At 69.5% G+C, this 55,675-nt stretch carries 57 protein-coding genes, 3 tRNA genes, 1 other RNA gene and 1 pseudogene (1 of these 62 cut by a window edge); 33 read left to right on the forward strand and 29 right to left on the reverse strand.

Translation table 11 applies throughout. The annotated features are described in order from the left end of the window. The 5 genes from sucB to QM634_RS01690 all read left to right on the forward strand — a co-directional run. On the forward strand, nucleotides 1-1,007 hold a 1,007-nt coding region (sucB, locus tag QM634_RS01670; RefSeq protein WP_415041041.1), incomplete at its 5' end, for a 2-oxoglutarate dehydrogenase, E2 component, dihydrolipoamide succinyltransferase. Between the two features lie 6 nt (nucleotides 1,008-1,013). After that, on the forward strand, nucleotides 1,014-1,892 hold the full coding sequence (locus QM634_RS01675) for a TIGR01777 family oxidoreductase (RefSeq protein WP_415041042.1): 879 nt from the start codon (nucleotides 1,014-1,016) through the stop codon (nucleotides 1,890-1,892). Between the two features lie 4 nt (nucleotides 1,893-1,896). Continuing rightward, nucleotides 1,897-2,637, forward strand: coding sequence for a lipoyl(octanoyl) transferase LipB (gene lipB / locus QM634_RS01680; RefSeq protein ID WP_415041043.1), 741 nt, complete (start codon nucleotides 1,897-1,899; stop codon nucleotides 2,635-2,637). After that, entirely contained in the window at nucleotides 2,628-3,671 is a 1,044-nt protein-coding gene (lipA, locus tag QM634_RS01685; RefSeq protein ID WP_415041130.1) for a lipoyl synthase, read from the forward strand. Before lipB ends, lipA begins: the two co-directional genes overlap by 10 nt. A gap of 3 nt (nucleotides 3,672-3,674) precedes the next feature. Next, complete coding sequence (locus QM634_RS01690) at nucleotides 3,675-4,424, forward strand: DUF4191 domain-containing protein (protein ID WP_415041044.1); 750 nt, start codon at nucleotides 3,675-3,677, stop codon at nucleotides 4,422-4,424. On the opposite strand, the gene QM634_RS01695 is transcribed toward QM634_RS01690, so the two are convergent. Beyond that, nucleotides 4,400-4,870: an ESX secretion-associated protein EspG gene (locus QM634_RS01695; protein ID WP_415041045.1), complete on the reverse strand. Its 471-nt coding sequence runs from the start codon at nucleotides 4,868-4,870 to the stop codon at nucleotides 4,400-4,402. The two genes, QM634_RS01690 and QM634_RS01695, sit on opposite strands and share 25 nt — an antisense overlap. A gap of 58 nt (nucleotides 4,871-4,928) precedes the next feature. Here QM634_RS01695 and eccA point away from each other — a divergent pair, with 58 nt between their 5' ends. Next, complete coding sequence (eccA, locus tag QM634_RS01700; RefSeq protein ID WP_415041046.1) at nucleotides 4,929-6,710, forward strand: type VII secretion AAA-ATPase EccA; 1,782 nt, start codon at nucleotides 4,929-4,931, stop codon at nucleotides 6,708-6,710. Here the strand turns inward: eccA and QM634_RS01705 are convergent. Continuing rightward, the gene (locus QM634_RS01705) at nucleotides 6,707-7,225 is read right to left on the reverse strand and encodes an RDD family protein (protein WP_415041047.1); all 519 of its coding nucleotides are present in this window, start codon (nucleotides 7,223-7,225) and stop codon (nucleotides 6,707-6,709) included. The two genes, eccA and QM634_RS01705, sit on opposite strands and share 4 nt — an antisense overlap. A 250-nt stretch (nucleotides 7,226-7,475) precedes the next feature. Between QM634_RS01705 and glnA (QM634_RS01710) the strand changes: the two genes are divergently transcribed. Next, nucleotides 7,476-8,909, forward strand: coding sequence for a type I glutamate--ammonia ligase (glnA, locus tag QM634_RS01710; protein WP_415041048.1), 1,434 nt, complete (start codon nucleotides 7,476-7,478; stop codon nucleotides 8,907-8,909). Between the two features lie 116 nt (nucleotides 8,910-9,025). Here glnA (QM634_RS01710) and QM634_RS01715 read toward each other — a convergent pair whose 3' ends face one another. Next, nucleotides 9,026-10,537: an MFS transporter gene (locus QM634_RS01715; protein ID WP_415041049.1), complete on the reverse strand. Its 1,512-nt coding sequence runs from the start codon at nucleotides 10,535-10,537 to the stop codon at nucleotides 9,026-9,028. A 100-nt stretch (nucleotides 10,538-10,637) separates the two neighbouring features. On the opposite strand from QM634_RS01715, the gene QM634_RS01720 reads away from it, so the two are divergent. Together QM634_RS01720 and QM634_RS01725 are read left to right on the forward strand one after the other, a co-directional pair. After that, complete coding sequence (locus QM634_RS01720; protein ID WP_415041050.1) at nucleotides 10,638-11,381, forward strand: TetR/AcrR family transcriptional regulator; 744 nt, start codon at nucleotides 10,638-10,640, stop codon at nucleotides 11,379-11,381. A 39-nt stretch (nucleotides 11,382-11,420) separates the two neighbouring features. Beyond that, nucleotides 11,421-12,002, forward strand: a complete 582-nt coding sequence (locus tag QM634_RS01725) for an FKBP-type peptidyl-prolyl cis-trans isomerase (protein ID WP_415041051.1) — start codon at nucleotides 11,421-11,423, stop codon at nucleotides 12,000-12,002. A 3-nt stretch (nucleotides 12,003-12,005) separates the two neighbouring features. On the opposite strand, the gene QM634_RS01730 is transcribed toward QM634_RS01725, so the two are convergent. From QM634_RS01730 to glnA (QM634_RS01745), 4 genes are all read right to left on the reverse strand, one after another. Continuing rightward, the gene (locus QM634_RS01730; RefSeq protein ID WP_415041052.1) at nucleotides 12,006-12,641 is read right to left on the reverse strand and encodes a heme oxygenase (biliverdin-producing); all 636 of its coding nucleotides are present in this window, start codon (nucleotides 12,639-12,641) and stop codon (nucleotides 12,006-12,008) included. A gap of 61 nt (nucleotides 12,642-12,702) precedes the next feature. After that, on the reverse strand, nucleotides 12,703-13,662 hold the full coding sequence (locus tag QM634_RS01735; RefSeq protein WP_415041053.1) for an endonuclease/exonuclease/phosphatase family protein: 960 nt from the start codon (nucleotides 13,660-13,662) through the stop codon (nucleotides 12,703-12,705). Between the two features lie 25 nt (nucleotides 13,663-13,687). Further along, on the reverse strand, nucleotides 13,688-16,690 hold the full coding sequence (locus tag QM634_RS01740; RefSeq protein WP_415041054.1) for a bifunctional [glutamine synthetase] adenylyltransferase/[glutamine synthetase]-adenylyl-L-tyrosine phosphorylase: 3,003 nt from the start codon (nucleotides 16,688-16,690) through the stop codon (nucleotides 13,688-13,690). Nucleotides 16,691-16,697: 7 nt separating this feature from the next. After that, nucleotides 16,698-18,038: a type I glutamate--ammonia ligase gene (glnA, locus tag QM634_RS01745; protein ID WP_415041055.1), complete on the reverse strand. Its 1,341-nt coding sequence runs from the start codon at nucleotides 18,036-18,038 to the stop codon at nucleotides 16,698-16,700. Between the two features lie 187 nt (nucleotides 18,039-18,225). On the opposite strand from glnA (QM634_RS01745), the gene panB reads away from it, so the two are divergent. Both panB and pip read left to right on the forward strand, forming a co-directional pair. Further along, a complete protein-coding gene (gene panB / locus QM634_RS01750; protein WP_415041056.1) occupies nucleotides 18,226-19,062 on the forward strand; it encodes a 3-methyl-2-oxobutanoate hydroxymethyltransferase in 837 nt (278 codons plus the stop codon). A 26-nt stretch (nucleotides 19,063-19,088) separates the two neighbouring features. Then, a complete protein-coding gene (gene pip, locus QM634_RS01755; RefSeq protein WP_415041057.1) occupies nucleotides 19,089-20,045 on the forward strand; it encodes a prolyl aminopeptidase in 957 nt (318 codons plus the stop codon). Here the strand turns inward: pip and QM634_RS01760 are convergent. The 5 genes from QM634_RS01760 to QM634_RS01780 all read right to left on the reverse strand — a co-directional run bounded on the left by QM634_RS01760 (nucleotide 20,042) and on the right by QM634_RS01780 (nucleotide 24,337). Then, the gene (locus QM634_RS01760; RefSeq protein ID WP_415041058.1) at nucleotides 20,042-21,271 is read right to left on the reverse strand and encodes a S1 family peptidase; all 1,230 of its coding nucleotides are present in this window, start codon (nucleotides 21,269-21,271) and stop codon (nucleotides 20,042-20,044) included. The two genes, pip and QM634_RS01760, sit on opposite strands and share 4 nt — an antisense overlap. A 125-nt stretch (nucleotides 21,272-21,396) precedes the next feature. Beyond that, nucleotides 21,397-21,796, reverse strand: an RNA gene (gene rnpB, locus QM634_RS01765) — RNase P RNA component class A. A gap of 29 nt (nucleotides 21,797-21,825) precedes the next feature. Next, entirely contained in the window at nucleotides 21,826-22,464 is a 639-nt protein-coding gene (locus QM634_RS01770; RefSeq protein WP_415041131.1) for a histidine phosphatase family protein, read from the reverse strand. Further along, nucleotides 22,461-23,198 (reverse strand): zinc ribbon domain-containing protein, encoded by a 738-nt coding sequence (locus QM634_RS01775; protein WP_415041059.1) that lies wholly within the window; start codon nucleotides 23,196-23,198, stop codon nucleotides 22,461-22,463. Before QM634_RS01775 ends, QM634_RS01770 begins: the two co-directional genes overlap by 4 nt. A gap of 11 nt (nucleotides 23,199-23,209) precedes the next feature. Next, a complete protein-coding gene (locus QM634_RS01780; RefSeq protein WP_415041060.1) occupies nucleotides 23,210-24,337 on the reverse strand; it encodes a Nif3-like dinuclear metal center hexameric protein in 1,128 nt (375 codons plus the stop codon). A gap of 58 nt (nucleotides 24,338-24,395) precedes the next feature. Here QM634_RS01780 and QM634_RS01785 point away from each other — a divergent pair, with 58 nt between their 5' ends. From QM634_RS01785 to QM634_RS01795, 3 genes are read left to right on the forward strand one after another with little or no spacing between them, the layout of a single operon-like run. Continuing rightward, complete coding sequence (locus QM634_RS01785) at nucleotides 24,396-24,881, forward strand: low molecular weight protein-tyrosine-phosphatase (RefSeq protein WP_415041061.1); 486 nt, start codon at nucleotides 24,396-24,398, stop codon at nucleotides 24,879-24,881. A gap of 3 nt (nucleotides 24,882-24,884) precedes the next feature. Next, nucleotides 24,885-25,805, forward strand: coding sequence for an SURF1 family protein (locus tag QM634_RS01790; protein WP_415041062.1), 921 nt, complete (start codon nucleotides 24,885-24,887; stop codon nucleotides 25,803-25,805). Between the two features lie 7 nt (nucleotides 25,806-25,812). Further along, nucleotides 25,813-26,634, forward strand: coding sequence for a spermidine synthase (locus QM634_RS01795; protein WP_415041063.1), 822 nt, complete (start codon nucleotides 25,813-25,815; stop codon nucleotides 26,632-26,634). Here the strand turns inward: QM634_RS01795 and QM634_RS01800 are convergent, their stop codons facing one another. From QM634_RS01800 to QM634_RS01810, 3 genes and pseudogenes are all read right to left on the reverse strand, one after another. Continuing rightward, entirely contained in the window at nucleotides 26,635-27,450 is an 816-nt protein-coding gene (locus QM634_RS01800; protein WP_415041064.1) for a maleylpyruvate isomerase family mycothiol-dependent enzyme, read from the reverse strand. It lies immediately after the preceding gene. Beyond that, the gene (locus QM634_RS01805; protein WP_415041065.1) at nucleotides 27,447-28,430 is read right to left on the reverse strand and encodes a family 1 glycosylhydrolase; all 984 of its coding nucleotides are present in this window, start codon (nucleotides 28,428-28,430) and stop codon (nucleotides 27,447-27,449) included. Before QM634_RS01805 ends, QM634_RS01800 begins: the two co-directional genes overlap by 4 nt. 79 nt (nucleotides 28,431-28,509) lie before the next feature. Continuing rightward, nucleotides 28,510-28,788 (reverse strand): annotated as a pseudogene (locus QM634_RS01810) (glycoside hydrolase family 1 protein); the annotation flags it as partial. Nucleotides 28,789-29,011: 223 nt separating this feature from the next. On the opposite strand from QM634_RS01810, the gene QM634_RS01815 reads away from it, so the two are divergent. Continuing rightward, nucleotides 29,012-29,788, forward strand: coding sequence for an alpha/beta hydrolase family esterase (locus QM634_RS01815; protein ID WP_415041132.1), 777 nt, complete (start codon nucleotides 29,012-29,014; stop codon nucleotides 29,786-29,788). Between the two features lie 15 nt (nucleotides 29,789-29,803). On the opposite strand, the gene def is transcribed toward QM634_RS01815, so the two are convergent. Beyond that, nucleotides 29,804-30,379 carry a peptide deformylase gene (def, locus tag QM634_RS01820; protein ID WP_415041066.1) on the reverse strand — a complete coding sequence of 192 codons (576 nt, stop codon included), beginning with the start codon at nucleotides 30,377-30,379 and terminating at the stop codon, nucleotides 29,804-29,806. A 159-nt stretch (nucleotides 30,380-30,538) separates the two neighbouring features. On the opposite strand from def, the gene QM634_RS01825 reads away from it, so the two are divergent. Both QM634_RS01825 and QM634_RS01830 read left to right on the forward strand, forming a co-directional pair. After that, nucleotides 30,539-31,486 (forward strand): alpha/beta hydrolase family esterase, encoded by a 948-nt coding sequence (locus QM634_RS01825; RefSeq protein WP_415041067.1) that lies wholly within the window; start codon nucleotides 30,539-30,541, stop codon nucleotides 31,484-31,486. Between the two features lie 119 nt (nucleotides 31,487-31,605). Then, nucleotides 31,606-31,680, forward strand: a tRNA-Val gene (locus QM634_RS01830). A gap of 9 nt (nucleotides 31,681-31,689) precedes the next feature. On the opposite strand, the gene QM634_RS01835 is transcribed toward QM634_RS01830, so the two are convergent. Beyond that, nucleotides 31,690-31,956 (reverse strand): helix-turn-helix domain-containing protein, encoded by a 267-nt coding sequence (locus tag QM634_RS01835; protein WP_415041068.1) that lies wholly within the window; start codon nucleotides 31,954-31,956, stop codon nucleotides 31,690-31,692. An 82-nt stretch (nucleotides 31,957-32,038) separates the two neighbouring features. On the opposite strand from QM634_RS01835, the gene map reads away from it, so the two are divergent. Then, nucleotides 32,039-32,806, forward strand: a complete 768-nt coding sequence (gene map, locus QM634_RS01840; protein WP_415041069.1) for a type I methionyl aminopeptidase — start codon at nucleotides 32,039-32,041, stop codon at nucleotides 32,804-32,806. 27 nt (nucleotides 32,807-32,833) lie between these two features. Next, entirely contained in the window at nucleotides 32,834-32,986 is a 153-nt protein-coding gene (locus QM634_RS01845; protein WP_415041070.1) for a hypothetical protein, read from the forward strand. 15 nt (nucleotides 32,987-33,001) lie between these two features. Here the strand turns inward: QM634_RS01845 and QM634_RS01850 are convergent, their stop codons facing one another. The 4 genes from QM634_RS01850 to QM634_RS01865 all read right to left on the reverse strand — a co-directional run bounded on the left by QM634_RS01850 (nucleotide 33,002) and on the right by QM634_RS01865 (nucleotide 34,912). Beyond that, nucleotides 33,002-33,472, reverse strand: coding sequence for a peroxiredoxin (locus QM634_RS01850; RefSeq protein WP_415041071.1), 471 nt, complete (start codon nucleotides 33,470-33,472; stop codon nucleotides 33,002-33,004). 2 nt (nucleotides 33,473-33,474) lie between these two features. Further along, nucleotides 33,475-33,888 carry a DUF3052 domain-containing protein gene (locus tag QM634_RS01855; RefSeq protein WP_415041072.1) on the reverse strand — a complete coding sequence of 138 codons (414 nt, stop codon included), beginning with the start codon at nucleotides 33,886-33,888 and terminating at the stop codon, nucleotides 33,475-33,477. Between the two features lie 119 nt (nucleotides 33,889-34,007). Continuing rightward, nucleotides 34,008-34,487: a hypothetical protein gene (locus QM634_RS01860; RefSeq protein WP_415041073.1), complete on the reverse strand. Its 480-nt coding sequence runs from the start codon at nucleotides 34,485-34,487 to the stop codon at nucleotides 34,008-34,010. Continuing rightward, nucleotides 34,484-34,912 (reverse strand): hypothetical protein, encoded by a 429-nt coding sequence (locus QM634_RS01865; protein ID WP_415041074.1) that lies wholly within the window; start codon nucleotides 34,910-34,912, stop codon nucleotides 34,484-34,486. Before QM634_RS01865 ends, QM634_RS01860 begins: the two co-directional genes overlap by 4 nt. 248 nt (nucleotides 34,913-35,160) lie before the next feature. On the opposite strand from QM634_RS01865, the gene aceE reads away from it, so the two are divergent. The 5 genes from aceE (at nucleotide 35,161) to QM634_RS01890 (ending at nucleotide 42,002) form a co-directional block, all read left to right on the forward strand. Further along, the gene (gene aceE, locus QM634_RS01870; protein ID WP_415041075.1) at nucleotides 35,161-37,923 is read left to right on the forward strand and encodes a pyruvate dehydrogenase (acetyl-transferring), homodimeric type; all 2,763 of its coding nucleotides are present in this window, start codon (nucleotides 35,161-35,163) and stop codon (nucleotides 37,921-37,923) included. Nucleotides 37,924-37,980: 57 nt separating this feature from the next. Continuing rightward, on the forward strand, nucleotides 37,981-39,228 hold the full coding sequence (locus tag QM634_RS01875) for a PucR family transcriptional regulator (protein ID WP_415041133.1): 1,248 nt from the start codon (nucleotides 37,981-37,983) through the stop codon (nucleotides 39,226-39,228). Between the two features lie 186 nt (nucleotides 39,229-39,414). Next, nucleotides 39,415-40,323: an ACP S-malonyltransferase gene (locus QM634_RS01880; protein ID WP_415041076.1), complete on the forward strand. Its 909-nt coding sequence runs from the start codon at nucleotides 39,415-39,417 to the stop codon at nucleotides 40,321-40,323. 96 nt (nucleotides 40,324-40,419) lie between these two features. Next, nucleotides 40,420-40,734: a meromycolate extension acyl carrier protein AcpM gene (gene acpM, locus QM634_RS01885; protein WP_415041077.1), complete on the forward strand. Its 315-nt coding sequence runs from the start codon at nucleotides 40,420-40,422 to the stop codon at nucleotides 40,732-40,734. Further along, nucleotides 40,731-42,002: a KasA/KasB family beta-ketoacyl-ACP synthase gene (locus QM634_RS01890; protein ID WP_415041078.1), complete on the forward strand. Its 1,272-nt coding sequence runs from the start codon at nucleotides 40,731-40,733 to the stop codon at nucleotides 42,000-42,002. The genes acpM and QM634_RS01890 overlap by 4 nt, the downstream gene beginning before the upstream one ends. A gap of 71 nt (nucleotides 42,003-42,073) precedes the next feature. On the opposite strand, the gene QM634_RS01895 is transcribed toward QM634_RS01890, so the two are convergent. The 6 genes from QM634_RS01895 to QM634_RS01920 all read right to left on the reverse strand — a co-directional run bounded on the left by QM634_RS01895 (nucleotide 42,074) and on the right by QM634_RS01920 (nucleotide 47,382). Next, nucleotides 42,074-42,592, reverse strand: coding sequence for a DUF3145 domain-containing protein (locus QM634_RS01895; RefSeq protein WP_415041134.1), 519 nt, complete (start codon nucleotides 42,590-42,592; stop codon nucleotides 42,074-42,076). A 159-nt stretch (nucleotides 42,593-42,751) separates the two neighbouring features. Next, the gene (locus QM634_RS01900) at nucleotides 42,752-43,549 is read right to left on the reverse strand and encodes a serine hydrolase domain-containing protein (protein WP_415041079.1); all 798 of its coding nucleotides are present in this window, start codon (nucleotides 43,547-43,549) and stop codon (nucleotides 42,752-42,754) included. A gap of 6 nt (nucleotides 43,550-43,555) precedes the next feature. Further along, on the reverse strand, nucleotides 43,556-44,464 hold the full coding sequence (locus QM634_RS01905; protein WP_415041080.1) for a hypothetical protein: 909 nt from the start codon (nucleotides 44,462-44,464) through the stop codon (nucleotides 43,556-43,558). 151 nt (nucleotides 44,465-44,615) lie between these two features. Beyond that, the gene (locus tag QM634_RS01910; protein ID WP_415041081.1) at nucleotides 44,616-45,746 is read right to left on the reverse strand and encodes an NDMA-dependent alcohol dehydrogenase; all 1,131 of its coding nucleotides are present in this window, start codon (nucleotides 45,744-45,746) and stop codon (nucleotides 44,616-44,618) included. Nucleotides 45,747-45,845: 99 nt separating this feature from the next. Further along, a complete protein-coding gene (locus tag QM634_RS01915) occupies nucleotides 45,846-46,649 on the reverse strand; it encodes an enoyl-CoA hydratase-related protein (RefSeq protein WP_415041082.1) in 804 nt (267 codons plus the stop codon). Nucleotides 46,650-46,689: 40 nt separating this feature from the next. Next, the gene (locus tag QM634_RS01920; protein ID WP_415041083.1) at nucleotides 46,690-47,382 is read right to left on the reverse strand and encodes a hypothetical protein; all 693 of its coding nucleotides are present in this window, start codon (nucleotides 47,380-47,382) and stop codon (nucleotides 46,690-46,692) included. A 95-nt stretch (nucleotides 47,383-47,477) separates the two neighbouring features. Here QM634_RS01920 and QM634_RS01925 point away from each other — a divergent pair, with 95 nt between their 5' ends. The 8 genes from QM634_RS01925 (at nucleotide 47,478) to QM634_RS01960 (ending at nucleotide 53,863) form a co-directional block, all read left to right on the forward strand. Then, nucleotides 47,478-48,611 (forward strand): acyl-CoA dehydrogenase family protein, encoded by a 1,134-nt coding sequence (locus QM634_RS01925; protein WP_415041084.1) that lies wholly within the window; start codon nucleotides 47,478-47,480, stop codon nucleotides 48,609-48,611. A 4-nt stretch (nucleotides 48,612-48,615) separates the two neighbouring features. After that, nucleotides 48,616-49,305 (forward strand): GntR family transcriptional regulator, encoded by a 690-nt coding sequence (locus QM634_RS01930; protein ID WP_415041085.1) that lies wholly within the window; start codon nucleotides 48,616-48,618, stop codon nucleotides 49,303-49,305. 68 nt (nucleotides 49,306-49,373) lie between these two features. Continuing rightward, nucleotides 49,374-49,446 (forward strand) — tRNA-Asn (locus QM634_RS01935). Between the two features lie 149 nt (nucleotides 49,447-49,595). After that, nucleotides 49,596-50,993 carry a threonine/serine ThrE exporter family protein gene (locus tag QM634_RS01940; protein ID WP_415041086.1) on the forward strand — a complete coding sequence of 466 codons (1,398 nt, stop codon included), beginning with the start codon at nucleotides 49,596-49,598 and terminating at the stop codon, nucleotides 50,991-50,993. A gap of 99 nt (nucleotides 50,994-51,092) precedes the next feature. Further along, nucleotides 51,093-51,326 (forward strand): excalibur calcium-binding domain-containing protein, encoded by a 234-nt coding sequence (locus QM634_RS01945; protein WP_415041087.1) that lies wholly within the window; start codon nucleotides 51,093-51,095, stop codon nucleotides 51,324-51,326. A 31-nt stretch (nucleotides 51,327-51,357) separates the two neighbouring features. Beyond that, a complete protein-coding gene (locus QM634_RS01950; protein ID WP_415041088.1) occupies nucleotides 51,358-51,870 on the forward strand; it encodes a GNAT family N-acetyltransferase in 513 nt (170 codons plus the stop codon). A gap of 40 nt (nucleotides 51,871-51,910) precedes the next feature. Then, nucleotides 51,911-51,984: transfer RNA gene (locus QM634_RS01955), tRNA-Ile, on the forward strand. 229 nt (nucleotides 51,985-52,213) lie between these two features. Then, nucleotides 52,214-53,863, forward strand: coding sequence for an amidohydrolase (locus QM634_RS01960; RefSeq protein ID WP_415041089.1), 1,650 nt, complete (start codon nucleotides 52,214-52,216; stop codon nucleotides 53,861-53,863). Here the strand turns inward: QM634_RS01960 and QM634_RS01965 are convergent. Together QM634_RS01965 and QM634_RS01970 are read right to left on the reverse strand one after the other, a co-directional pair. Then, entirely contained in the window at nucleotides 53,850-54,545 is a 696-nt protein-coding gene (locus QM634_RS01965) for a type 1 glutamine amidotransferase domain-containing protein (protein ID WP_415041090.1), read from the reverse strand. The two genes, QM634_RS01960 and QM634_RS01965, sit on opposite strands and share 14 nt — an antisense overlap. A gap of 75 nt (nucleotides 54,546-54,620) precedes the next feature. Further along, nucleotides 54,621-55,190 carry a TetR/AcrR family transcriptional regulator gene (locus QM634_RS01970; RefSeq protein WP_415041091.1) on the reverse strand — a complete coding sequence of 190 codons (570 nt, stop codon included), beginning with the start codon at nucleotides 55,188-55,190 and terminating at the stop codon, nucleotides 54,621-54,623. A 71-nt stretch (nucleotides 55,191-55,261) separates the two neighbouring features. On the opposite strand from QM634_RS01970, the gene QM634_RS01975 reads away from it, so the two are divergent. Next, nucleotides 55,262-55,675, forward strand: partial view of a hypothetical protein gene (locus QM634_RS01975; protein WP_415041092.1) — the 5' portion only. Its footprint extends 21 nt past the window's final position; 414 of the gene's 435 nt are visible here — the first part of the coding sequence; the start codon lies at nucleotides 55,262-55,264; its stop codon lies beyond the right edge, outside the window.

Raw genomic sequence — 55,675 nt, forward strand, 5'->3', positions numbered from 1 at the left:
CCGCCGCACCCGCCCCGGCCGCGCCCGCGACGCCGGCCGCGCCGGCGACCGAGGCCCCGGCCACCGAGGAGTCCGGCAACTCTGGCCCGTATGTGACCCCGCTGGTCCGCAAGCTGGCCGCCGAGAACAACGTCGACCTGTCCACGATCACCGGCACCGGCGTCGGTGGACGCATCCGCAAGCAGGACGTCCTCGCCGCGGTGTCGGGGGGCGGAACCGCCGCACCGGCCGCCGCCGCTCCCGCAGCCGCTGCCGCACCGGAGATCCGGCCGGAACTGGCCGCACTGCGCGGCACCACCGCCAAGGTGAACCGGATCCGCGAGATCACCGCCGCCAAGACGCTCGAGTCGCTGCAGACCAGCGCCCAGCTGACCCAGGTCCACGAGGTCGACATGACCAAGGTCGCCGCGCTGCGGGCCGACGCGAAGGCGTCGTTCAAGGAGAAGGAGGGTACGAACCTGACGTACCTGCCGTTCTTCGCGAAGGCCGTCGTCGAGGCGTTGAAGGTCCACCCGAACATCAACGCCAGCTACAACGACCAGACCAAGGAGATCACCTACCACGGCGCAGTCCACCTGGGCATCGCCGTCGACACCGAGCAGGGCCTGCTCTCCCCGGTGATCCACAACGCCGACGACCTCTCGCTGGCCGGTCTGGCCCGCGCGATCGCCGACATCGCGGCCCGCGCCCGCTCGGGCGGCCTCAAGCCCGACGAGCTGGCCGGCGGCACCTTCACCATCACGAACATCGGCAGCCAGGGCGCCCTGTTCGACACGCCGATCCTGGTCCCGCCGCAGGCGGCGATGCTGGGCACCGGCGCGATCGTCAAGCGCCCCGTCGTCCTGAGCGACGACGACGGCACCGAGTCGCTGGCGGTCCGGTCGATGGCCTACCTGCCGCTGACCTACGACCACCGGCTCATCGACGGTGCCGACGCCGGCCGCTTCGTCACGACCGTCCGCAAGCGCCTGGAGGCCGGGGAGTTCGCCGCCGACCTCGGGCTTTAACCGCCGATGCGCGTCCTCGTCGCCGGCGCATCGGGGCTGATCGGATCAGCCCTGGTGGGTTCCCTGCGCGGCAACGGCGCCGACGTCGCCCGGTTGGTCCGCCGCGAGGCGCGCCAACCCGATGAGTTCAGCTGGGACCCGGAGGGTTTCGGCGTGCCCGACGAAGCGCTCGAGGGCGTTGACGCGGTCGTCTCCCTCGGTGGCGTCGGAGTCGGCGACCGGCGCTGGAGCGGCCACTTCCGCCAGGAGTTGCGGGACTCGCGGATCACCCCGACGCAGGTGCTCGCCGATGCGATCGCCGACTCGGACGTCGGCGTCTTCCTGTCCGCCAGCGCGACCGGCTTCTACGGCGACACCGGCGACCGGGAGACGACAGAGGGCGACGGCCCCGGCGCCGGATTCCTCGCCGATCTCGCCGTCGACTGGGAGGCCGCGGCGCAGCCGGCCGCCGCACAGGCCCGCGTCGCACTGCTGCGGACCGGCCCGGTGCTCTCCCCCAAGGGCGGCTTCCTCGCCAAGCTCCGACCGTTGGTGAAGGCCGGACTGGGCGGGCGCCTCGGCAACGGGCGCCAGTTCCTCCCGTGGATCTCCCTGCGCGACGAGGTCGCCGCGATCGAGTACCTCCTCGACCACGACATCAGCGGTCCGGTGAACCTCACCGCACCCATCCCGGTGCGCTTTGGCGAGTTCGTCTCCACCTACGGCACCGTCCTGCACCGGCCCACTCGTCTGGCCGTGCCGGCGGCAGCCCTGCGATTGGTGGGCGGCGACATGGCCCGGGAAATGATTTTGGGGTCCGCGCGCGTTGTACCCAAGGTGCTGACCGATTCCGGGTTCGAATTCACCGACGCCACCCTCCTCGACGCCCTGACGTGGACGAGGTGAGGACGTGACGACCGCATCCCTGCGCCGCGACGCCGCCCCCCTGGAGGTGCGCCGGCTCGGCACCGTCGACTATCGCACCGCCTACGACCGGCAACACGAACTGGCCGAAGCGCGCGCGACCGGCGAGCTCGACCACGACGTCCTGCTCCTGCTGGAGCACCCGTCGACCTACACCGCCGGCAAACGCACCGAGGTCACCGACCTGCCCACCGACGGCTCGGAGGTGATCACCGTCGACCGCGGCGGCCGGATCACCTGGCACGGCCCCGGCCAACTCGTCGGCTACCCCATCGTCGCGCTCGCCGAGCCGCTCGACGTCGTCGAATACGTGCGTCGCATCGAAGAAGCCCTGATCGGCGTCTGTGCCGGACTCGGCGTCGTGACCGGCCGCGTCGACGGCCGCTCCGGCGTCTGGCTCGACGGCGGTCCCGGGTCGACCGACCCCGCTCGCTCCGCTCCCGGCGGTCAGCGCAAGATCGCCCAGATCGGCATCCGCGTCGCCAAGGGCGTCGCCCTGCACGGCTTCGCACTGAACGTCGACCCCGACCTGAGTGCCTTCGACGCCATCGTGCCGTGTGGCATCGCCGACGCCGGCGTGACGTCGCTGGCCCGCGAGACCGGTCGCCCGGTCAGCGTCGACGACGTCACCGAGGACGTCGCCGACGCCGTCGCCCATTGGCTCGACACCCCGCTGGGCTCGCCCCGGCCCATCACCGCCCACCACGCTGCCCAAGGATCACTGTGACCAGCCCCGCCTCCTCCGGAAACCAGGCCCCCGACGGCCGCAAACTGCTACGGCTGGAGGTGCGCAACGCGCAGACGCCGATCGAGCGCAAACCCAAGTGGATCAAGACCCGCGCCACGATGGGCCCGGAGTTCACCGACCTCAAGGGCCTGGTCAAGCGCGAAGGCCTGCACACGGTGTGCGAGGAGGCCGGGTGCCCCAACATCTACGAGTGCTGGGAGGATCGGGAGGCGACGTTCCTGATCGGCGGCGAGCAGTGCACCCGGCGCTGCGACTTCTGCCAGATCGACACCGGCAAGCCCGCCGAACTCGACCGCGACGAGCCGCGGCGCGTCGCCGAGAGCGTCGCCGCGATGGGACTGCGCTACTCGACGATCACCGGAGTCGCCCGCGACGACCTGCCCGATGAGGGCGCCTGGCTGTACGCCGAGACGGTGCGCAAGATCCACGAGCTCAACCCGGGCACCGGCGTGGAGAACCTCATCCCCGACTTCCACGCGAAGCCGGACCTGCTGGCCCAGGTCTTCGAATCGCGCCCCGAGGTCCTCGCGCACAACCTCGAGACGGTGCCGCGCATCTTCAAGCGGATCCGACCGGCGTTCCGCTACGAGCGCTCCCTGGACGTGCTGACCCAGGCCCGCGACTTCGGGCTCGTCACCAAGTCGAACCTGATCCTCGGCATGGGCGAGACGACCGAGGAGGTCCGCTCCGCGCTGGTCGACCTGCATGAGGCGGGCTGCGACATCGTGACCATCACCCAGTACCTGCGACCCTCGCCGCGCCACCACCCGGTGGAGCGGTGGGTCAAGCCCGAAGAATTCGTCGAGCTCTCCGACTTCGCTACCGGCCTCGGGCTCGCCGGCGTCATGGCCGGGCCGTTGGTGCGTTCCTCCTACCGCGCCGGTCGGCTCTACGCCCAGGCGATGGCCCGCCACGGTCGGCCGCTGGCGCCGGCGATGGCCCACCTGGCGGAGGAGTCCTCGGCCCACCAGGAGGCATCGAGCCTGCTCGCCCGGCTCGACAGTAAGGTGTAGGTCATGGCCAAGACGTCGGGCAAGCAACCTGTGGACAAAGAGGCGAAGGCCGCTGCGAAGAAGGCGCGCAAGCAGGCCTCCAAGGAACGTCGCCAGCAGCTCTGGCAGGCGTTCCAGATGCAGCGCAAAGAGGACAACCGCCTCATCCCGTACATGGTGGGCGTCTTCCTACTCGCCGTGGCCGTCGCGGTGGGCATCGGCTTCCTGATCGGCCAGCCGTACCTCATGATCCCGATCGGGATCATGCTCGGCCTGCTCCTGGCGTTCATCCTGTTCGGGCGGCGCGTGCAGAAGAGCGTCTACACCAAGGCCGACGGCCAACCCGGCGCTGCCGGTTGGGCGCTGACCAACATGCGCGGCACCTGGCGCATCGAGCAGGCGGTCGTCGGCACGACCCACCTGGACGCCGTGCACCGCGTCATCGGCAAGCCGGGCGTCATGCTGGTCGGCGAGGGCAACCCGAACCGGGTCAAGGGCCTACTCAACCAGGAGAAGAAGAAGATCGCGCGCGTCGTCGGCGACACCCCGATCTACGTCATCCAGGTCGGCAACGACGACGGCCAGGTCGAGCTGAGCAAGCTCGAGAAGCACCTGAACAAGCTGCCGAAGAACATCACCAACAAGCAGGTCGACGCACTCGAGGCGCGTCTGGCCGCGCTCGGCAACCGCAAGGGCGGCGCCGCCCTGCCCAAGGGCCCGCTGCCGCAGGGCGCCAAGGTGCGCAACATTCAGCGCACCGCACGCCGCCGCTGAGCCAGGTCCGCACACCCCTGCACGATCCGCCGGGCCGTCGCCGGTGCGACGGTGAACCAGGTGGCGCCGTCGGCGGCGGTGGACGGAATCGTCACCGCGTCACCCCGCGTCGAGCAGAAGACCGCCACCGCACCCGGCAACACGCGTCCCGCCTCGTCCTGGGCGACGATCTCCGCGCACGCCGACGCCCCGCCGAGCACACCGGCCAACGTCGCCGCATCGGTGCCGCCGGCACCGGCGTTGTGCAGTGCGGTCACCACGTCGGCCGCGTCGTGCGCGCCGTCCAATCTGGGCAACAGATCGCCGGCACGAACCCGCACCGACCCGCATCGGACCGGACCGGTCAGCGGCAGCGCGTCCACCAGCGCCGCGGGATCGTCCGACTCGATCCGTCGCATCTGCTCCCCCGGCGCCACGATGTGCGCGCAGAACACCACCGAATCCACGTCGGCGACGGTACCGACTGAGTAGGGTGGGCCGCAGTCACTTCGGGGGGAGGACTGCATGTCGGGGGACGTGTGCATCCAATCGGCGGTCGCCACGGCGCGAACGCTGTTCGCCGCGGGCCTGGAGGCCCTCGGATTCAGTTTCGACGGCCATCACATACCGGTGGACCGCGACTATGCGCTGCGGGCGTTTCGCCGCGCAACCCAGCTGGCCCCCGAGATGGGCGACGCCTGGCTCGGACGGATCGCGGCCGGCGACGACGCCCGGGCGACCGTGCTGGGGTGCTACCGCACCCGGTCGACGATCGGCGAGGAGCAGCAGCGCTTCGGACTGCCGCCGGGTTCGCTGCACGCCCGGTTCACCACCGGGCTGTACCTGGACTATCCGCTGTCCGACGCCACCGAGGCCGCCCTGGCCTATGCCTGTGCGGCCATCACCGCCGGTGACTATGACGGCGCCCAGGAGGCGCTCGAGTCCGCCCGGGACCGCCCGGCCACCGCGTTCGTACGGGCATTGCTCGGCTTCCGCACCGCGCGCTGGCCCGACGTCCTCGCGGTCGTCGACCAGACCCGCACGGCCGACGACGAGAACCTGCGCGCGGTCGCCGCACTGATGGCCGGTACCGCGTGCGCGCAGCTGGGCATGTTCGACGAGGCGCTGCGGCGCCTGGAAGCGGCCGACGCCGGACCGGTGCCCGGCGCGGCCTTGGCCGCCCGCTTCACCCGCGGGATGTGCCTGCGCGAGCTCGGTCGGGCGGACGAGGCCAAAGCGCTGTTCGAACAGGTCTACGCGGCCTCGCCCGACTTCACCGACGCCGCGACCGCCCTGCGCAACCCCGGGTACCGGCTCGTCGTCACCACCGCCGAGCGGATCGCCGCGCGCACCGACCGGTGGGATCCCGACTCGGTCCCCGAGGAAACGTCGACGGCCGGCGATGACCGGGTCGTCACCGAAGCGGTCGCCGAGCTCGACCGTCAGATCGGGCTGACCGGCGTCAAGGAGCAGGTGAGCAGGCTGCGGGCCGCCGCATCACTGGCCCGCGTGCGCGCCGCTAACGGGCTGGCCGCCGAATCGCGCAGCCAGCACCTGGTCTTCACCGGCCCGCCCGGCACGGGCAAGACGACGATCGCGCGCATCGTCGCCAAGCTCTTCCACGGACTGGGCGTGCTCGCCACCGACCGGGTCGTGGAGGCCTCGCGCCGCGACTTCGTCGGCGAGCACCTCGGTGCGACCGCGATCAAGACCGACGCGCTGATCGACCGCGCGCTCGACGGCGTCCTGTTCATCGACGAGGCCTACACGCTGATCGAAGACGGCCTGCACGGCGGCGACGTCTTCGGCCGGGAGGCGGTGGACACCCTTCTGGCGCGGATGGAGAACGACCGCGACCGGCTCGTCGTGATCATCGCGGGCTACGACGGCGAGATCGACCGCTTCCTGGCCGCCAACGAGGGATTGGCCTCGCGCTTCGCGCGGCGCATCGCCTTCGAGTCCTACTCCCCCGACGAGCTCGCCCGGATCGGCGCGGCCATCGCCGCCGGGCGCGACTCGACGCTCGCCCCGGGCGCGATCGCCCTGCTGCGGGAGCGCTGCACCCCGCTGTGCGATGCACTGGGCGTGAATCGCCACGGCCAACCGCAGCGCGGCATCGATGTCGCCGGCAACGGCCGCTTCATCCGGAACGTCGTGGAGACGGCCGAGGAGGAGCGCGAGTTCCGGCTCAGCGGCGGGTCGGTCGATCCGGCCGATCTCGACCGGGAGGCGCTCATGCGCATCGAGGCCGAGGATGTGGCGGCCGCACTCGACAAGGTGCTCGCGATGCTGCGCCTGACGGCCTAGCGGCTGCGCACGACCGCCGTCTGGGTGACGCGGTCGTGCAGTCCGCGACCGTTGTTGTCGTTGATCAGCGCCGGCACGATCACGACGATCAGCAGTTGGCGCACAACCGCGCGGATGATCCCGACGGCCGCGCGCATCTGCGCATTCGCGTCGGCGCCCAAATCGACCCGGATGACCCGCAGGCCGAGGGCGAACTGCCCGGGAGTGAAGCCGAAGAGTGTGACTGTTCCCACACCGACGACGAACCAGATGGCCAATTGGGGCAGCGAGGCGGCGTTGAAACGCGACTCGAGGGTCCCCGAACCGTCGACGAAGAGGAAGGCGACCGCGTAGGCCATCAACCAGTCGACGAAGAGTGCGGCGACTCGACGCGATCCCGGTGCCAGGCTGGCCGGGCCCGCCGACGGCAGGCCCAGGTCCTGACCTGGGTATTCGTTGTCCTTGGCGGCGACGTCGTCCACCCGCGGCCCGGAGAGCCACGACCCCGCCGCGCGTCGGTTCGGCTCTTGTCCCATACCGCCATCCTAGCGACGCCGCCGAGGGCGCATTCGCGGGTTCCCGACTGCCCCGAACCCCTCGTAGGCCATAGTGGTTAACGGTCCTCTCCGCGACCCGCACAGCGCCGTGCGTTGGTTAACACGGGAGAAACATGACTTTGACCGGAGGGCAACTTGCCCTCCATAACGTCAACGTCACTGCCAGACCCCTGGCGCAGTAGCCACCAGATCCCCCACGGCTACACACAAGTGAAGGAGTCACCGGACGGTGTATAAGAGCAAAGAAGAACTTCTCGAGGGCATCAAGAAGGAAAAGGTCGAGTACGTCGACATCCGCTTCTGCGACCTGCCCGGTGTGATGCAGCACTTCTCGATCCCGGCGTCGGCCTTCGACGAGTCGGTGTTCGAGGACGGCCTCGCCTTCGACGGTTCGTCGGTGCGCGGCTTCCAGTCCATCGACGAGTCGGACATGATGCTGCTGCCCGACCCCGCGACCGCGCGCATCGATCCGTTCCGCAAGGCCAAGACGATGAACGTGAGCTTCTTCGTCCACGACCCCTTCACGCGTGAGGCCTACAGCCGCGACCCGCGCAACGTCGCCCGCAAGGCCGAGGACTACCTGACCTCGACCGGCATCGCCGACACCTGCTTCTTCGGCGCCGAGGCCGAGTTCTACATCTTCGACTCGGTGTCCTACGGCTCGGAGATGAACGGCACCTTCTACAAGGTGGAGTCCGAGTCCGGCTGGTGGAACGCCTCGCAGCCCAACGACCCCGACGGCACCCCGAACCTCGGCTACAAGGTCCGCCCCAAGGGTGGCTACTTCCCCGTCGCCCCGTACGACCACTACGTGGACCTGCGCGACGAGATGTCGACGAACCTGATCAACTCGGGCTTCGAGCTCGAGCGCGGCCACCACGAGGTCGGCACCGCCGGCCAGGCCGAGATCAACTACAAGTTCAACACGCTGCTCCACGCGGCCGACGACGTCCAGCTGTTCAAGTACATCATCAAGAACACCGGCTGGCAGAACGGCAAGTCGGTCACCTTCATGCCGAAGCCGCTCTTCGGCGACAACGGCTCGGGCATGCACGCCCACCAGTCGCTGTGGAAGGACGGCAAGCCGCTGTTCCACGACGAGTCCGGTTACGCCGGCCTGTCGGATCTGGCCCGCTACTACATCGGCGGCATCCTGCACCACGCGCCGTCGCTGTTGGCCTTCACCAACCCGACGATCAACTCGTACAAGCGCCTGGTGCCCGGCTACGAGGCCCCGATCAACCTGGTCTACAGCCAGCGCAACCGCAGCGCCTGCGTGCGTATCCCGATCACCGGCAACAACCCGAAGGCCAAGCGCCTCGAGTTCCGCTGCCCGGACAGCTCGGGCAACCCGTACCTGGCGTTCGCGGCCATGATGATGGCCGGCTTGGACGGCATCAAGAACAAGATCGAGCCACACGAGCCGGTCGACAAGGACCTCTACGAGCTTCCGCCGGAAGAGGCCAAGTCGATCCCGCAGGCGCCGACCTCGCTCGCCGCCGTGATCGACCGCCTCGAGGAGGACCACGAGTACCTCACCGCCGGTGGCGTGTTCACCGAGGACCTCATCGAGACCTGGATCGCCCTGAAGCGGGAGAACGAGATCCTGCCGACGCAGATCCGTCCTCACCCGTACGAGTTCCAGCTCTACTACGACTGCTGACCCGCGAGGGTGCGCGACCGGATTGCTGATCTCGATCGCTCAAATCCAACACGGCGCTACAACCTCCAACCCGATCCGGTGTTGGAAACCGTAGCGCCGTGTTGGATTCTTGCGGATCAGGCCACGGCCTCGTCCCGCACCGGGACCTGGGCACCGGCACGGCCCCACAGCGCCCAGCCGGCGAGCAGCGCGGTCGCGACCAGCACCGCCGCACCGACCCACGCCGCGGCAGACAGGCCGTCGACGAACGCGGAGCGCGCCTGTGCGACCAACTGGTCGCCGCGATCACCGACCACGTCGTGCGCGGTGGCCAGCGCGCCGGCCAGGCTGCGGCCGGCCGCGGTACCGGCGAAGTCGGCGTCGTGGAAGGACATCCGGTACACCGCGTTGAGCACACTGCCGAGGATCGCGATGCCGAAGGCACCGCCGAACTCCCCCGACGTCTCGAGCAAGCTCGACGTCGCACCTGCCCGGCCGGCCGGCGCGACTCCGACGATGTAGTCGGCGATCACCGACGACACCGCGACCGTCCCGCCCGCCAGCGCGGTCGCGCCGACGAGGACGACCGCCAGCGAGTGCGTGGTGGTGAGCGCCGCGATGACCGCGAAGCCCGCCGCAGCGGTCAGCAGACCGATGACGATGACCGGTGGTCGGCCAAAGCGCACCGATCCGGCTGCGGCGGCCGGAGCCGCCGCAGCGATGAACACCGACGGCAGCACGCTCCACAGCGCCGCGGACAGCGGTGAGTAGCCGAGCACCGATTGCAGGTATTGGGTCATCATGATCGCGTTGCCCAGGATCGCGAACATGGCGACGACGTTGATCCAGATCGAGACCGCGAACCGCCGGTCGGCGAACATGGAGATGTCGACCAGCGGCTGGGCCAGGTGACGCTGTCGCCAAACGAAGAGCCCACCGACGATGACGCCGCCCGCGATCAGCAGCAGCCACGAGACCGACCACCCGTCGGCGGCCAACTTCTTGATGCCCTCGATGACCGGCAGGATCGTCCCCAGCGCGAGGACGGCGCTCACGACGTCGACGCGCCGGTCGGGGTCGCCGGTGTCCCCGGGCAGCAGGATCGGCGCGACGAGGAGCAGGGCCACCATGACCGGCACGTTGATCAGGAACACCGAGCCCCACCAGAAGTGCTCGAGCAGCAGACCGCTGATGATCGGGCCGACGGCGACTCCCCCGGTGAACACGGCACTCCAGGTGGCGACCGCCTTGGCGCGCTGGGCCGGGTCGTCGAACAGGTGACGCACCAGCGCGAGCGTCGACGGCATCAGCGTCGCACCGCCGACCGCCAGCAGGGCCCGCGCGCCGATGAGCATCGCCGGTGACACCGCGAAGGCGGCGCCGACGGAGGCGACGCTGAAGGCGACCGCGCCGATCATCAGCAGGCGACGGTGCCCGATCCGATCGGCCAACGAGCCCATCGTCAACAGCAGCCCGGCGAGGACGAAGCCGTAGACGTCGAAGATCCACAACTGCTGTTCGGCGGTCGCGTGCAGATCCTCGGCGATGAACGGCGCCGCGAAGAACAAGACCGATACGTCCATCGAGACGATCAGCATCGGCAGGCACAGCGCGACCATGCCGGCCCAGGGGGAACGTGGTGACGACATCGCCACTCCTAACTATCTACGACCAATACTGTTTATGACAGATACTGATGTTAGGACTGTTCTGTGTATAACGCAAGCAGTAACCCGCTAGCATGGGGGCATGACGTCATCGCGCAGCGCGCTGCCCCGGTACCTGCAGCTCATGTGGGGCATCGACGAGGGCACCCGCCGCGGTCCCAAGCCGAAGCTGACCATCGGCGACATCGGAGGAGCCGCCGCCGCCATCGCCGACGCCGACGGCCTCGGCGCGGTCTCGATGAAGGCCGTCGCCGATCGCCTTGGCGTGACGCCGATGTCGCTCTACCGGTACGTAGAGTCCAAGGAGGACGTCTACGAGTTGATGGTCGACGACGGGTACGGCGCGCCGCCGGCCGACCTGTTCGCCGGCCGGGACGCCTGGCGGGAGCGGATCACCGCCTGGTCGATGGGCGTCGTCGACCGACTCCTCGCCCATCCGTGGGTCACCGAGCTGCCGATGCTCCGGCCGCCGGCCGGCCCCAAGACCCTGCTCTGGACCGACCGGGGCATCGCCGCCCTCGACGGCACCGGGCTGCCCGACGGCGAGCGGATGTCGACCCTGCTGCTGATCTCCGGCTTCATCCGCAACCACGTGCGGATGTCGGCCGAGATGGGCGCCTTCGACGCCGATCGGCCGTCCAGCGCCGACCACTACGGGATCGTGCTCGCCGAGGTCGTGGACGCCGAGCGCTACCCCGACCTGAGCCGGGCCGTCGCCGCGGAGTACCTCGACGACGACGGGGAGGACTTCTTCGCCGACGAGCTGCGCTTCGGCCTCGACCTCATCCTCGACGGCGTCGCGGCGCGGATCGACCGGGCCCGCTGATCCGCCCCGCCCTCCCCATGCTCTGTTAGGTTGGGGCGCATGCGCAAAGCCACCCTGATCTCCACCGCCGCCCTGTCCGCCACCGCCCTCCTGTTGGCCGGCTGCGGCTCGAAGAACGAGGACAAGGCTGGCGACGCGACCACCTGCCCGAGCGCGGCCGCCCCCACCGACGGCAAGGTCGCCTGGACGTTGCCGGGCATGACCGGTCAGATCAAGATCGTCGCCCCCACCGCCGCGCACTCGCCCGGGGTCACCGTCCAGGCACCGTTCACCGTCGGCAAGACGACCGTGCAGACGCTCACCGAGGGCAAGGGCGAGGCCATCAAGCTCGAGGACACCGTGTCGGTCTGCTACATGGGCGTCAACGGCCGAGACGGCAGCGTCTTCGACAGCGCCTACCAGCGCGGCGCACCCACGCCCTTCCCGCTCACCAACGTGGTGCCGGGCTTCCAGAAGGCCATCGTCGGGCAGAAGCCCGGTGCAACGGTGGCCGTCGCGATGACGCCGGCCGATGGTTACGGGCCGATGGGCGGACAGCCCGACGCGCACATCCAGGCCGACGATTCGCTGGTCTTCGTCCTGCAGATCAAGGGCCTCGAGGCGGCTGAGACCCCCGAGTAGCGCTCAGCGCTCCAGCGCGGCGAACAACCCCTGGTTGAACTCGAAGGCACGAACCGCCTCGGCGGTCAGCCGGTCCACGTCGGCGGCGTCCAGTTCGAGTGCGTCGAGCCGGGCCCGATACTCGTCCTTGTACCGCTTGAGCTTGTCGATGCCGTCGAACCGGTAGAAGGTCAGCGCCTCGTCGGGGACCCCGTACAGGTTGCGCATCCGGCTGGCGATGATCTGGCCGCCGGACAGGTCGCCCAGATAGCGCGTGTAATGGTGGGCGACGAACCGCGCCGGGTCCTCGACCGACGACTCGATGGCCGCGACGTACTCGGCGGTCACCGGCAACGGCTGCAGCTGCTGCGGGTCGACGCCGAGGGCGCGCAGGTCGGCGGTCAACGCGGACTCCCGGTCGAGTCGCTCGTCCAGGACGGCGTCGGCTACACGGTCGCCGGACAGTCGGCGGCCGGTTGATTCGAGTGCACGGTAGACGAACAGCAGCTGGCCGACCAGGGCGGCATAGGCCGGTGCGCCGAGGTTGCCGTCCATCAGGTCGGTGACGAAGGCCGACCGCTCGGCGCTCTCGTGCGCACGTGCGGTCGCCTCGCGGAGCACGTCCGAGGTGAGCGGAGGGCGGGTCGCTGCGGCAGGCATGGCCCGAATACTACCCGCCCGCATTGAGGCAACCCTAAGTTGTGGCGGAAACCACCGCCGGTCACACCGGCGCGAGCGTGGCCACCAGGACTCGGTGGTCGGCACCGGGCAGACGGTAGGTTCGGACGTCGCGCGCGACGAAGCCCCGACTGATGACGTGGTCGATCCCGACGAGGGGGCCGATGGCCCGATCGGTCGGATAGGTCGGCAGCCAGCCCGCCCCGGCCTGATCGGTCGCGTCGGCGATGCCGCCGGTCAGCAGGTCCCGGTAGTGCTTGTGGTCCCAGGTGGCGTTGAAGTCGCCGACGGCGATCATGCGCCCGGCGGGCAGGGCCGCCACGTGCCCGCGCAGGACGCCCAGGTCCTTCACGGCGATCTCCCCGTACCCGGCCCCGGGGATCGGCGCGCCGGAGTGGACCGCGAGCACATGGGTGCCCGCGGCGCCCGGAAGGTCGGTGACCGCGCCCAGGTTGTGCAGGACCATGTTCGGCAGCGTGACCTGCTCGCGCAGCGGCCCGCGACTGAGCAGGACCGTGCCGACCGCGCCGCGTCCCGGCACGGCGTACACGTTGGGCAACGCGGTGGTGATCGACGAACTCTCCACGCGGGTCAGCGCCTCGGGGGTGACCTCCTGCAGGCTCACAACGTCGGGTTTGACGTCGGCGACGAGCCGGGCGAGCTCGGCGACGTCGGCGCCGCCCATCGTCAGGTTCGACGACAGCACCGTGATCGTCGGCGCGCTCGCCGCGGGGGCGGGGGCCGACCGCCACAGCGGCAGCTGGGTGAACAGGAGCGCCCCGACCACGATCGCCGCGAGACCGACCAGGATCCACCGGCGCAGGCAGGCGAACACCAGGACGGCCGCCGCCGTGGTCAACACGGCCAGCGGGACCGCACTCGTCGGATAGATCGTCAGATTGGAACTCGACGGGAGGTAGTGCAGCACGACCGCGAACACACCCACCACGAGCAGCAGTAGCCCGACCACCAGTCCGCCGATGCGGAACACCTTGCCGATCATCCTGATCACCCTATCGGTGACGGACTCAGGCGCCGAACACCTCGGTGACGACCGCCTTGGCGCGTCGGGTCACCCGAAGGTAGTTCTCCAAGAACTCCCCCGCCTCGTCGGCCGGCCACCCCGCGGCGAAGGCCACGGCCCGCAGCGCCGACCCCGGTCCGGGCAGCTCGTCGACGGGCTTGCCGCGCACCAGGACGAGGGCGTTGCGCGCCTTCGTCGCGGTGAGCCAGGCGTCGCGCAGCAGGTCGACCTGCTCCTGCGGCAACAGGCCGTCGGCGGCGATCGCGTCGAGCGATTCGAGCGTCGAGGTGTTGTGCAGGGACGGATGGTCGTGGGCGTGGCGCAGCTGGACCAGTTGGACCGTCCACTCGATGTCGGCGAGGCCGCCGCGGCCCAGTTTGGTGTGCAGCGCCGGATCGGCGCCGCGCGGCAACCGCTCGGCGTCGACGCGCGCCTTGATGCGGCGGATCTCGCGCACCGCCTCCGGGGAGACGCCACCGGCCGGATAGCGGATCTTGTCGGCCATGTGGAGGAACTCGATGCCCAACTCCTGGTCGCCGGCCACCTGGTGGGCTCGCAGCAGCGCCTGGATCTCCCACGGCTGCGCCCACTGGTCGTAGTACGCACGATAGGACGCCAGCGTCCGGACCACCGGCCCGTTGCGGCCCTCGGGCCGCAGGTCGATGTCGACCTCGAGCGGCGGGTCGGCGCTGGGGGTGCCGAGCATGGTGCGCACGTTCTCGGCGACGGACTGCGCCCACTTGAGGGCGACGGTCTCGTCATCGGCGGCACCGCCGGGAAGCGGGTCGCACACGAACATCACGTCGGCGTCCGAGCCGTAGCCCAGTTCGCCGCCGCCGAGGCGGCCCATGCCGATGACCGCGAGGCGGGCCGGTGCCTCCTCCCCCGGGGCGAGCGACTCCTTGATCACGACCTGCAGTGACGCGTCCAGCACCGCCGCCCACACCGACGACAGCGCCGCACAGACCTGCGGCACGTCCAGCATGCCCAGCACGTCGGCCGACGCGATCCGCGCCAGCTCGGCGCGCCGGTGCCCACGTGCGACGGCGACGGCCTGCTTGAGGTCGGAACGGCGCACGGTCGAGGCGATCAGGCCCTTGGCGACGTCGGCCGGATCGACCCCGACGAGCTTGGGTCCGTCGGCGCCGTCGGTGTACAGCTTGATGACCTCCGGTGCCCGCATGAGCAGTTCGGCGATATAGGCCGAGGTGCCCAGGACGTGCATGAGGCGCTGCGCGACCACCCCGTCGTCGCGGAGCAGGCGCAGGAACCACTCGGCGTCGACGAGCTCCTCGCACAGCCGCCGGTAGTTCAGCAAACCCGCGTCGGGGTCCGGCGTGCGGCTGAGCCATTCCAGCAGCGACGGGAGGATCAGCAGCTGGATCTGTCCGCGCCGGCCGGCGGTCGAGGCCAGCGCCTTGATGTGCCCGAGGGCGCGGTCAGGCTGTGCGTAACCGAGGGCGGCCAGCCGGCGCTCCGCCGATTCACTCGACAAGGTCAGCTCGTCGGCCTCGAACCGGGTCACCGACTCCAGCAGCGGGCGGTAGAACAACTTCTCGTGCAACTGCCGGATCCGCTGGCGCTGCTCGCGCAGTTCGACGCGCAGCACGCCCGCCGCGTCCAGGTCGCCGGTCGGGCGGATGTGCGCCGCCCGCGCGAGCCAGCGCATGGCGGCCGCGTCGTCCGGCTCGGGCAACACGTGCGTGCGCGCCATCCGCTGCAACTGCAGGCGGTGCTCGAGCAGGCGCATGAACTGATACGACGCGGACAGGTTCGCACCGTCGTTGCGGCCGACGTACCCGCGGGCGGTCAGCGCGGCCAGCGCGTCGACCGTCGACTGCACGCGCAGTGATTCGTCGACGCGGCCGTGCACCATCTGCAGCAGCTGGACCGCGAACTCGACGTCGCGCAGGCTGCCGCTGCCGAGCTTGAGGTTCCGTTCGCGCAGGTCGGCGGGGACGAGGGATTCCACGCGCCGACGCATGGCCTGCACGTCGACGACGAAGTCCTCCCGCTCGGCGGCGGTCCACACCAGTGGGGTGACCGCGTCGATGTACTCGTGGGCCAGCGCCATGTCGCCGCACATCGCGCGCGCCTTGAGCAGCGCCTGGAACTCCCAGGTCTTGGCCCATCGCTGGTAGTAGGCGACGTGACTCTCCAGCGTCCGGGTCAGCGCGCCGGCCTTGCCCTCGGGTCGCAGCGCCGCGTCGACCTCGAAGAAGGCGGCCGAGCCGATCCGCATGAATTCCCCGGCAATGCGCGCCGAGGCAGAGTCGGCCGGCTCGGCGACGAAGATGACGTCGACGTCGGAGACGTAGTTGAGCTCGCGGGCACCGCACTTGCCCATGGCGATGACCGCCAGGCGGGTCTCCAGCGGGTCGTCGCCGCACACCTGCGCGATCGCGACGGACAGCGCCGCCGTCAACGCGGCGTCGGCCAGGTCCGAGAGCAGCGCACCGGCCTCGGGCATGGCCAGGACCGGCTCGTCCTGCACGGTCGCGGCCACGTCGTGCGCGGCGATCACCAGGACCTGGTCGCGATAGGCGCGGCGCAGTTCGATGATCGCCTCGGGCCCGGTGATCCCGGCCCGGAACACCAGGTCGTCGGGACCCGCGGACGGATCGGGCCGCGCGTCGACCGAGCTGAGCATCGCGGTGCGCATCGCCACCGCGTCGGGCATCCCCGGTTCGACGAGCAGGCGCCAGGAGTCGGGTTCGGCGACGAGGTGGTCCCCCAGCGCGTCCGACGCCCCCAGCACGCCGAACAGTCGACCGCGGAAGCCGGTGTCGGAGGCGATCAGTCCGTCGATCTCCGACCACTGGTCGCCGACGGCCTCGCGCAGCCGGACCAGGGCCTTGAGCGCGAGGTCGGCATCCGGTGACCGCGACAGCGCCCACGCGACGTCGGCGCGCCCCTCGGTGTTCCAGCCGAGCAGCGCCAGGTTGGCCCCGGCCGACTCGTCGAGCAGCCCGAGCCGCCCGGTGCTGGGAACGGATCCGCGACGCATGCGCGCCCTACAGCGGCAGGTAGTTGCGCAGCTCGAACGGGGTCACGTAGCTCCGATAATCGGTCCACTCCGCCCACTTGTTGCGCAGGAAGTAGTCGAAGACGTGCTCGCCGAGCGCCTCGGCGACCAGTTCGGACTTCTCCATCTCGTTGAGCGCGTCGGCGAGACTGCCCGGCAGCTCCCGGTAACCCATGGCGCGGCGCTCACCGGGGGTGAGGGCCCACACATCGTCCTCGGCCTCTTCGGGCAGGTCGTAGCCCTCGGCGATGCCCTTGAGCCCGGCGGCCATCAGCACCGCGAACGTCAGGTAGGGGTTGCAGGCCGAATCGGGGCTGCGCACCTCCACGCGGCGCGACGACGACTTGTTCGGGGTGTACAGCGGCACCCGGACGAGCGCCGAACGGTTGGCCCGGCCCCAGGTCGCGGCCGTCGGGGCCTCACCGCCGTGGATGAGGCGCTTGTAGCTGTTGACCCACTGGTTGGTCACCGCGCTGATCTCCGGCGCGTGGTGCAGGATGCCGGCGATGAACTGCTTGCCGACCGGCGAGAGCTGCAGCGGGTCGTCCGGGTCGTGGAAGGCGTTCTCCTCGCCCTCGAAAAGGCTCATGTGCGTGTGCATCGCCGAGCCGGCGTATTCGCTGAACGGCTTGGGCATGAACGTCGCCGAGACGCCCTCGTTGATCGCGACCTCCTTGATGAGGTAGCGGAAGGTCATGACGTTGTCGGCCATCGACAGGGCGTCGGCGAAGCGCAGGTCGATCTCCTGCTGGCCGGGTGCGCCCTCGTGGTGGGAGAACTCCACCGAGATGCCCATCGACTCGAGCGCGTCGATCGCGTGGCGGCGGAAGTTGGGGGCCGCGTTGTGCACCGTCTGGTCGAAGTAGCCGCCCTGGTCCGCGGGCACCGGCTCGGCACCGTCGGTGGGCATGTCCTTGAGCAGGAAGAACTCGATCTCCGGGTGGACGTAGCAGGAGAAGCCCTTCTCGGCCGCCTTGTTCATCTGCCGGCGCAGCACCTGCCGCGAATCGGCCCACGACGGCGTCCCGTCGGGCATGACGACGTCACAGAACATGCGCGCCGAGTGGTGCCGCCCGTCGGAGGTGGTCCACGGCAGGACCTGGAAGGTCGAGGGGTCGGGCTTGGCGACCGTGTCGGCCTCGGAGACGCGGGAGAAGCCCTCGATCGCCGAGCCGTCGAATCCGATCCCCTCCTCGAAGGCGCCCTCGAGTTCGGCGGGGGCGATCGCGACCGACTTCAGATAGCCAAGGACGTCGGTGAACCAAAGCCGCACGAAGCGGATGTCACGTTCTTCGAGCGTCCGGAGCACGAACTCTTTTTGGCGGTCCATATTCGCCGAGCCTAGAAGCAACCTGTTACAGGCGTGTTACTTCTTGGGCTTTTGCCGACCGGCGGGGTGTGACCAAGCGCACGAAAAGCTCCACTGGCCCGGGCGGCCCGGCGGTGGGAGAATCAAAAGCGTCCATCATCAACCCGGGTACCCGATTTCGGGACTCGAGGCAGAAAAGAGACACGTCATGTCCGATGCACCCGTGTATGGCTCGACCGGCGACCAGCCCCGCCGCGCCACCCGCATCCAGCACCTCGCCCAGATGAAGGCCGACGGCCAGAAGTGGTCGATGCTGACCTGCTACGACTACTCCACCGCCGCGCGGTTCGACGAGGCCGGAATCCCGGTCCTGCTCGTCGGCGACTCCGGTGCCAACACCGTCTACGGCTACGACACCACCATCCCGGTCACGCTCGACGAGATGATCCCGCTGGTGCGCGCCGTGGTCCGCGGCGCCCCGCACGCGCTGGTCGTCGCCGACCTGCCCTTCGGCACCTACGAGGCCGGCCCGCAGCAGGCGCTCGAGTCGTCGGTCCGCTACTTCAAGGAGACCGGCGCGCATGCAGTGAAGCTCGAGGGCGGTGAGCGCGTCGCCGATCAGATCGCGACCCTGTCCGCGGCGGGTATCCCGGTGATGGCGCACATCGGCTTCACGCCGCAGAGCGTCAACGGTCTCGGCGGCTATCGCGTGCAGGGCCGCGGCGACGGCGCCGACCAGCTCATCGCGGACGCCATCGCGGTCCAGGAGGCGGGCGCCTTCGCCGTCGTCATGGAGATGGTGCCGGCCGAGCTCGCCGCCCAGATCACCCGCAAGCTCACCATCCCGACCGTGGGCATCGGTGCCGGCAACGAGACCGACGCCCAGGTCCTCGTCTGGCAGGACATGGCCGGGCTCACCAGCGGCAAGACCGCCAAGTTCGTCAAGCGCTTCGCCAACATCGGCGACGAGCTGCGCGACGCGGCCGCCGCCTACGCCGACGAGGTCGCCCGCGGCACCTTCCCCGGCCCCGAGCACAGCTACTGATCGGCGACGGTCTCTAGTCTGGGTGCATGCGCGAGCTGTACCCAGACATCGAACCGCACGACCACGGCTTCCTGGACGTCGGCGACGGCCAGGAGGTCTACTGGGAGGTCTCGGGCAACCCCGAGGGCAAACCGGTGGTCTTCGTGCACGGCGGACCCGGGGGCGGGACGTCGGGCATGCAGCGCCGCTTCTTCGACCCCGCCGGCTATCGGATCGCGCTGTTCGATCAGCGCGGCTGCGGGAAGTCGCGGCCGCACATCGCCGACGGGGCGGACCTGACGGTCAACACCACCGATCATCTGATCGCCGACATGGAGGTGCTGCGCGCCCACCTGGGCATCGACCGCTGGCAGGTGTTCGGCGGCTCCTGGGGCTCGACCCTGGCACTGGCCTACGCGCAGGCCCATCCGGATCGGGTGACCGAGCTGGTGTTGCGGGGGATCTTCCTGCTGCGGCGCGACGAGATCGACTGGTACTACAACGGCGGCGCGGCCCACATCTACCCCGACCGCTGGGAGGGGTACCTGGCGCCGATCCCACCCGATGAGCGCGACGGCGACCTGGTCGCCGCCTATCACCGACTCCTCACCGGCTCCGACCGAGAGCTCGCGCAGGAGGCTGCGCTGGCGTGGACGCGGTGGGAGTCCTCGACCAGCTACCTACTTCCCCGGACCGAGTCGGCCGAGGACGACCAGGCGCGGTTCGCGCTCGCCTTCGCGACCATCGAGAACCACTACTTCGTGAACCACGGCTTCCTGCGCGAGGGCCAGCTGCTCGAGAACGTCGGCGTCCTCGCCGACATCCCGGCGGTCATCGTGCAGGGACGCTACGACGTGGTCTGTCCGATGCGCAGCGCCTGGGACCTGCACCGCGCCTGGCCGTCGGCCGAGCTGACCATCATCGACGACGCCGGACACGCGTCGTTCGAGCCCGGCATCGTCGACGCCCTGGTCACCGCAACGGACCGCTTCGCCGACCGCTAGCGCGGACCGAACGGGTTGCCGCCGGGCGGCGGGCCGTACGGACCCGGCCGGCCGGGCGGCGGACCCGACGGCGGGCCGAATGGGTTGGCCGACGGACCCGGCGGCGGACCGGGCGGCGGCGGGGTCGTCGGGGGCCCGAAGGGGTTCGGCTGCTGCTGCGGCATCCCCGGGGGCGGGAAGCCGGCGAGCGCGGGCTGGGCTGGTCGGGACGACTTGCGCTTGAGGGCCCAGACCAGGACCGCGACCGCGCCGAGCACGATGATCCCGATCAGCGGGGCGAGCCACACCCACATGTTCAGCCCGCCGCTTTCGGCACCGGCGAGGCTCACGCCGTTCTTCCGCAGGTAGTCGCGCAGTTCGACGTTGTCGGTGATGAAGTTGAAGGCCTGGGTCTCCTGGCCGCTGGAGTCGCGCGTCACCCACGAGTTCGTGCCGACGACCTCACCCTTGCCGTTGATCGTCGGGCCGCCCGACATCCCTTTGCCCAGCGTGGAGGACACTTCGGTCTGGCCGACGCCGGCGTCGTTCTGCTGGCGCGAGGAGACCTTGCCGGCCTTGAACGACGGCTGCGGGAGGGTGGAGTCGTTCACGGTGCGCCGGATCTGGCCGGGGAAACCGATGCTGGTGATGTCCTCGCCGATCGCCGGGGCTGTCGCGGCGATGGGCAGTGCGACGAGTCCGGAGGGCGCGGCGCTCAGCTTCAGCACGGCGTTGTCGCCGTCCTTGAAGGTCTGGTAGTCGACGACCTGCGCGGGCGTCCAGTCGCGGATGATCTGGTGATCGCCGACCGGCTGCTTGACCCGCACCGACATCGACGGCTTGTCGCCCTCGCCACCGGCGCCGCGGACCTCCCAGCCCTCGCTGACCGCCCGGGCGGCGATCTGCTGGGCGGCCGGGACGTCGCCCATGATGGACAGGACGGCTTCCTTGCGGAACAGGTTCTTCATCGACTCGTCGCCGGTGTCGACGCAGTGCGCGGCCGTCGCGATGTAGCCGGCGGGGTCGACGACGTAGCCGGTGCAGGTGCTCTGGACCTTGAGCTCTTTCCAGCGCGCCCCGCTCTGCAACGGGATCTTCACCGAGGCGGTGATGTCCTGCACGAGGAACACCGTCGCCTTGTACGCGTGATCGATGGGGCTCTCGTCGGCCATGGCCGGACCGGCACCGGCCGAGACGCCGATGAGTGCCGCGGCGAGCACACCGGCGAGCCTTGCTGTCTTCGTCATTCCTCTGCCCCGTTTCAGACTGGGCGCCGGCCCGTGGGACCGGCTTGATTCGGCCCTGCCACCGTAGCCGACGCGGCCGTCGCGCGATGGATGCGCGTCGGCCGAATGACGCAGGGTGCGCGGGGCGAACGAGTCGGCCGATAAGCCGGATCCTGTCCCGCCGGAGGCGGGGGCGACCATCCATCTGGGCACACCGTCGCCGGGTGCCTCGAGCAGTCCACCCGCGGGCTCGGGCGAGCAGCCCTCGAACGCCCGCGCACCTGCACCGAATCGGTGCGGGCTTCGACCTTGCTCCGGGTGGGGTTTACCTAGCCGACGCGGTCACCCGCGCCGCTGGTGCGCTCTTACCGCACCGTTTCACCCTTACCGACTTGCGCCGGCGGTTTGTTTTCTGTGGCACTGTCCCGCGAGTCACCTCGGGTTGCCGTTAGCAACCACCCTGCTCTGTGGAGTCCGGACTTTCCTCGGCGCGCGGCGTGCCGGGAGACCGGTCGTTCCGCGCGACGCGGCCGCCTGGCCGACTCGTTCGCCCGTTCAGGGTACACGGACCCGCGCTAGGCCAGCGGGTAACTGCGCAGGTGAGACGTGTCGTTGACCAGTCGCCCGACGGAGCGATCGGTGCCGAAGTACTCCACCAGCGACACCGACGCGAGGTCGAGGTGCAGGCCGTAGAGCAACTCGGGGCCGACCCGCATCGCATCGCGCAGCAACGACTTGATCGGCGTGACGTGGCTGACGAGCACCACGGTGCGACCCGGGTGCTCCTCGACGATCGCCGCCCGCGCCTGGGCGACCCGCCGCGCGGTGTCGGCGAAGCTCTCCCCGTCGGGCGGTGCGACGGTCTCGTCGCCGACCCACGCGCGGTGCAGTTCCGGGTCGAGGGCGGCGGCCTCGGCGAACGTCAGGCCCTCCCACCGACCGAAGTCGGTCTCGATGAGGCGCTCGTCGACGGTGATCGGCAGTCCCGTCGCGGCGGCCAGCGGTGCCGCCGTCTGTCGCGTCCGTTGCAGCGGCGAGCAGATGATCGCGTCGATCGGCCAGTTCGCCAGGCGGGCCGCGGCTTTGCGGGCTTGGTCGGTGCCGAGTTCGGTCAGGGCGACGTCGTCGCGTCCGGAGTAGCGGCGGTCGACAGACAGCGGCGTCTGACCGTGGCGGAGCAGGACCAGCCGGGTGGACTCGGCCACGCCGGTCAGAGTCCGGACTCGTGGGTGCGGATGAGCAGCGCCCCGCACTCCTCGCAGCGCACGACCTCGTCCTCGTCGGCGGCGGCGATCTGCGACAGCGTGCCACGGTCCAGTTCCATGCGGCAGGCGCCGCAGCGGCGCTGGCGCAACAGCCCGGCGCCCGGTTTGCCGTGCGAGTGCTGACGGTCGTAGACGGTGACCAGCTCGGCGGGGGCCTCGGCGGCGATCGTGGCGCGCCGCTCTTGCAGGTCGGCGATCGAGGCGTCGAGGTCCTGGGCGGCGATGTCGCGCGATTCGGTGACGCGCGCGATTCGGGCCTGCAGGTCGTCGACCGCGGCCTCGGCGCGAGTCTTCTCCGCCGTGGTGGCCTCCTGCTGCTCCATCAACTCGAGCAGCTCGTCCTCGGCCACCGCGCGGCGGCGGGTGAGCCCGGACAGCTCGTGCTGCAGCTCCGACAGCGCCTTGGGGGCCATGCCGGCCTGGTTCAGCAACTGGGAGTCGTGTTCCTCGCGCGTGCGCATCCCGGAGATCTCGGTGTCGAGCCGCTTGTACTCGCGGTCCAGGTCTTGGGCGGCGATGTCGGCGCGGACCGCGTCGTCGCGTGCGACCCCGACCTGCTCGCCCAACTCGGCGATCTCCCGGTCCTCGGGCAGGTTGGCGCGCCGGTGGCGCAGCTTGGCCAGGTCGCCGTCGACCTCGGCCAATTCGAGCATGATCCGCTGTCGTCCCGCCGCCACCTTCATGGGAAGCGAGTCTAGCCGTGCGGCGCGGCGCTCAGCCCGAATGGATCGGTGGGCTGCTCGAACACCGTCGCCGGCACGCCGAGCCCGGCGATGAGCTCGGCGGTCGGCGCACACCACGGGAACTCGGTCGCCCAGTGGCCGGCGTCGATGAATGCCGGTCCACCGGCGCGCAACGACTCGTCGACGACGTGGTGGCGCAGGTCCCCGGTCAGGTACACGTCGGCACCCGCGCGGGCGGCCGCACCGATCAGCGAGTCGCCCGCCCCGCCGCACACCGCGACACGACGGATGCGGCGGTCGGGATCGCCGGCGGCGCGGATCCCCCACGGCGCCATCCGCAGCCGCCGACCGACAACGGCGACGAACCCGGCCAGCGTCGTCTCCTCGACGAGCTCGCCGACCCGCCCCAGGCCGATCCCCGAGGGCAGCGCGGCGAGCTCGAGGACGTCGAACGCGGGCTCCTCGTACGGGTGGGTTTGCCGGAGCGCCGCGTGGACCGCCGCGCGGGCCGACCGGGGCGCCACGACCTCGACGCGCGCCTCTTCGACCTGCGACACCCCGCCGACGGCGCCGATCGCCGGCCGGGCGCCGGGCAACGGTTCGAACTGACCCGTGCCCACGACCGTCCACGCGCAGTGGCGGTAGTCGCCGATCTCCCCCGCACCGGCGCCGAAGAGCCCCGCCCGGAGCGCGGGTGCGTCGTCGACCGGCACCATGACGACCCACTTGTCGAGCGGCCCGGTCGGCACCGGTTCCAGCGGAACGGTGTCGATCACGCCGAGGAGGTCCGCCAATGCGTCGGACACCCCGGGTCGGGCGCTGTCGGCGTTGGTGTGGGCGGTGTAGAGCGCACAGCCGGCGCGGATGAGCCGGTGGACCAGTGCGCCCTTCGGCGTTGACGCGGCGACCGTGTCCACCCCGCGAAGCAGCAGCGGGTGGTGCGCGACGACGAGGCCGCATCCACTCGACGCCGCCTCGTCGACGACCTCGGCGGTCACGTCGACGCACACCAGGACCCGCTCGACCGTCTCGGCCGGATCGCCGCAGACCAGGCCCACCGAATCCCACTCCTGCGCCAGCGTCGGCGGGAAGGCCGTCTCGAGCCGGGCGATGATGCTCGCCAGCGTCACGCTCTTCATATCGCGAGCGTACCGACCCGAGCGACCGGTTGCGGCCACCCGTAGGCTGGTGGGTGCCATGACCGACAAACTCCTCATCTGCGTGGTGTGCACCGGCAACATCTGCCGGTCGCCCATGGGACAGAACATCCTGCGCCACGCGCTGGAGCAGGCGGACCTGGCCGATCACGTGGACGTCGTCAGCGCGGGCACGAGCGGATGGCACGTGGGCCACCCGGCCGACAACCGCGCGCGGGCCGAACTCCTCGCCCACGGGTACCCCGACGGCCACGTCGCCGCCCAGTTCGGGCCCGAGCACTTCCCCGCCGACCTGATCCTCGCGATGGACTCCGACCACGTGCGCGCACTGGAGCGCAAACGCGTCGGCGATCGCGTGCGATTGCTGCGCAGCTTCGACCCCGCCTCCGATCCGGCCGACGACGTCCCCGACCCGTACTACGGCACCGAGGACGACTTCGCCCGGGTCCGCGAGCAGATCGAAGCCGCCGTCCCCGGAATCCTCGACTGGGTCCGCGCCGAGCTGCGCGAGTCCGACGCGGGCTGAGGCATGTCCGCGCTGCGCGCCGTGTTGCGCCCCGGCTGGATCGTGCTGGGCCTGGTCGTCATCGCCTTCGCCGCCCTGTGCTTCTCGGTGCTCGCCCCCTGGCAACTGGGGAAGAACACCACGACCTCGCACCGCAACGAACTGATCCGCGCCGCCGCCGCGACCCCGCCGGTGCCCATCGCCGACGTCGTCCCCGACCCCCGCGCACCGGGGCCGGACACCGAGTGGCGGGAGGTCACTCTCACCGGCAGCTATCGGCCCGCCGACCAGGTCCTGGTCCGACTGCGGCACATCGACGAGCAACCCGCCGTCGAGGTCCTCACCCCGTTCGAGGCGGCCGGCACCGTCTACCTGGTGAACCGCGGATACGTGCGTCCGCCCAAGGCCGCGGCGATCCCGACGGTCGCGCCACCGCCGGGGGGAACGGTGACCATCAACGCGCGGATCCGCCGCAGCGAGGGCACGGCGCCCGGCCGTGCGGTGGGGCCCATCGGCGACACGATGACCGCGTACTCGATCGACCCCGCCGACGTGGGCCGCGCCCAGCACCTCGACCTCGCGCCGTTCTACCTGCAGCTCTCGGCCGACCAGCCGGGGTCACTCGGTCCGATCGAATTGCCCCAGCTCGATGCGGGGCCGTACCTGTCGTACGGTCTGCAGTGGCTGGCCTTCGGCATCATGGCCCCGCTCGGCGTCGCCTACTTCCTGTACTCGGAGTTCCGGGTGCGACGCCACCGCGACGACGAGCCCGGCGCCCCGCAGACCGGGTCGACGACCGGCGAGTCGACGACCAAGGATCGGCTGCGCGACGCGGGATTCACCACCGGGGCGAAACAGCGCCAGTCCATCGGTGCCGCGCCGGACGTCGACGACACCGCCCCCGAGGTCAAGCGCAAGCTCGCCGACCGCTACGGCCGGGACTGACCGGGCGGTGGCCGCACGCAGCAGCGGGCCCGAACCGGGCCGGTACCCGATCGACAGCGGCACCGCCGAGCTGTCGCCGGTGGGCGGCGGGTGGCTGGTCACGATCAACGGCGCCGAGAGCAGCCACATCGACCCGGACGATCCCGGGCGCCTGGACTTCGAATACATGCGACAGATGGCCACGCTCATCGAGCAGCGGTTCCCCAGCGGGTCGCGCGGCCCGCGGGTCCTGCACCTCGGCGCGGCCGCGTGTGCGCTGCCGCGCTACGTCGACCACCGCCATCCCGGTGCGCGACAGGTCGCCGTCGAGATCGATGCCGCGTTGGCCGCCTATGCGCGCGAGTGGTTCGACCTGCCCCGCTCCCCCGCGCTGCGCATCCGGGTGGGTGACGCCCGTGACGTCGTCGAGCAGTTGACGTCGGGCACCCGGGACATCGTGGTCCGCGACGCCTTCGCCGGGGACCGGGCACCCGAGCATCTGACGACCGTCGAGTTCACCCGAGCGGTGGCCGAGCTGCTCGACGACGGCGGTCTCTACCTGGTCAACTGCGCCGACGACCGCCGGCTGGCCCTGGCACGGTCCGAGGTGGCCACGATCGCGAGCGTCTTCGGCCACGTCGTGCTCGTCGCCGACGCGGCCATGCTCAAAGGGCGCCGCACGGGCAACGTCGTCATCGCGGCGAGCGATCGGCCCATCGAGGTCACCGCCGCGCTCACCCGCACCCTGTTGGCCGACCCGCAGCCGGCCCAGATCCTCGACGCCGCGCGCACGCGCGCCTTCGCCGGCGGCGCGGCCCCTCGGCACGACCGGGCGCCCGAGGCGGGCTGATCAGATCGTGTAGGCGAGGTTCGCGGCGATCTGCTCGCCCAGTTCCCGATCGCCGACGACCCGCACCGATGCGGGATCGGCGTCGCGTCGCCCGCCGATGAGGCGGAAGAAGTCGCAGGTGTCGAGGTCGAGCGCCACATCCGGCGCGGCCCCGCCGGGTGGGACCAATCGGGCCCGCTCGCCCACCTCGACGACGAGCACCCGGTCAACCAGGCCGGTCAATGCGAACGCGACCGTGTTGCCCGGCGGCACCCCGACCCGCTTGGCGAGCACGTAGGGCAGGGAGGCCGCGGCCTCGTCCACCGCTACGGCGGCCGGCCCCGCGGTCAGCGGCGGCGTGAGCCCGAGTCCGTCGCGGACGTCCAGTTCGTGGATCCAACAGTCGAAGACGCGGATCCGCATGAACCGCGCATAGCTGTCCGGTCCGGCGGGCGTCATGGTCTCCGCGGCGAGCTCCTCCTCCGACATCGCCGCCAAAGACGTCGAGCGCTCGGCCGTGATGGCGTCGAAGTCGGCCAGGAGGGTGGAGCGGTCACGGCCGCGCAGCTCGTCGAGCCACTTCTCGTTGAGCTCGCCGATCTGGTTGCGCACATGGGCGCGCCCGGACACGTCGTGCTCGGGCAGCGGTCGACCGGCCAGCAGGCTCTCGGTGCCGATCACATGGGCCAGGACGTCGGCGTTCGACCATCCCGGAAGCACCGACGGCGCGGCGAACTGGTCGTCGGACAGGGTGCCGAACAGCTCGCGCAGCGCCGCCCATTCCTCGTTGAGCGCGGCGATCACCGAGTCCGCGTCGACGGCGGACCCGCCGGTCATCCGACGGGCTCCAGACAGCTCGCCATCGGGTCGACGACCGAACACCCCTCGGGGGCGCGGCTCAGTCGGTAGTGCGGTCCGACGCCGCCCCGCGCGACGATGCGGCGGTACACCGGCACGGCGTCGGTCGGGATGCGGCGCAGGCTGCGGTCGTGCAGCACGTTCACCGTATAGAGGCCGAACCGCGGCGTGTAGCTGCCCCATTCGTAGTTGTCGGTGAGCGACCAATAGTTGTAGCCGATGACCGGAATCCCGTCGGCCCGGGCGCGCTGCATCCAATAGACCAGGTCGGCGAGGTGGTCACCGCGCCGATACCCGTCGGCGCGCGGATGACCGTCGGCGGTCGGCATCCCGGATTCGACGACGTAGATCTGCTTGCCCGGATAGCGGCGGGCGTTGTAGCGGAGCACGTAGTAGAGGCCCTCGGCGTTGATCGGCAGCCGGGGCATCGCCTTCTGCAGGCTGCCCGAGAGCAGTTTCGGCAGGGCCCCGGCCGCCGCGAGCGGATTGCCCAGCGAGAACGCGTAGTAATTGTCGACACCGACGAAGTCGGCGTGCCGCATGAACCGGTCGGTCAGCTCCGCGTCGATCAGCGGCTCGGCGGCCGGCAGGTACGCGGAGTTCGAGGTCACCATTGCGCGCGGCTGGACCCGGTGGATGTGCCGGTAGATCCCGGTGTGGACCGCCACCATGCGGTCACGCATGATCGGCACCGCCGCGGGCGAGATCTCCCCACGGTTGACCTGTTGCAGGATGTTCATGACCGGCTCGTTGAACGTCACCCACAGCGGGTCGTACCTGGCGAATCGGTCGACCACCTGGTGCGCGTACCGCAGCCACCAGCGCGGCGCGGACGGGTTGGCCCACCCGCCGTCGCGCATCATCCACTGCGGATAGACCCAGTGGTCGATGGTGATCATCGGGCGCATCCCGGCCGCCACGATCGCCCCGATCATGTCGTCGTAGTAACGCCCATTCACGGTCGTCGAACCGAGTGCGCGACGGTTGTACGCGGGCCCATTCGACGCCGACGCGGTAGACCTTCACACCGAGCCCGCGGGCCAGGGCGATGTCGTCGCGGTACCGGTGGCGGAAGTCGATGGACCGGCCGATGGGCGTCACATCCGGCTTGGCAACGGTCCAGTTGCTGGCCGGCAGTCCGCCCGGCGAGCCCTCCGACTGGAAGCCCGACGACGCGACGCCCCACAGGAACCCGTTCGGCAGCGGCGGTGCCGCGTGCCCCGCCCCGGCGGGGACGACCAGCAGGACGGCGGCGACCGCCGCCGTGGCCGCCCCGATCCGCGTCAACACCCGACGACATGCCGTGCCCAGCTCCACGATTCCCCTCCCGGTCGGGTTTCACCTTATTCTGGTCCTCGTGCTTTCTCGTCGACTTGCGTTATCCGCCGGTGTTCTCGCCACCGTGGGCCTCGTCGGCGGCAGTGCCGTCCAGCAGGCGCTCTCCGCTCCCAAGGTCGTGGCGACCGCGGCCGCGGCGTGCAGCGGGGCCGCCGACCTGGCGCCCAAGTCGAAGCTCGACCGCAGCACGACGATCAACGGCGTGCAGCGGAACTTCCACATCCACATCCCCTCGGACTACAGCAAGCACACGCCGACGCCGCTGATCCTCGCCTTCCACGGCAAGGGCGAGAAGGCTAAGTGGTTCGCGCACTACACGCAGCTGTCCCGCCTGCCCGCGATCGTCGTCTACCCGGAGGGCCTGCCGGGCTTGGACGGGGAGGACTCGTGGCAGGGCGCCCCGTACTCGCCGACCGTGGCCGACGACCTCGATCTGACCAAGACGATTCTCGACCAGGTCGAATCGCAGGCCTGCGTCGACAAGAGTCGGGTCTTCGCCGTCGGGCGCTCCAACGGCGCCGGTCTGGTCAACATGCTCGCCTGCCAGATGCCGGGACGCTTTGCGGCGATCGCCCTGGTGTCCGGCGCCTTCTACCCGCAGGCGGACGTCGGCTGCGAACACGCACCGACCGTCTCGCGCATCGAGTTCCACGGAACCGCCGACTGGACCGTCCCGTACGGCGGCGAGAACAAGTTCGGGTCGCAGCTGCCGCCCATCCCCGCCTACATGGAGGGTTGGGCCCGCAAGGCCGCCTGCGCGCCGCCGGTCGAGCACCAAATCGCCAAGGACACCACCCGCATCGACTGGTTCGTCTGCCAGCCGCCCGGCACCATGATCAGCCACGTGCGGATCGACGGCGGGACGCACCGGTGGCCCGGCTCGACCGAAGCCATGTGGCGCCCGTCCAACCACATCAACGCCGCAGCCCTCATCTGGCAGTTCTTCCAGCTGCAGCGCCCGGGTCTGCAGAGCAGCTGAGGCCGCAGCGGCCGATCAGGAGTGCGGCGTGACGGGCCAATCCGGCGGATAGTCGGCCGCGCCGCGCTCGAACATGACGTGCAGCGCCTTGCGCGCGCGGCGCGAGAGCCGGTCCTCGAAGACGATCCCGTTGGTGTGGTCGGTCTCATGCTGCAGACAACGGCCCAGCGTGCCCCCGCCGCTCACGACGACGGGTTCGCCGAACTGGTCGTAGCCCCGGCACGTCGCCCATTCCGGTCGGGCCAGCTCCTGGTACGCACCGGGCAGCGACAGGCAGCCCTCGTCGCCGGTGGCGAGTCGACGATCGGCTCCGACCGGCGAGGCCACCTCGGGATTGCAGACCACACCCCGTCGTCGTGCACCGGTCTCGTCGGTGCAGTCGTAGATGAACACCGCCAAATCGACACCGATCTGCTGGGCCGCCAGCCCGGCGCCTTCGGCCGCCGTATTGGTGGCGAACATGTCGGCGAGAAGGTGCTGCAGCTCGAGGCCGTAGTCGGTCACCGCCTCGGCCTTCTTGTGAAGCACCGGCGTGCCCCAACGCACGATCGTGCGCGGTGTCCCGATTTCCAACAATTCGGCGATCGGCATGGCCACTCCCTACTCCCGGGCACTCTGCCCGGGTGGTGATACTCGTCACATCGAAGATGACGAAAAGGTCACGGTTCCAGCGACGATGCCAGCGAAACGGACAATCCGCCAACCGGATAAATGCAGGCCATCGCGTCGATTGACCCTATTCTGTTCGTCGTGCCTTCTCGTCGTATCGCGTTATCTGCCAGTGTCCTAGCCGCGGCCGGACTCGTCGGCAGCAGCGTCACCCAGCAAGCCTTCGCCGCCCCGGCGGACGGGTCCAACCCGGCCGCCGGCAAGTTCGTCGCCGGACAGACCTCCGTCCGCACCGTCGTCGTCAACGGGGTGCAGCGCTCCTACCGCGTCCACATGCCCGCCGGCTACACCCGCGGCATTCCGACGCCCCTGGTCCTCGCCTTCCACGCGCGCAGCCAGTCGGCCGTCGAGTTCGAGCACGTCACCGGGCTCACGCGCCTGCCGGCCATCACCGTCTTCCCCGACGGCCTGCGCAGCGCAGCCGGCCCGCAGTCCTGGCAGGGCGCGCCGTACGCCAACCCGCGCGCCGACGACATCGGCTTCACGCGCGCCATCCTCAGCCAGGTGGGCGCCGAGGCCTCCGTCGACCGTGGCCGGGTGTTCCTGATCGGGCGCTCCAACGGCGGCAGTCTGACGAACCTGCTCACCTGCCGGATGCCGGGACGGTTCCGCGCCATGGCGCTGATCTCGAGCGCCTTCTACCCGCAGGCCGAGGCCGGCTGTGGTGGCACACGACCGGTGTCGACCATCGTGTTCCACGGCACCGCCGACCCGATCGTCCCCTACCTGGGCGCGGTGAAGTTCGGCAATCAGCTCCAGCCCGTGCCGGCGTACCTGAACCAGCAGGCGCGGCGCGCCGGCTGCCAGAAGCCGGTCACCCGCTCGGCCGGCGGCAACGTCACCCGCATCGACTGGCCGCTGTGCCGCTCCGGTGCGATGATCACCCACCTGCGCTTCAACGGCGGCGGCCACGGCTGGCCCCACCCGACCTACGCCTCGCTCATCGAGCCGGGCCAGCGGGTCAACACCTCGAGCCTGATCTGGCAGTTCTTCCAGGCGCGGGCCGTCACCTCGTCGTTCGGCAGCTGACCTCGCGCGAGCGGATTGTCCTCGCGCGGCGACGATCGTCGACGCGCGACGCGAAACCCCTCGCGCGAGCCGTTTGAACCGCGAGCCGTTGCCGCGCTAGTGTCCCGGGTGGAATCCACGCGCGTATAGCTCAGCGGTAGAGCACTGGTTTTACACACCAGCGGTCCTAGGTTCGATCCCTAGTGCGCGCACCACCGTGTCCGTCACATGGCGACGACGTCGTCGGCCTGGGTCGCCCAGACTTCGGCGGCGTCGGCGACCGGCAGCTTCAGCGCCGTGCAGATGGCCACCACCGTTCCGAAGCTCGGGGTCGAGATGCGACCCGCTTCGATCTTCCGCAACGTCTCAGGGGAGATTCCCGCCTCGGCCGCCACGGATTCCAGGTCGCGCCCTGCGCGCGCCCGTCGGAGGAAGGCCCCCAGGCGGCAGCCGGCGGCGATCTGATCAGGGGTGAGGGGTACGCGGACCATGGGCTCAGCGTACCGGTATTTCTGTACCGGGCAATCGTGCTACCGTCGCGGTATTAGAATACCAAAAAGGGGTACGGGCACGATGATCGAACTGAAGACGCCGTCGGAGATCGACCGGATGGCGGTGACGGGTCGCTTCGTCGCCTCGGTCCTGCACGACCTCTCCGGGCGGGCCGAGCCCGGCGTCAACCTTCTGGACCTCGAGCAGCGCGCGCGGACCATGATCAGCGAGCGCGGCGCCGTGTCCTGCTATTGGGACTACGCGCCGTCCTTCGGCAACGGCCCGTTCCGCAACGTCGTCTGCCTGTCCGTGAACGACGCGGTGCTGCACGGCAAGCCCCGCGACTACCGCCTGCGCGACGGGGATGTGCTGACGTGCGACTTCGCCGTCACCATCGACGGATGGGCCGCTGACGCGTCGGTGACGGTTCAGGTCGGCGATCAGACGGCCGAGGTCGCGGCACTGATCGATTCCACCGTGCGGGCACGCGCGGCGGGGATCGCCGCCGCAGTGCCCGGCAACCGGCTCGGCGACCTCTCGTCGGCGATCGGAACGGTTGCGCGTGACGGCGGCTATCGGGTGAACACCGACTACGGCGGCCACGGCATCGGCCGCACCATGCACGAAGACCCACACCTGCCGAACCGCGGCCGACCGGGCAAGGGGATGACGCTGCGCCCCGGTCTGGTGCTCGCGATCGAGCCGTGGTGGGGCCTGGGCTCCGACGAGCTGGTCAAGGACTCGGACGGGTGGACCTTGCGAGTCGCCGATGGCCGGCCCGCGGCCCACTCCGAGCACACAGTGGCGGTCACCGACGACGGGCCCCGAGTCCTCACCGTCGTCGACTGAACCGCCGACCGGCCGTACGGTTGCCCCATGAAGACGCTGATCTACGTCCTGGTGATGGTGGCGACCATCGTCGCCGTCGACGTCGCATTCCTCCGGAATCACACGTGGCTGCGCCTGGTGGTGAACATCGCGATCGTCCTGGCGTTCGGCCTCGGCTACGTCGCGTTCGTCAAACGCTGAGCGCAGACCTGAGCGTCACTCGCCGGCGAGCTTGAGGGCGCGCTCCCACACGGTGTCGTCGCGCGGCCCGCCCGGGTCGGCGGCGTCGGCGAACAGGACTGTCCGGTCCCGGTCGACGAGGATCGTGCCGCGCACCGGATAGCCGCGCTGCTCGTCGAAGACGCCGTACCGGGACGCGACCGCGCCGTGCGGCCAGAAGTCCGACAGGATCGGGAACAGAAAGCCCTGCGCGCTCGACCACACCTTGTGCGTGGGCGGCGGGCCGACGGAGATGGCGACCGTCGCGAGTGAGTCGTTGTCGAACTCGGGCAGCCGGTCGCGGATCAGCCCCAACTCCCCTTCGCAATTGCCGGTGAACGCGAGCGGGAAGAAGACCAGGAGCACCCGGCGCTCGGCGCTGAGCGCGGCCAGGTCCACCCGGCGGTTGTTCTGGTCGGGCAGGGTGAAATCGGGCGCCCGGTCCCCGACGGCGATCAGGTCGGGCATGCCTACCTTGACCCGCGCGACCGCGGCTGGACCAAACGGCTGGCCGTCCAGTCGCCCAGGTTGGTCACGCTGGTCTGCGTCAGCCCGGTGGTCGACGCCGCTTCGCTGATCTCACTGGGGTCGACGTAGCCGTCTTTCCCGGTCTTGGGTGAGAGCACCCAGAGGTAGCCGTCATCGGCGAGGGGCGTGATCGCATCCATCAACGCGTCGGTCAGATCACCGTCGTCGTCGCGCCACCAGAGCAGGGCCACGTCGATGACCTCGTCGGAGTCCTCGTCGAGCATCTCGGCGCCGATGATGTCCTCGATGTCGGCGCGCAGGTCGTCATCGGTGTCGTCGTCCCATCCGAGTTCCTGGACGACCTGCCCTTTGCTCAACCCGAGCTTCTGCGCACCGGAACCATCGGCGGCGACCACGCGCGACCTCCTCCACACGATCCGACGGCGGGCCGATCCCGACGCCTGTGTCTGCTATCCCACAGCCTCAGGGCCGTGAGCGCAACCCGAAAGCGACGAATACGCAGGTGGACGGCGCGTCAGTACCGCAGGCAGAGCGTCCGCAGTTCCCGGGTTGCCGAGTTCCACTGCTGCGCGGTGTTGTTCAGCTCGGTCAGGTTGTTCGCGGCCAACGCGTTGCGCTGCGCCTGGGCGGCCTCGGCCACCTGCCCGAACTGGTTCTTGAGATCGGCCGGCATGTCGGCGTTCTCCCCCGAGCGCAGCGCCGCGATCGTCTGGTCGAGCTCGGCCAGCACGCCCTTGTCCAGACCGCCGAAGCTGCCGCTGTCGTTGTAGGCCTTGATCATCTCGTTGTACTTCTTCGACGACAGTCGCGTCGAGATGGCCGAGCACTGGGTCTGCGCGTTGTGCTTCTGCACGTACTGGCTGACGATCTGCGGGTTGGGCGGTTTCGCCGTGCCGCTGACGGTGCAGCCGGTCAGCACGCCCGCGGCGGCCGCGGCGGTGACCACGCCGAGGGCCAGGCGCCGGCGTCGAGTGGTGGCAATCGTGTCCGTCATGACTCTCCGTACTGTTTGGCGAGGGCTTTGACCCGGTTCAGCTCTCCGATGTTGCCGAAGATGGCGATCCAGTTGTAGACCAGGGCGGACAGAATGCCGAACCACCCCAGGGTGAGGCAATGCGCCTGGGCGGACCAGAACGCGTGTCGGACCTCGGCCATCGTGCCGGTCACCTGTTTCGGGCTGGTCAGCGCCATGAACAGCAGACCGGTGTGCGACTTGAACACGGCGGTGTACACGCCCGGTCCCTGCGCGTAGCCGGGCTGCGGCGGGGCGTACTGCGGTTGCGCGTACTGCTCCGGTGGGTACGGCTGCTGGACCGGGGGCTGCTGCGGCTGCGGGGCCGGCGCGTATTGGGCCGGGGGCTGCTGACCGTACTGGGGCGGGTACTGCTGCTGCGGATCGTGTGGATTCGGCGCGGTCATCGGTCCCCCTTCGGTCAACGGCATCTCGACGCGGAGCGCCGGGACGCCCTTGAGAATATCGGCAATCGTAGCGCTGTCCACGTCGGACCATTCAGACGCCGGATAAGTGGTCGCAGACACATTGCCCGCCGGATGTGGCGCACGTTTAGGGTGGAGGTGTTCGGCACCGCACCCTTGGCGCCGACGCCCACATCGACGCCGCACTCCACAAGCGTGCGGTGACAACAGAATTAGAGGAACCGATCACTGTGTCTGACGAGTCGACTACCCCCAACCGCGTCCGGGTCATCCGTGAGGGCGTGGCGTCCTACCTGCCCGACATCGACCCGGAGGAAACCTCCGAGTGGGTCAAGTCGCTGGACGGGCTGATCGACGCCGAGGGACCGGCGCGGGCGCGCTACCTGATGCTGCGCCTGCTCGAGCGCGCCGGTGAGCGCCACGTCTCCATCCCGTCGCTCACCTCCACCGACTACGTCAACACCATCCCGACCGAGAACGAGCCGTGGTTCCCCGGCGACGAAGAGGTCGAGCGCAACTTCCGCCGCATGATCCGCTGGAACGCCGCGATCATGGTCCACCGCGCCCAGCGGCCCGGCATCGGCGTCGGCGGCCACATCTCCACCTACGCCTCCTCCGCCTCGCTCTACGAGGTCGGCTTCAACCACTTCTTCCGCGGCCAGGACCACCCCGGCGGCGGCGACCAGGTCTTCATCCAGGGCCACGCCTCCCCCGGCATCTACGCCCGCGCCTTCCTCGAGGGCCGCCTCAGCGAGGACCAGCTCGACGGCTTCCGCCAGGAGCACAGCCACGCCGGACTCGGCGGCGGCCTCCCGTCGTACCCCCACCCGCGGCTCATGCCGGACTTCTGGCAGTTCCCCACCGTCTCGATGGGCCTGGGCCCGATGAACGCGATCCTCCAGGCACGGTTCAACCACTACCTGCACGACCGCGGCATCAAGGACACCAGCGACCAGCACGTGTGGGCCTTCCTCGGCGACGGCGAGATGGATGAGCCCGAATCGCGCGGCCTGCTGCAGATCGCCGCGACCGAGGGCCTGGACAACCTGACGTTCGTCGTCAACTGCAACCTGCAGCGCCTGGACGGCCCGGTGCGCGGCAACGGCAAGATCATCCAGGAGCTCGAGTCCTTCTTCCGTGGCGCCGGCTGGAACGTGATCAAGGTCGTGTGGGGCCGCGAGTGGGACGCCCTGCTGCACGCCGACCGCGACGGTGCGCTGGTCAACCTGATGAACTCCACGCCCGACGGCGACTACCAGACCTATCGCGCCAACGACGGCGACTTCATCCGCGAGCACTTCTTCAACCGCGACCCGCGGACCAAGGAACTGGTCAAGAACCTGTCCGACCAGGAGATCTGGAACCTCAAGCGCGGCGGTCACGACTACCGCAAGATCTACGCGGCCTATGCCGCGGCGATGGCGCACAAGGGCCAGCCGACGGTCATCCTGGCCAAGACCATCAAGGGCTACACGCTGGGAACCCACTTCGAGGGGCGCAACGCCACGCACCAGATGAAGAAGATGGCCCTCGACGATCTGAAGGCCTTCCGCGACACCACGCGCGTCCCGATCACCGACGAACAGCTCGAGGCCGATCCGTATCTGCCGCCGTACTACCACCCCGGACCCGATTCCCCGGAGATCCGGTACATGCTCGAGCGGCGCACGAGCCTCGGCGGCTATCTACCGGCCCGCAAGCGCGCCGCCCAGCCGCTCTACCCGGACACCAAGCCGGCGATCGAGGCGGTGTCCAAGGGGTCGGGCAAGCAACAGGTCGCCACGACGATGGCCCTGGTCCGGATCTTCAAGGAACTGCTCCGCGACAAGGAGATCGGCCAGCGGATCGTGCCGATCATCCCCGATGAGGCGCGCACCTTCGGTATGGACTCGTGGTTCCCGTCGCTGAAGATCTACAACCGCAACGGGCAGCTGTACACCTCCGTCGACGCCGACCTGATGCTCGCCTACAAGGAGAGCCAGAAGGGGCAGATCCTGCACGAGGGCATCAACGAGGCCGGGTCGACGGCCAGCTTCACCGCCGTCGGGACGTCGTACTCGACGCACGGCGAACCGATGATCCCGCTGTACATCTTCTATTCGATGTTCGGGTTCCAGCGCACCGGCGACAGCCTGTGGGCGGCCGGCGACCAGATGGCCCGCGGATTCGTCATCGGTGCGACGGCCGGTCGCACGACGCTCACCGGCGAGGGCCTGCAGCACGCCGACGGCCACTCCCCGCTCCTGGCGTCGAGCAACCCGGCCGCGGTCATCTACGACCCGGCCTTCGCCTACGAGCTCGCGCACATCATCGACGACGGCCTGCGCCGGATGTACGGGGAGCCGCAGGAGGACGTCTTCTTCTACATCACCGTCTACAACGAGCCGTTCCACCAGCCGCCGGCGCCCGACGGACTGGACGTCAACGCTCTGCTGCGCGGCATCTACCGTTACGCGCCGGCCCCGACGGTGTCGGCGGCGGCCGCGCCGACGGCCAACATCCTCGCCTCGGGCGTCGTCATGCCCGACGCCCTGCGCGCGCAGGAGATGCTCGCCCAGGAGTGGAACGTCGCGGCATCGGTGTACTCGGTGACCTCGTGGTCCGAACTGGCGCGCGACGGCGTCAGCGCCGACCGCGCGGCCCTGCTCGACCCGTCGGCGCCCGAGGCGGTGCCGTTCGTGACGTCGAGCCTGGACTCGAGTGCGACCGTGGCGGTGAGCGACTTCCAGCGGTCGGTGCAGGAGCAGATCCGCGCCTACGTGCCGGGTACCTACCTCACGCTGGGCACGGACGGATTCGGCTTCTCCGACACCCGCCCGGCCGCGCGCCGCGTGTTCAACATCGACGCCGAGTCCATCGTCGTGGGCGTGCTGCTCGCGCTGGCGCGCGACGGCAAGCTCGACCGCTCGATCGCCGCCGAGGCCGCCCAGCGGTACAAGATCGACGACGTGAACGCGGCTCCGGAGCAGACCAGCGACCCCGGCGTGGCCTAGTTATCGCGATATCGGGGTGACTACCCTGGTGGGGTGACCCCCCAGCAGCATTCTCCGATGGAGGACGTGTTCTCCGAGCGCGGTGCCCACGTGCCGACCTCGGACAGCGTGCGCGACGCGCTGCCGGACACGCTGCTGCGACGGGTCAAGCAGTACAGCGGCCGCCTGGCGACCGAGGCCGTGCACTCGATGTCCGAGCAGCTGCCGTACTTCTCCGAGCTCGACGCCGCCCAGCGCGCCTCGGTGCAGCTCGTCGTGCAGACGGCGGTCGTGAACTTCGTCGAGTGGATCGAGGACCCCGAGGGCAACGTCAAGTTCACCGTGCAGGCCTTCCAGGTGGTGCCGCAGGACCTGGCGCGGCGCATCTCGCTCCTGCAGACCGTCGAGATGGTCCGCGTGGCGATGGAGTTCTTCGAGAAGGGTCTCCCGCTGCTCGCGCGCACCGAGGACCAGTTGCGCGCCCTGACCGAGTCCGTCCTGCGCTACGGCCGCGAGATCGGTTTCGCCGCGGCGTCCATCTACGCGTCGGCCGCCGAGTCGCGCGGCGCCTGGGACTCCCGCCTGGAGGCCCTCGTCGTCGACGCGGTGGTCCGCGGCGACGACGGCCCGCAGCTGATGTCCCGCGCGGCCGCGCTGAACTGGGACTCGGACGCACCCGCGACCGTCATCGTCGGCAACCCGCCGCCGGAACAGAACGTGTCGGTGCCTCTGACGATCCACGACACCGCGGTGTCCCACGACCGGGCCGCCCTCTCGGTGGTCCAGGGCGCGGTCCTGGTCACGATCGTCAGCGGCCCCATCACCACCGGCGAGCCATTCGTCGCCGAGCTGCTCGCCCACTTCGCCGACGGCCCGGTCGTCATCGGTCCGACCATGCCCGATCTGGTCAGCGCGCACTCCAGTGCGGTCGAGGCGATGGCCGGCATGGAGGCCGTGGTCGGCTGGCCGGGCGCACCACGACCGGTGCACAGCCTGGAACTGCTGCCCGAACGGGCCCTGGCCGGCGACCCCACCGCCGCGGTGACACTCACCCAGACGCTGACCAAACCGCTCAGCGAGGCCGGGGCGAACCTCACCGCGACGCTGGAGGCGTACCTGGACGCCGGAGGGTCGGTCGAGTCGTGCGCCCGGACGCTGTTCGTTCATCCCAATACTGTCCGATATCGACTAAAACGAATCGCCGAGATTACCGGGCGTGATGCAACTAACCCCCGTGATGCCTACGTCCTGCGAGTGGCAACAACCGTTGGCCGATTGACTCAACTCCAAAACAAACCACGTACTTCTGCAACATCTGCCACATAAGTAACAGGCTGTTCTTATCGTTATCCCAGGTTGAGGCCGTTTGGACTCATTTTGATAACGGAAAACAGAGAGACTTCAGTCCCATCACGACTTGACCCGGTTTTGTAGGAATCCTACAAATTGCTGACGCAAGGTTCATGCTCTCCTACACCGGCATTCGGGCGCTCCAGGGTGTTCAGTAACAGGGTGCTTACGTTGCTTGCGCCCGGACAGGGCTCTCAGACCCCCGGCATGCTCGCCGAATGGCTCGAGCTTGACGGCGCCCGCGATCGACTCGCGGCCTGGTCCGAGCTCGCCGGGCTGGATCTGGAGCGCCTCGGCACCACCGCGACCGCCGACGAGATCACCGACACCGCGGTCACCCAGCCGCTGGTCGTCGCCTCGGCCCTGCTCGCCTACGACGCACTCGCCACGCAGTCGCCGCTGGCCCCGGACACCATCGTCGCCGGCCATTCTGTCGGCGAATTGGCCGCTGCGGCCATCGCGGGCGTCATCACCCCCGACGAGGCCGTGACGCTGGCCGCCGTGCGCGGCGCCGAGATGGCCCGCGCCTGCGCGCTGGAGCCGACCACCATGGCCGCCGTGCTCGGCGGCGACGAGGAGCAGGTCCTGGCCCGCCTCGACGAACTCGAGCTGGTCCCGGCCAACCGCAACGCCGTCGGTCAGATCGTGGCCGCCGGCAAGGTCGACGCCATCGACGAGCTCGTCGCGAATCCGCCGGAGAAGGCCCGCACCCGCAAGCTCGCGGTCGCCGGCGCCTTCCACACCGCCTTCATGGCGCCCGCGCAGGACGCCGTCGCCGCGGCCGCCGCGAAGATCACCCCCGCCGACCCGACGTTCACCCTGCTGTCCAACTCGGACGGCAAGGCCGTCACCTCGGGCACCGAGGCACTGGAGAAGCTGGTCGCCCAGGTCACCCGCCCGGTCCGGTGGGACCTGTGCTCGGTGACGATGCGCGACGCGGGCACCACCGCGATCGTCGAACTCCCCCCGGCCGGCACCCTCGTCGGCATCGCCAAGCGAGAACTCAAGGGCACGCCGACGCTGGCGCTCAAGACGCCCGAGGGGCTCGCCGACGTCAAAGAACTTGGATAACCGCCGGAACTCGCAGGAGCATCCAAGCAACCGACGAGGTTGCCCGGCACCGAACCGATCACCAATCAGGTGAAGCAGATAGAAGGGAGCCACACCGTGGCCGCTACTCAAGAAGAACTCATCGCCGGTATCGCCGAGATCATCGAGGAAGTCACCGGCATCGAGCCGTCCGAGGTCACCATGGACAAGTCCTTCGTCGACGACCTGGACATCGACTCGCTGTCGATGGTCGAGATCGCCGTCCAGACCGAGGACAAGTACGGCGTGAAGATCCCGGACGAGGACCTGGCCGGTCTGCGCACCGTCGGTGACGCCGTCGCCTACATCCAGAAGCTGGAGCAGGAGAACCCCGAGGCCGCCGCCGCCATCGCCGCTCAGATCGCACAGGAAAAGAAGGAAAAGAACGCGTGACCGCGTCGCTTCGCGAGTACTCCACGCTGGGAGGTAACTTTCCCAGCGTGGTGGTGACGTCGATGGTCGCCACCACCTCGCTGGGCGTCGATCTTGATTCGACTTGGGACGGGCTGCTCGCGGGCAAGTCCGGCATCAAGGAGTTGACCGGTGACTTCGTCACCAAGTACGGCGAGCTCCCCTGTCGGATCGGCGGCAAGCTCCTCGAGGACCCCGCCGACGAGGTGACGCGCGTCGAGGCGCGCCGCATGGCCTACGTCGAGCGGGTCGCCCACGTGATGAGCAAGCGCCTGTGGGCGCATGCCGGCGAGCCCGAGGTCGACCCGGAGCGGCTCGCCGTCGTCCTGGGCACCGGCCAGGGCGGTGGCGACGCGATGATCCACAACTGGCAGGCCATGGAGGAGTCGGGCAACTACCGCAAGGTGTCGCCCCTGGCCGTCCAGATGTCGATGCCCAACGGCCCGGCCGGCGTCGTCGGCCTCAACGTCGGCGCTCGCGCCGGCGTGATCACCCCGGTCTCGGCGTGTTCGTCGGGTGCCGAGGCGATCGCCCACGCGTGGCGTCACATCATCCTGGGCGACGCCGACATGGTGGTCTGTGGCGGTGTCGAGGGCTACATCGACGCGATTCCGATCGCGGCGTTCACCATGATGCGCGCGATGAGCACCCGCAACGACGATCCGGAAGGCGCGTCGCGCCCGTTCGACAAGGATCGTGACGGCTTCGTCTTCGGTGAGGCCGCCGCCATGCTGGTCCTCGAGCGCGAGGACCACGCCAAGGCCCGCGGTGCGCACATCCACGCCCGCGTCCTCGGTGCCGGCATCACGTCCGACGGATTCCACCTGGTGGCCCCGGACCCCAGCGGTCAGGGCAACTCGCGGGCCATGGCGCGCGCGATCCAGACCGCCGGGCTGACTCCGAAGGACATCAGCCACGTCAACGCCCACGCGACGTCGACCCCCATCGGCGACACCGCCGAGGCGATCGGCATCCAGTCGGCCGTGGGCAACCACGCGGCGATCTACGCCCCCAAGTCGGCGCTGGGCCACTCGATCGGCGCCGTCGGTGCCCTCGAGTCGGTGCTGACCATGAAGGCGGTTGAGGAAGGCGTCATCCCGCCGACCCTCAACCTGGAGAATCTGGATCCCGAGTGCGGCGACATCGACGTCGTGCACGGGGAGCCCCGCAAGGGCAACTTCGAGTACGCGCTCAACAACTCGTTCGGTTTCGGCGGCCACAACGTGGCCATCGCGATCGGCAAGTACTAGAAGTACACACAAACGAACCCCGCACCGGTCATCGGTGCGGGGTTCGTTTTGTCATCCAGCGTGTGCGTGTACTACCCCACCCGCTGGGCAAGCCAGGTCGCCTCGGCACCCACGGAGCCGAGGCGGTAGTTCTCCAGTTCGTTGTCCCACGCGGTGCCCAGGGCCGCGTGCAGCTCACCGGCGAGGCCGCGTCCGTCGGGCTGGGCGTCCATCAGGGCGCGGATCTGCATCTCGCCCAGGATCACGTCGCCGTTGGCCGCCGTCGAACCGTGCCAGAGGCCCAGCCCGGGCACGTAGCTGAACCGGGTGCCGTCGATGCCGTCGCTGGGGTCCTCGGTGACCTCGAAGCGCAGCGACGACCATTCGCGCAGCGCCGTCACCAGGCGTGCGCCGGTGCCCACGGGACCGACCCAGTCGGCCGTGGCCCGCTGCATGCCGGGCTCGGCGTCCTGCGGCGACCACTTCAGCTGGGCGCGCACGTTCAGGGTCGACGACAGCGCCCACTCCACATGTGGGCACAGCGCGACGGGCGCGGCGTGGATGTACACCACGCCGGTCGCATAGTCCGCAATCTGAGTCAGGTCGCGCACCTTGATCACCTCCGGTTCGACGAGGAACGTCTTCCCCAACACACCTCGTCGGCCAACCGGCGGCCACGTATCACATTGTTGTTATCCAGTGTGCCTTATGGGACGTGTGTTGCGCTAGTTCTTCTTGATACCGGAGTTCGTTGAAGTGTCCAGTGTGACTCAGCGCGAGTAGAGACTCTCGTTGAACTCGCTCCACAGCGGCTTGGCCCACGGGCCGAAGGCGCGGTCGGTCAACACGACGCAGCCGATCTCGCGCACCGGGTCGACCCACAGGAAGGTGCCCGACTGGCCGAAGTGGCCGAAGGTCGTCGGGGCGGACGACGGCGCCGTCCAGTGCGGTGACTTGTGGTCGCGGATCTCGAAGCCCAGCCCCCAGTCGCAGGGCTTGTGCCGCCCGTAGCCGGGGACGAAGCCGTCCAGGCCGGGGAACCAGACCGAGCGCGCGCGCAGCATCGTCTCCGGCGCGACGATCGTCGGCGCGAGGAGATCGACGGCGTAGCGGGCCAGATCGTCGACGCAGGAGGTGGCGCCGTGCCCGGCGGGGCCGTCCAGCGTCGTCGTCGACATCCCCAGCGGCTCGGCGACGGCCGCGGCCAGGTAGTCCGGGAAGTCGATGCCCGTGGCCTGCTCGACCGTCTCGGCGAGCAGCTCGAACCCGGCCGACGAGTAGATCCGCTGGGTGCCGACCTCGGCGATCTGGTCGCGGGAGTCGAAGGCCAGGCCGGAGGCGTGGGACAGCAGGTGGGCGACGGTCGAACCGGGCGGACCGGCGGGCGTCTCGAGCTCGACGGCCCCCTCCTCAACCGCGACGAGGACCGCCGAGGCCACCAGCGGCTTGGTCACCGAGGCCAACGCAAAGGCCCGGCTGGTGTCACCGAGAGTCTCGGTGACACCACCCGGGCCGATGAGCGCGCCGGCGACGTTGTCGACCGGCCACTGTGCCAGTTCTTGCAGCACTCGCCGTCAGGCGGCGGGACGCTGCGAGGCCGGAGCCGGAGCCGGGAGGCTCGGCGCGGGGGCCTTGCTCGGCAGGGTCGCGGGAGCCTTGACCTCGCCGGCCTCATCCGGGTTGAGCGTGTCCTTGAGGTCGCCGGCCGTCAGACCGGTGCCGCCGGAGAGCACGTTCTGGATCTTGTCCTCGGGAACGTTGCAGTGCTTGCGCGCCTCGGTCGGCCACAGCTTGGTCAGCTCCTTCACCCCGGCGGCGTGCGCGTCGGCGACGGTGCCGTGGGTCAGGTTGGCCTGCTGCACGCGTCCGGTGACCAGGGCGGCCTGCTCGCAGACGTGGAACTTGCTGCCCTTCTTCGAGTAGAAGACCTGGTCGCTGCCGGTCAGGGCCTGCACGACGTTGCGCTCACGGGCGATCTGCTCGGAGGACACCGCGTTGAAGTCCATGCCGGACACCGCGACGGCCGCACCCAGGATGACGGCCAGGCCGCCCAGGATGCCCTTCTGCTTGCCGTCGATGTTCTTGTCCATGAAGATCAGGACGATCAGCGGCAGGAAGGCGAGGATCGTGATGATCGCGCCGAGCTGGTTCTGCACGAAGAAGCGGAACTTGTTCTTCTCCGACGCCGGGTCGAGGTGGTTGGCCTTCTTCCACAGCAGGTTGCCACCGAGGGCGGCGACCGCCATGACGACCAGCAGGATGATCGCCAGCGTGAACTTGTTGCCGAGTTCGCCGGGGACGATGATCTTGAAGATGAGGTAGAGCTCTACGGCGATTGCGGCGATCCACAGGACGATCGCGGCCACGCGGAACCAGGTCGCCTTCGACTTGTTCTGCGCGCTCGGAACCCAGTTGCCCTCCGCGATGGACGCAGCGCGCTCGCGCTCCGCGGCCTTCGCGGCCTTGGACTTGTCGTCTGCCATTACAAACTGCCCTTCAAAAAGTGGTGTCTCGCGACGGAAATCGCGATTGCCACAGACTTTAGTGCACCAAACCGCCCAAATGGGTAGCGGCCGGGCTCACGTGTCGTGAACCCGGCCGCCCCCGTCGACGTCGATGCGCGGGGTCAGCGCATCACCAGTCCTCTTCGGTGTAGCGGATGACGCCGCGGATGTTCTTGCCGTCGAGCATGTCCTGGTAGCCCTCGTTGATCTGGTCCAGGCGGTACTCGCGGGTGATCATGTCGGTGATGTTCAACTTGCCGGCCTTGAACATCGACAGCAGCATCGGGATGTCGAGCTTCGGGTTGGCACCGCCGAAGATCGAGCCCTGCAGGTTCTTCTGCATCAGGGTCAGCATCGAGAAGTTCAGTGTGACCTCGGTGTCGAGCATGCTGCCCATACCGGTCAGGACGCAGGTGCCGCCCTTCGACGTCAGGTTCATCCAGCTGTCGATGTCCTTGCCGTGGACCTCGCCGACGGTGACGATGACCTTCTTGCACATGCCGCCCGCGGTGATGCCGGCGATGTCGCCCATCGCCTCGTCGATCGAGGCATAGGCCTTGGTCGCACCGAACTTGAGCGCCTGCTCGCGCTTCCACTCGACCGGGTCGATGGCGAACACGTTGCGCGCACCGGCGATGACGGCGCCCTGCAGCGCGGCGGTGCCGACGCCGCCGACGCCGACGATGGCCACGTCCTCACCCGGGCGGACGTCGCCGCTGCGGGTGGAGGAGCCGAAGCCGGTCGGGATGCCACAGCCACACAGCGCTGCGACCTCGAACGGGATGTCCTTGTCGATCTTCACGACCGACGCCTCGTGCACGACCATGTACGGGCTGAAGGTGCCCAGCAGGGTCATCGGGTAGACGTTCTCCCCGTCGGCGGTGTGGATGCGGAACGTGTGGTCGGAGACCGCTTCGCCCTGCAGCAGGTACATGCCGAAGTCGCAGAGGTTCGCCATGCCGGCCTGGCACGACGGACACTTGCCGCACGACGGGATGAAGGACAGCACGACGTGGTCGCCGACCTCGAAGTCGGTGACGCCCTCGCCGACGGCGTCGATGATGCCGGCGCCCTCGTGGCCGCCGAGAATCGGGAAGCCGCCCATCGGGATGCCGCCGGTCATCAGGTGGTGATCGGAGTGGCACATGCCCGCGGCCTGCATCTTGATCTTGACCTCGTGGGGCTTGGGGTCGCCGATGTCGATCTCCTCGATCTTCCACGGCGAATTCAGCTCCCGAAGCAGGGCACCTTTAGTCTTCACAATCCATCCTCACTCGCGACATTGATGCGGGAGAACCCGCGCTGGTTGTGAGCGTAGTCACCAGAACGCAAAATTGGAACACGTTCCACTTTTGGATTTCTACGCGTCGCCGGCAGGCTTGGCGAATGCCGCCAGCGTTTGCCGGAATTCCGGCGACTGCAGCAGCGCGACCTGCCCGGCCAGCTCTTCGCCGAGGGCGGCTTCGAAGGCCGCCATCGTCACGGCGTCGGAGGCGGCCTTGGTGGTGCGCAGCGCCGCCGGGGACTTCGCGGCCAGAGCGGCGACGACCTCGTCGACGCGCGCCCGCAGGGCTGTCTCGTCGTCGACGACCTCGGTGACCAGTCCGGCGTCGAACGCCGCGCCGGCACGGAACTTCTCGCCGAGCATGAGCAGCGCGTTGGCGCGCGCCCGGCCGATCGAGGCGGACACGAGCATGCTCGCTCCCCCGTCGGGCATGAGCCCGATGTTGACGAACGGGAACAGGAAGTAGGCGCGGGTGGTCGCGTAGACGAGGTCGGCGCCCAGGGCCAGCGAGGCACCGATGCCGACGGCGGCTCCGTCGACGGCGGCGACCACCGGCACGCGGATCCTTCGCACCGATCGCGCCAGCTCGGAGCCGTTGGAGATGATTCCGGCCGCAGCCTCTTCGCCGACCGTCGCGTCGCCGCCCGACGAGTTGGCCGCCGCCATGTCGGTGATGTCTGCGCCGGCCGAGAAGCTCCCGCCCGAACCGGTGATCACGACGACGCGGACGTCGTCGCGCTCGGCCCACTCGTCGAGCGCGGCCCGGATCCGGAGGGAGACCGTGCCGCTCAGCGCGTTCATCCGATCCGGCCGGTTGATCGTCAGCCGGGCGATCCCGGCGTCGTCGACGGAGGTGAGCAGTTCAGCGGAGTCGGTCACGCTCCCGTTCTAGCACGGGGCGATCGGCGGTGCGCCCGGTCTACAGAACGGCGAAGTCGTCGACGAGCCAGCGCCCACCGTCGCGCACGAGAGTCACCTTGACGCGCGACTGGTAGAGGTGGCCGTCGGGCATGACGGCGGCGATCTCGGGCGCGGTGATCGTCTGGTCGAGGGCAACGAGCACCTCGGCCTTGTCGGCCGTCAGTTTGATGACGCCGGCGCTGGTGGCCGCCCCCTTCGACGAGGCGTCGGCGGCTTGGGTTCCCTTGCGGGCGTCGGGCAGCGACTTGATGTACTTGTCGGCGAAATCCGTGGTGGAGATGTCCCGGATCCGGCGGTCGAGGTCGCCGTAGTCCTTGGCCTGGTAGGTGGTGAGTGCGGCCGCCGAGTCGCGGGCCGCCTTCAGCGCGCTCTGCCCGTGCGAGGACTGCGGATCGGTCTGGGCCGCGATGTGCGAGGCACGGAATCCCCAGACGCCCAGTCCGATGACGAGGACGGCGAGAACCGCGCAGGCGGCGAGCAACCAGCCGATGAGCTTGTCCGCGTCGAACCTGTCGGTCAGGGCCGCGACGAGGCCGCCCTTCGGGTTGTCGACCTTGCCCGGCGTCCGCGCGTCCTTGCGGGCAGCCTCCTTGGCCGCCTCTTCCCGGGCCGCCGCCCGCTTCTTGCGGTTCGCGGCCAGAAACGCGTCGCCGGCCAACGGCGACTCGTGGTCGTCCTTCGTGCTTCCCATGGCTACACAGGGTAGGCGACGCCCCACACCCTCCTAACTATCAAATATATGTGATAGGAATAGCGGGACCGTTTTCTACGAGAGGCCACCACCCCATGGTTGAATTCACCCCCGAACAAGAGTCCTTCGCGCAGGCCGTGCGCGACTTCTGCGCACGCGAGGTCGGTACCCGCGAACAGCGCGCCAAGTACACGCAGGACGGACCGCACAGCGAGGAGCTGTACCGCAAGATGGCGGACCTGGGCTGGGCCGGGATCATCGTCGGCGAGGAGTACGGCGGCGCCGGAGCCGGCAACGTCGAGCTCTGCATCTTCCTCGAAGAGGCCCTGCGCGGCATGGCGCCCGTCGGCGGCATCGGCCCGACCTTCATCACCGCGGCCGCCTACGAGCGCTTCGCCAGCGAAGAGCTGAAGAAGGAAGTCCTCGCCAACGTCGTCAAGGGCGACTCGCTGTCCATCGCGATGAGCGAACCCGAAGCCGGCTCCGACGTCGCGAACCTGTCCTGCAAGGCCGAGAAGGTCGACGGCGGCTGGCTCATCAACGGGCAGAAGACCTGGATCTCCAACGCCGCGATCGCCTCGTCGATCCTGCTCATCGCCCGGACCGAGCGCACCGACAAGAAGCACGAGGGCATCACCCAGTTCCACGTCCCGGCCGGGGTCAAGGGCCTGGAGATCGTGCCGATCGAGACCCTCGGCGGTCGCGAGCAGAACGACCTCTACTTCACCGACTGCTTCATCCCCGACGAGTACGTCGTCGGCAAGGTGAACCAGGGCTGGTGGCAGCTGATGGCCGGCCTGAACACCGAGCGCCTGATCCTGGGCGCCATGCAGCTCGGCCTGGCCGAGCGGTCCTTCGACGACACGCTGAAGTTCATCACCGAGCGCAAGCAGTTCGGCAAGCCCGTCGGCACCTTCCAGGCGCTGCGCCACCGCATGGCCGACCACGCCACCGAGATCGAGTGCACCAAGCTCCTGGTCTACAGCTTGGCCGAGAAGGCCGACGCCAACCCGACGCAGATGTTCCCGCGCGAGGCGTCGATGGTGAAGCTCAAGGCGACCGAGGTCTCCAAGGCGATGACCATCGACGGCATGCAGATGATGGGCGGCTACGGCTACACCAAGGAATTCGACGCCGAGGCGCTGATGCGCAGCGCGATCATCTCGACCGTGTACGGCGGTACCAACGAGATCCAGCGCGACATCATCGGCAAGACGTACGGGCTGTAGGCCGGTGGCCCCACCGCGCGGGGCGCTGCGGCGCCGCCCGCAGCTGTCCGAGGAGGTCGCCGGCGCAATCCGACACCGGATCATGACCGGCGACTTCCGGCCCGGCGACTTCATCCGGATGGACGAGACCGCCGCCGAGCTCGGGGTCAGCGTCACGCCCGTGCGCGAGGCGCTGCTCACGCTGCGGGGCGAGGGGATGGTGAACCTCGCCCCGCACCGCGGGTACGTCGTGGCCGACCTCTCCCCGACCGACGTCGAGGACATCTTCTGGCTGCAGGGCCAGATCGCGGTGAAGATCGCGCTGCGCACGGCGGGGATCATCACCGCCGCCGACCTGGACGCCCTCACCGCGTGCAACGAGCGGCTGCGCATCGCCGTCGACGCCGGGGACGTCGACGAGATCGTCGACGCCGAGTTCGACTTCCACCGCACCCACAACCGCATCTCGACCAGCGGGAAGCTCGCGTGGTTCCTGCTCAACGCCACGCACTACACGCCGCACCGCCTGTACGCGGCGGACCCCGAGTGGGGCGCGGTGGCGGTGGACAGCCATTCCAAGCTGATCGAGGGCTACCGGTCCGGCGATCGCGCGGCGATCACCGAGCAGGTGCAACGACAGTTCGACGACGGCGCGCAGCGCCTGACCGCGCGGCTCGCCGAGGCCGGGATCTGGGATGGTGACGCAGCTCGCTGAACTGCGGTTTTGTCCCCGATCAGGCCATGCGCTAAAGTCGGAACCCGGCTCACCCGAGCCGACGCCATTCCCCCATAGCTCAATTGGCAGAGCATTCGACTGTTAATCGAACGGTTACTGGTTCGAGTCCAGTTGGGGGAGCTCGACAAGGCCCGCCACCAGCGCACTCGCTGGGGCGGGCCTTTCCCGTCGGCAGCGCGGTGCGCCGTGACCGCCTACTGGTCACGAGACACCGCACCAATCGCTATATCCTTCGCACTGAAGATCCACGCGTCCGAGGAGGTGAGGTCGTGGCCGGTTTCCTCTCCCGCACCCTGGACCGTCTGATGGGTCCGTGGCAGGCGACGATCGACACAATCGAGCCGGGCAGCATCGTCGTCGCACCCCGCAAACCCATCGACCTGCACGACGAGGCGTCCATCACCGAGGTCCTGGACCTGGCGCTTCGGATCGGGGCCGTCCTCCTCGACGCCGGCACCGGCGCGATCGACACCCGGCACCAGGTCGAGTTCGTCGCCAACATCTACGGCCTCGAGGACGTCGACGTTGACGTCACCTTCAACACCATCCTGATCTGCGCCCGCCGCGGCAGCACCCTGCCGCCCATCACGGCGTCGCGGACCGTTTACTACCGGTCCCTGGACTTCACCCGTCTGGCGCAGGTCGACCGCCTCGTCCGCAAGATCCGCCAACTGTCGATCACGCCGACGACGGCCCACCGCATCGTCGACGAGATCACCGACGCTCCACACCCCTACCCGCGCTGGGTCGCGACGATCGCCTGGGGGCTGATGGCGCTGGGCATCGGCGTGTTCCTCGGCGGAACCTGGATCGTATGGCTCACCGCGTTCGCGACGACCGTCGTGGTCATCGAGTTCAACCGGCGGCTCAACCGGATCGGCACGCCGCCGTTCTTCCAGCAGATGGCCGGTGGCTTCCTCGCCGTGCTTCCCGCGGCGCTGCTGTACCCGGTGCTGGAGAACAGCGGCCTCGGCTTCAGCCCGCAGCAGATCATCGCGACCGGCATCATCGTGCTCCTCTCCGGCCTCACGCTCGTCGGCTCGGTGCAGGACGCCATCACGGGTGCGCCGATCACCGCCGCCGCACGCTTCACCGAGGTCTTGGTGATGACCGGCGGAATCATGATCGGCGTCGCCCTGTCCATCCGGTTCGTCGGCCTGTTCCACGTCCACCTCCCCGCACTCACCGCGGTTCCCCCGTTCGGCGCGGCCGACGTGCCGGCCCGGGTGATCGGTGGGGCGATCTCGGCGTTCGCGTTCGCCCTGGCGAGCTACGCCGAGCGCCGCGCCCTGCCCGCGGCGTTCATCTCGGGGGCCATCGGCTCCGGAGTCACCGCCGCCCTCTTCCTCACCGACCTGGGCCCGATCTTCAGCTACGCGGCCGCGGCGATCATCGTCGGACTCGTCGGCGGTATCGCGGCCCGGCGGTCGTTGACACCGCCGCTGGTCGTCGCGATCGCCGGCATCACCCCGCTGCAGCCCGGCCAGGCGATCTACCGGGGCATGTACGGCCTGATGACCGGAACCGGCGGATCACTGGCCATGATCACCGCCCTGGCCATCGGAGTGGGTTTGGCCACCGGCGTCACGCTGGGCGAGTTCATCGCCCGCACCTTGCAGCGCCCTCAACTGCCGACCACGTTCCCGTTCTACCGCCGGCGTCGTTGAACCCTTTGGGGTCCGTTTTGGCCATTCTGCGCCCCGCTCCCCGACCCGCCGCCTACCGTGAGCGGACCCGGGGGGACCGAACCAGCACGAGGAGCTCTCATGTCCGCAATCGCCAAGGCTGCCGCAGCCGTCGTCATCGGCGCCGCCGGTCTCGCCCCCTTCGCCGTCGCGGCCAGCGCCTCGGCTGCGCCGTTCCCGGGCGCGACCCCGGCCAAGTACTACGCGAACTGCGATGCCGCCCGCGCCGACGGCGCCGCACCCATCCAGAAGGGCCAGGACGGCTACTCGGACAAGCTGGACCGCGACGGCGACGGCATCGCCTGCGAGAACTAGTCACGCGCCCCTCGCGGATCGGCCCGCGCGCGTGCTGATCCGGCCGGCAACGGTCGACGACGCCCCCGCCATCGCCGACATCAACGTCCGAGGCTGGCAGATCGGCTACCGCGGACTACTGCCGCAGGACCACCTCGACGGCCTGTCCGTCGACGAGCGCACGGAGCGGTGGCGCGCCATCATCGGCGCCGGGGACCCCACCGCCCACCAGCTCGTCGCCGAGCTGGCCGGGTGCGTCGTCGGCTGGACCGCCTTCGGCGGTGACCGCACCGAGTCGGGCAGCGGCGAGCTGTGGGCGTTGTACGTCGATCCCGATCGCTGGTCGCACGGAGTCGGGGCCGCGCTCATCTGTGCCGCCGAGCGCGCCCTCACGGCAGCGGGCTTCGACGAGGCCGTCCTGTGGGTGCTCGACGGCAATGAGCGGGCCGATCGCTTCTACCAGGCCCACGGGTGGTCGCTCGACGGCCAGACGCGCGTCGACGACACCCGACCGCGGGTGGAACTGCACGAGCACCGGCGCTCCAAGCGCCTGCGGCCGCAGTAGCCGACACCGGTACCCTTCGTGGGCGGGCCCATGCCCGAAAGGGGCGATAGCTCAGTTGGTTAGAGCCGCGGACTCATAATCCGTAGGTCCCGGGTTCGAGCCCCGGTCGCCCCACTGTGACATCCCTGCCGGCCTCCGGCCGGTGTGGGCCTACTGTCTTCGAGTAAGACCACGGAAGGCCCACTGTGTGACATCCCTGCCGGCCTCCGGCCGGTGTGGGCCTGCAGCAATCCCACGGAAGGCCCACTGTGAAACCCCTGTGGCTCATCGTGTTCGACCGGCTGTCATGCGAACGGAGGTATAGATTCGTGAGCGGTACCACTCCCGCGACGAATGAGGATCCGTGACCGACCAGAGCGCGTCCACCAAGTACATCACCGGGCGAATCGTCCGCACCGACCTCGACGGTGACGACCCGAACGCGTCGGCGGAGGCGATGGTCGTCGAGAACGGGAAGATCACCGCGATCGGGTCCAAGGCCGACGTCACCAAACCGGCCGGCGCCGAGGCCGTCGACATCCCCGACGGCTGGGTGCTGCCGGGCCTGATCGAGCCGCACAGCCACCCGAGCGCCGCGGCCTTCCAGCTCTCCTACAACGTGATCGACATCCGCCCGGTCACGCTGTTCACCGCCGACGACGTGTGGGCCGCCATCAAGAAGCAGGTGGCCGCCAAGAAGGACCCGAACGCCACCGATCGGTGGGTCTTCGCCAACGGCTGGGACCCGCTGCTGCAGAAGGGCCTGACCGAGCCGAACATCGCCGAGCTCGACAAAATCGCCCCCGACGTTCCGCTGCTCATCGCGCACAACTCGGGCCACTCGATCTACTTCAACACCGCCTGTGCCGAGTACTGCAAGATCACCAAGGACACCCCGGATCCGCCCGGCGCGAAGTACGGCCGCGACGCCAACGGTGAGCTGAACGGCATCGGCTACGAGGCCGGTGCGGTCCTCTCGATCGTCCAGCCGTTCCTGTCGAGCATGGCCGACAAGATGCCGCAGATCTTCATGGCCCACCTGCAGGGATTGCAGGAGAAGGGCATCACCACCATCGCCGACCTGGGCTGGACGGCCCAGTTCAATCCGCTCGCCCAGGGCCTGCAGAAGGCCGGCGGCGGAGTCCTGCCGGTGCGCCTGCGCGCCTACGAGCTGTCCAACCCGGGCGCCAAAGCAACCCTGCCGATCGGCAACGGCGACGACTGGTTCAAGCAGATCGGCATCAAGATCATCTCCGACGGCTCGCCGTGGGTGGGCAACATCGCCACCTCGTTCCCCTACCTGACCAACGCGGCGACCAAGGCCATCGGCCTGGAGCCGCACCACATCGGCAAGGCGAACTACACCGAGGAGCAGATGCTCGCCCTCGCCGAGCAGTACGCGGGCGACGGATGGCAGCTGGCGACGCACTCGCACGGCGACGTGGCGGTCGACCTGACCATCGACACCTACGAGAAGGTCATCAAGAAGCACAAGCTGACCGATCACCGCTTCCGCCTGGAGCACTGCGGTCTGATGACGCCCGAGCAGTTCAAGCGGGCCCACGCCCTGGGCATCACCACCTCCCTGTTCGTCGACCACATCACCTATTGGGGCGAGGTGCTCGAGGACGACCTGTTCGGCAAGGAGCGCGGCGGTGCATGGGCCGACGCCGGCACGGCCACCGACGCGGGGATCGCGGTGACCTTCCACAACGACGGCACCGTCACGCCGTGCGAACCGCTGCGCAACATGGCGGTCGCCGAGACGCGCACCACCCGTCTGGGCCGCAAGCTCAGCGGCGGCAAGGGCGTCACCCGCGACGTCTCGCTGCGCGGCCACACCTCACACGCCGCCTGGCAGCTCAAGGGCGAGAACGAGATCGGCATCCTCAAGGAGGGCAACTACGCCGACCTGACGGTGATCTCCGTCGATCCGCGCACCGCCAAGCCCGAGGACCTGGCGACGGCCAACGTGTTGGCCACCGCGCACGAGGGCACCGTCACGCCGACGTAGTCAGCTTCGCCGCGACCCTCTTCGCCGTCGCCTTGGCCGATCCCGGGTTCTGCCCGGTGATCAGCCGACCGTCGACGACCACGTTCGACACGAACGGGAGCAGCGCCTTCTCGTAGTGGGCGCCGCGATCCTTGGCGACCTGCTCCGCGTTGTACGGCACGAGCTTGTCCACGCGCGCCAGCTCCTCCTCGCGCCAGGAGAAGCCGGTCATCTTCCGATCCGCGATCAGGTACTCCCCGTCGGAGAGCGTGGTGTTCAGCAGTCCGCAGTATCCGTGGCAGACCGACGACACGATGCCGCCGGCCTCGAAGATCTCCCGGGTGAGCTGCTGCAATCCCGCACTGTCGGTGAAGTCGTACATGACGGCGTGCCCGCCGGTGAAGTAGATGGCGTCGAAGTCCGCCGCGTCGACCTGCGCCGGGCTCGGTGTCGACTCCAGGAGCGCCATCTTGGCCGGGTCGGCCCGCCACGCCTTGGCGCTCTTATCGTAGTTGGGGAACTTCAGCGACCGCGGCTCCAGCGGCACCGCCCCACCGCTCGGGCTGACCAGCGTCTGGTCGAAGCCGTGCTCGTCGAAGACGTGCCAGGCGTGGGTGAGCTCGGACAGCCACAGCCCGGTCGGATGGGACGGATCGTCGTAGTGCCCGACGTTCGTGACGACGTTGAGGACGCGCTTGGTCACTGATTCCACCTTCAGCGGATGTATACGGTGTTTACATCAAGGTATTGGTGCCCGTTCGGCTTGTCAACGTTCTGGTCAGGCCAGGATCGCGCCGACCGCGGATCGCACATGAGAATCCACCACCTCACCCGATGAGGCATCAAGCTTGCCGTCGAGGTGTAGAAACGCCAGGCCATGCGCCAGCGACCAGAGCGCGAGGGCGGTCGCCTCGGAATCGGCGGACGGCAACGCCTTCTGCACCACCGACCGCAGGTACTCGTGGATTGCCGCGACGGCGTCCACCCGGTCGGGGCTTCCCGCGTCGCAGCCCTCGGCAAACATGACGCGGAAAAGTCCGGGGCGGTCGAGGGCGAAACGCACGTACCCCACCGTCAGCTCCGCGATGTCCGCGACCGACGCCGGCTCGGGGCACGTGGCGACCATTTGCTCGGCCAACTGCCGATAGCCGACCGCGGCAACCGCCGACGCCAGCGCGGTGCGGTCCTCGAAGTGTCGATACGGCGCCGCAGCGGACACCCCCGCCTGACGGGCGACGGCGCGCAACGAGAGGTCCGCCGTCGGGTCGTCCTCCAGCAGCGCCATCGCCGACGCCACCAGGGCGGTCGGCAAGTCACCGTGGTGGTAGCGGGTCGAAGAATCTGTCATCGCAGTGTGATTTTCCCAATCCTGCCGACTTAACGGCACGCCGATCGTCGGCCTCTGCCATCCTCATAGCCATGAACGCCACACGTCAACACCGCCGCGTCGCGACCACCGTCGCGGCCCTCGCACTCACCGGCGCGATCGCCACCGTCACCACCCCGGCCGCCCCCGCCGCGCCGGTGCGCCCGCCGAGCGTCACCCCCGCGATGATGGTCCTCACCCCGAAGTGGGTGGTCGGCTGCCGCTACCTGGTGTCGGCGCTGGTCACCGACCGCCGCGCCCCGGTGAGCCTGACGATCCGCACACCGCGCGGCCGGCTGGTCCAGCGACTGCGCGTGCGCGACGAGATCCGCACCGACGACAAGCGGGTGGCCACCGGCTACTGGGTGCCGCGCGCACCGGGCCAGGTTCGGCTCTCGGTCGAGCAGAACGGCGTCCGGATGATGTCCAAGCAGCTCTACCCGGTCGTGTTCGGGTGGGTCAACGGC

The organism is Gordonia sp. (in: high G+C Gram-positive bacteria) (genome assembly GCF_047606305.1).
GTDB lineage: Bacteria > Actinomycetota > Actinomycetes > Mycobacteriales > Mycobacteriaceae > Gordonia.

Excerpts from the sequence above, each read along its gene's own strand:
- QM634_RS01785 (WP_415041061.1), top strand. The coding sequence starts at position 24,396 with ATGACCGACAAACTCCTCATCTGCGTGGTGTGCACCGGCAACATCTGC.
- pip (WP_415041057.1), top strand. The coding sequence starts at position 19,089 with ATGCGCGAGCTGTACCCAGACATCGAACCGCACGACCACGGCTTCCTG.
- QM634_RS01775 (WP_415041059.1), bottom strand. The coding sequence starts at position 23,198 with ATGAAGGTGGCGGCGGGACGACAGCGGATCATGCTCGAATTGGCCGAG.
- glnA (WP_415041055.1), bottom strand. The coding sequence starts at position 18,038 with ATGGACCGCCAAAAAGAGTTCGTGCTCCGGACGCTCGAAGAACGTGAC.
- QM634_RS01875 (WP_415041133.1), top strand. The coding sequence starts at position 37,981 with ATGGAGGACGTGTTCTCCGAGCGCGGTGCCCACGTGCCGACCTCGGAC.
- QM634_RS01720 (WP_415041050.1), top strand. The coding sequence starts at position 10,638 with ATGACGTCATCGCGCAGCGCGCTGCCCCGGTACCTGCAGCTCATGTGG.
- QM634_RS01730 (WP_415041052.1), bottom strand. The coding sequence starts at position 12,641 with ATGCCTGCCGCAGCGACCCGCCCTCCGCTCACCTCGGACGTGCTCCGC.
- QM634_RS01705 (WP_415041047.1), bottom strand. The coding sequence starts at position 7,225 with ATGGGACAAGAGCCGAACCGACGCGCGGCGGGGTCGTGGCTCTCCGGG.
- QM634_RS01835 (WP_415041068.1), bottom strand. The coding sequence starts at position 31,956 with ATGGTCCGCGTACCCCTCACCCCTGATCAGATCGCCGCCGGCTGCCGC.
- QM634_RS01845 (WP_415041070.1), top strand. The coding sequence starts at position 32,834 with ATGAAGACGCTGATCTACGTCCTGGTGATGGTGGCGACCATCGTCGCC.
- QM634_RS01715 (WP_415041049.1), bottom strand. The coding sequence starts at position 10,537 with ATGTCGTCACCACGTTCCCCCTGGGCCGGCATGGTCGCGCTGTGCCTG.
- QM634_RS01735 (WP_415041053.1), bottom strand. The coding sequence starts at position 13,662 with ATGATCGGCAAGGTGTTCCGCATCGGCGGACTGGTGGTCGGGCTACTG.
- QM634_RS01865 (WP_415041074.1), bottom strand. The coding sequence starts at position 34,912 with ATGACCGCGCCGAATCCACACGATCCGCAGCAGCAGTACCCGCCCCAG.
- QM634_RS01970 (WP_415041091.1), bottom strand. The coding sequence starts at position 55,190 with ATGACAGATTCTTCGACCCGCTACCACCACGGTGACTTGCCGACCGCC.
- eccA (WP_415041046.1), top strand. The coding sequence starts at position 4,929 with ATGTCGGGGGACGTGTGCATCCAATCGGCGGTCGCCACGGCGCGAACG.
- QM634_RS01675 (WP_415041042.1), top strand. The coding sequence starts at position 1,014 with ATGCGCGTCCTCGTCGCCGGCGCATCGGGGCTGATCGGATCAGCCCTG.
- QM634_RS01850 (WP_415041071.1), bottom strand. The coding sequence starts at position 33,472 with ATGCCCGACCTGATCGCCGTCGGGGACCGGGCGCCCGATTTCACCCTG.
- QM634_RS01740 (WP_415041054.1), bottom strand. The coding sequence starts at position 16,690 with ATGCGTCGCGGATCCGTTCCCAGCACCGGGCGGCTCGGGCTGCTCGAC.
- QM634_RS01790 (WP_415041062.1), top strand. The coding sequence starts at position 24,885 with ATGTCCGCGCTGCGCGCCGTGTTGCGCCCCGGCTGGATCGTGCTGGGC.
- QM634_RS01800 (WP_415041064.1), bottom strand. The coding sequence starts at position 27,450 with ATGACCGGCGGGTCCGCCGTCGACGCGGACTCGGTGATCGCCGCGCTC.
- def (WP_415041066.1), bottom strand. The coding sequence starts at position 30,379 with ATGCCGATCGCCGAATTGTTGGAAATCGGGACACCGCGCACGATCGTG.
- QM634_RS01905 (WP_415041080.1), bottom strand. The coding sequence starts at position 44,464 with ATGGCAGACGACAAGTCCAAGGCCGCGAAGGCCGCGGAGCGCGAGCGC.
- QM634_RS01920 (WP_415041083.1), bottom strand. The coding sequence starts at position 47,382 with ATGGGAAGCACGAAGGACGACCACGAGTCGCCGTTGGCCGGCGACGCG.
- QM634_RS01860 (WP_415041073.1), bottom strand. The coding sequence starts at position 34,487 with ATGACGGACACGATTGCCACCACTCGACGCCGGCGCCTGGCCCTCGGC.
- QM634_RS01925 (WP_415041084.1), top strand. The coding sequence starts at position 47,478 with ATGGTTGAATTCACCCCCGAACAAGAGTCCTTCGCGCAGGCCGTGCGC.
- QM634_RS01780 (WP_415041060.1), bottom strand. The coding sequence starts at position 24,337 with ATGAAGAGCGTGACGCTGGCGAGCATCATCGCCCGGCTCGAGACGGCC.
- QM634_RS01760 (WP_415041058.1), bottom strand. The coding sequence starts at position 21,271 with ATGACGAAGACAGCAAGGCTCGCCGGTGTGCTCGCCGCGGCACTCATC.
- panB (WP_415041056.1), top strand. The coding sequence starts at position 18,226 with ATGTCCGATGCACCCGTGTATGGCTCGACCGGCGACCAGCCCCGCCGC.
- QM634_RS01945 (WP_415041087.1), top strand. The coding sequence starts at position 51,093 with ATGTCCGCAATCGCCAAGGCTGCCGCAGCCGTCGTCATCGGCGCCGCC.
- QM634_RS01690 (WP_415041044.1), top strand. The coding sequence starts at position 3,675 with ATGGCCAAGACGTCGGGCAAGCAACCTGTGGACAAAGAGGCGAAGGCC.
- QM634_RS01725 (WP_415041051.1), top strand. The coding sequence starts at position 11,421 with ATGCGCAAAGCCACCCTGATCTCCACCGCCGCCCTGTCCGCCACCGCC.
- map (WP_415041069.1), top strand. The coding sequence starts at position 32,039 with ATGATCGAACTGAAGACGCCGTCGGAGATCGACCGGATGGCGGTGACG.